Origin of the sequence: Pseudomonas sp. zfem003 (genome assembly GCF_032621675.1) — a bacterium.
Taxonomy (GTDB): Bacteria; Pseudomonadota; Gammaproteobacteria; order Pseudomonadales; family Pseudomonadaceae; genus Metapseudomonas; species Metapseudomonas otitidis.
In genome coordinates, this window is sequence record NZ_JAVYJG010000002.1 from 567,785 (window position 1) to 615,670 (window position 47,886).

The following is a 47,886-nucleotide window of genomic DNA, read 5'->3' on the forward strand; positions in this document are numbered from 1 at the left end:
GCTCGCCGCACTTGCGCAGCACCTCCACGGCGCGGTCGCCTTCGCTGACCAGGGCGCTGCCGCAGCGGAAGGTCGCTGCCGAGGCATCGAGGCTCGCCACGGTGAAGGGCAGGGCGAGCAGGGGGAGCAGACGTCGAATCATGGTTGGGCATCCTGTCCGGTTGAAAAGGACGGCAGAGCCTAGCACTGCCGGTTCTGGGCTGTCAGTCGCCGCGCTTGCTCTCGATCTTGCGCAGCTTGTTCCCCTCGAAACGCAGGAACTGGTACATGCCGTTGCGCGGCCCGTAGACCCATTCCTCCACCAGGACTTCGCTCTCCTGGCCGTAGCGGTCCACCACGTTGCGGTAGCCGAGGCTGTTGCGGCTGGTGGGGTCACCGCACTTGCGCAGGACCTGGGAGGTGCTGTCCTCCAGGCTGACCAGCCCGCCGTTGCCGCAGCGGAGGGTGGAGGAGGCGTTGGCATGGGCTGCGCTCAGCAGCAGAAGGGGCAGGGCAAGCAGGTATCGGGCTTTCACGAAGGGTTCCATCCAGTTGAACGGGGTCCAGCCTACGCCGCCCCATTGCGCCTGTCAGCAGGGCGGCGAGTGCGCAGGGTCACGCCTGGCCGTTGGACTGCACAGGCGGGACCGAATTCCGCGTCATTCGGTGCCCAGTTGCAGCGGGGTGTCCACGCGGCCGTCCTGGCCGGCTTCGCCGAGGCTGACATCGAGCAGGTAGACCCGTTCGTCCTGCAGGCCGCCACGGTCCACCAGGTAGGCCTTGATGGCCGCCGCACGAGCCTGGGCCAGTTGGCGCAGCAGCAGTTCGCTCTGGGCCCAGGAGCCCACCACCGCGTCGCGCATCTTCGCGGTGCGCTCGTCGTTGCCCAGCTGGGCCCATTCGGCCGGTGGCTGCTGCTTGAGGCGGGCGCGGTAGATGCCTTCGAGCATCGGCGGCTTCTCGCTGTCCGGCACCTCCATCAGCGAGGCGTCGGCGGGCACCTTGTCGCCGCGGCGCTGGGCGATCTTGTAGTAGGTGCTCTGGTACTCGCGCTCCAGTCGGGCAGCGGCCAGCAGCGGACCGTCCACGGCGGTGGCGCTCATGCCTTCGATCTCCAGGCGCAGGGCGGGGCGCTCCTGCAGGGCCTGGGCGAGGGTGTCCAGGCCCTTCTGCGCGTCGGCGGAGAGCTCGGCGCTGCCGGCGTCGAAGGGCACGTTGCTGAGGTCGTGCTCGCCGCCGCCGGTGACCAGCCCGGCGACGAACTTGAAGGGGGCCTGGGCGGCACGCAGCACCAGGTTGCGCAGGGTCTGCCAGACGATGGGCGCGACGCTGAACTGCGGGTCGTTGAGGTTGCCGGCCACCGGCAGCTGGATGTCGATCTTGCCCTCGGTGTCCTTCAGCAGGGCCACCGCCAGGCGGATCGGCAGGTCCACCGCATCGGGGCTGTCGACCCGCTCGCCGAGCTGCAGGTTTTCCAGCACCAGGTGGTTGTCGGCCTTCAGCTGGCCCTTCTCGATCTGGTAGTGCAGGTCCAGGTTGAGGCGGCCCTTGCGGATGCGGTAGCCGGCGAACTTGCCGGAGTAGGGCGTCAGGGTGGTCAGCTCGACGCGCTTGAAGCTGGTGGCGATGTCCAGGGAGTCCAGCGGGTCGAAGGGGGTCAGCGCGCCCTTGATGGTCACCGGCGCGTAGCGATCCACCTTGCCGTCGATGCTCACCTTGGCGGGGGTGCGGGTACGGGTGTCGAGGGTGCTGATCTCACCGTTGAGCTGCTGGATGGCGGTGGCGAAGTTGGGGGTCAGGCTGAAGTCGGCGAAGTTGGCCGAGCCGTTGCTGATGCTCACCGCGCCGATGTGGATGTCCAGTGGCTTGCCGGCCGGTTCGGCCTTGGCCTTGGGATCGGCAGGCTGCTTGATCACCAGGTCGCTGACGTTGGTGGTGAGGTCCTCGTTGATGATGAAGCGCGCATAGGGCTGGCTGATGCCCACCTTGGCGATGCTCAGGCTGCTGCCGTGGCGGTAGTCGAGGCCTTCCACCAGCAGCTGTTGCCACTTCACGAAATCGCGCTGCTTGAGGGTGTCCAGGGTGTGCAGTTGGTTGACCAGTGCACGTCCGGTGATGGTCAGGGCCAGTGGCTCGGTACTGGTGAGGGCGACGTCCAGGTTGCTGTCGAGCATGCCGCTGCGCAGTTCCAGGCGGACGAAGGGGGCCAGGTAGGCCTGGGCCACCCGCAGGTCGATGTCGCGGGTCTCCACCTTCAGCTTGGCGGTGGTCGGGGTCAGTTGCACCTGGCCTTCGGCCTTGAGCTTGCCCTGCTTGCCGATGCCGCTGTCCAGGGCCAGCTGGAAGGGCGACTGCCCCAGGCTGTCGAAATCCTTGAGGTCGAGGTTGAGCGGGCCGACGTCGATCTGCACGGCATCCTTCTGCGCGCGGTCGGCGAGGTGGACCTTGTAGCTGCGCAGCTGGGTGTCACGCAGGAGCACCTGCCAGGGCTTGGCAGGCGCGGCAGCAGGGGCCGGCTTGGCCGCCGCGTCGGCCGGTTTCGCGTCCGGGGCGGCAGGGGATTTCGCCGGGGCCTTGGCTTCGCTGGCGAACAGTTTCTGCCAGTCGAGCTGGCCGTCGGCTTCGCGGGCGGCCCAGGTCTCCAGGTTCTGGCTGCGGATCTTGCCGACCACCACCTGCTGCTTGGCCAGGTCCAGTGCGCTGTCGCTGACTTCCAGGCTTTCCAGGTTCACCAGCGGTCGGCCGTCCGGCGCCTTGATGGCGAAGGGTGCCACCTTGATGGCCGTCTGCTCCAGCTTCAGCGCGGTGCCTTCGGCCAGGCTCAGGTGGTAGCGGGTGGACAGGCTGACGGTGCCCTTGTCCAGCACCAGCGGCACCGCGTCCCGCACGTAGGGCCAGAAGCCCTTCATGTTGCCGTCGGTGACTTTCAGTTCGCCTTCCGAGGTCAGCGGCAGCAGGCTCAGGCTGCCCTTCCAGTCGATGCGCCCGCCGTAGGGCCCGGTGGCCACCAGCAGCATGTCGGCGTTGTCGTCGCGCAGGGTGCTGAGGTTCTTCAGCTCCAGGTCGAGGGCGTCGTAGACGAATTCGATGGGCTCGCTCGGGCGCAGGTCCTGGAAGCGCACGCCGCCCTTGGCCAGGCGGATGCTGTCGATGCGCACCGGGAACGGATCGCCGGCAGGCGGTTCGTCTGCCTTGGGCTCGCTGGGGGGCAGCTGGAACAGCTGGGTCAGGTTCAGCGTGCCGTCCTTGGCGAACAGCACCTCGGTGGTGGGCTTGTCGAGGTCGACGGCGGCCAGGTGCAGGGCGCCGGTCCACAGGCTGTCCAGCTCCAGGTTGACGTACAGGCGCTCGAAACCCACCTGGCGCTTGTCCGGCTCGCCGATCTCGAGGCCCCAGAGGGTCAGTTCGAGGCTGAAGGGGTTGAGCTGCAGCCGCTCCAGGTGTGCCGGAACCTTGGCATAGGTGGCCAACTGCTGGTTGACGACGCGCAGGGCGATTCCCGGGAGGATCAGGAAGCCGAGCAGGGCGTAGAAGGCGAGGACGATCAGCAAGGCGCACGTGGCGCGTTTCAATCCTTTGTACATGGTGCGGCGTCGACTATCCCGGCGGAGGTGGGTTGGAGTATGGCACGCCCTTAAGGTTCCGACAGACGGCGCCGACTGGAATCGTCGGCGGTGTCTCGATTCAGAATCGCAGCACCAGGGTCTTCAGCGGCGGGCGCCCGTCCTGGGAGGGGAAGTCGGCGGCCGGCAGCAGCTGCTCGCAGTCGCGCACCGGGCGCCCGAGCTTGCTGGCGCAGCGCAGCACCTGGTCGCGCCATTCCTCGATTCCCACCTTCGCCAGGTTGTTGCAGCACACCAGCACGCCGTCGTCCGCCGTGGCCATCAGGGCGGGCTTGAGCAGGCTCTGGTAGTCCCGCAGCAGGTCGACGGTGCCGAAGGCGCTCTTGGCCCAGGCTGGCGGGTCGAGGAACACCAGGTCGAAGCGGCGTGCTTCCAGGCGCAGGTAGCTGGGCAGCCGCTGCCCATGGCGCCGGGCGATGGGCAGGCCGGCCAGTTGGCGGATGGCCGGGAAGTAGTCCGATTGCACGAACTGCATGGGCACCAGGCCGGGGTTGAGGGCGGCGTTCTCCCGGCCCACGGCCAGGTTGCCTTCGGCGAAGTCCAGGTTGCACACCTCGCGGGCGCCGCCGGCAGCGGCGGCCAGGCCGACCCCGCAGGTGTAGGCGAACAGGTTGAGCACCGACTTGCCGGCGCTGTTGGCCTTCACCCAGCCCCGGGCGTTGCGCAGGTCGAGGAACAGCAGCGGGTCCTGGCCGGGGTGACGACCACGCACCCGGTAGGCCAGGCCCCATTCATGGCCGACCTGGTCCGCCAGGGCCGCGTCGTCGGCCTGGTACACCGGGTCGCTGCGGTCGACGCGGGAGTTGTTGCCGGAGCGGTCGTTGTAAACCGGCAGCAGCGCCTCGCCCAGGTGGGCGTTGACCGTCTCGACCAGGGCCAGCAGGGCGTCGCGCTGCAGGGGCTGGTGGAAGCTCTGCACCATCAGCTGGGGGCCGTAGCGGTCCACGGTGAGGCCGGGAGCGCCTTCCTGGCTGCCGTGGAACAGCCGGTAGCAGTCGGTGCCCTGAGCTTTCAGTTCGGCCAGCAGCGGTTGGCGGGCGTCGAGGGCGGCGCGCAGCGCCGGGAGGAGAACGGAGGGCATGCGCGGCGTCTCGTGTAAGGGGCGCGCAGTTTAGCAAAAGGCGGGAGGGCGTCGCGTTGGCGATGGGGCCTTGGGAGGGCGAAGCCGCTCCCTGGGGAGCGGCTTCGTGGCGATCAGCGCTCGATGGCCAGGGCCACGCCCTGCCCGCCGCCGATGCACAGGGTTGCCAGGCCCTTCTTCGCATCGCGCTTGATCATCTCGTGCAGCAGGGTCACCAGCACGCGGCAGCCGGAGGCGCCGATGGGGTGGCCGAGGGCGATGGCGCCGCCGTTGACGTTGACCTTGGCCACATCCCAGCCCAGCTCCTGGCCCACGGACAGGGCCTGGGCGGCGAAGGCTTCGTTGGCTTCGATCAGGTCCAGCTCGCCGAGGTTCCAGCCGGCTTTCTCCAGGCAGCGGCGGGTCGCGGAGACCGGGCCGATGCCCATGATCGCGGGGTCGACACCGGCGCTGGCGTAGCTGGCGATGCGCGCCAGCACCGGCAGGCCGAGGGCCTTGGCCTTGTCGGCGCTCATCAGCAGCACGGCGGCGGCACCGTCGTTGAGGCTGGAGGCGTTGCCGGCGGTGACGCTGCCGTCCTTCTTGAAGGCCGGCTTGAGCTTGGCCAGGGACTCGGCGGTGGTGCCGGCACGGGGCTGCTCGTCGGTGGCGAAGGCGACGGGCTCGCCTTTCTTCTGCGGGATCAGGATGGGGGTGATCTCGTCCTTGAAGCGCCCGCCCTCGATGGCCGCACAGGCCTTCTGCTGGGAGGCGGCGGCGAAGGCGTCCTGGGCTTCACGGCTGATGCCGTACTTCTCCACCAGGTTCTCGGCGGTGATGCCCATGTGGTAGTCGTTGAAGACATCCCACAGGCCGTCCTGGATCATGGTGTCCACCAGCTTGGCGTGGCCCATGCGCAGGCCGGTGCGGGCACCGGGCATCACGTAGGGGGCGAGGCTCATGTTCTCCTGGCCGCCGGCGATCACCACCTCGGCATCGCCGCAGCGGATGGCCTGGGCCGCCAGGTGCAGGGCCTTGAGGCCGGAGCCGCAGACCTTGTTCAGGGTCAGGGCCGGCACGGCGTGGGGCAGCCCGGCGAGGATGGCGGCCTGGCGGGCGGGGTTCTGGCCGGAGCCTGCGGTGAGCACCTGGCCGAGGATGACCTCGTCGACCTGGGCCCCGTCGAGGCCGGTCTGGGCCAGCAACTGGCGGATCACGGCGGCGCCCAGCTCCGGCGCGGGGATGTTGGCCAGCGAGCCCTGGAAGCTGCCGACGGCGGTACGGGTGGCGGCAACGATGACGACGTCTTGCATGTTTCAAGTCCTCGAATCAGCGGAGCAGATCAGTCTGTGACCGGAAGGCTCGCAATGGTCGCACAGCGAGCGTGCGCCAACCAGTCGCTCAGTACGTGGGCAGCCCCATGCGCCGACGGGCTTTGTGCGCGGCGCTGTCGCGCATGGCCCAGCGCACCATGGAGGCGGTGCGTTGCACGCCGCTGTGCACCAGCGGTCGCTGCCAGGCGGGCAGTTCCAGGCCCAGCAGCCTTTGTGCCCAGTCGGGCAGCAGGGCGATCCCGCCCTGCATCATCAGGTGGCCGACCGGCTTGGCCAGGGCGCTGGGGGCCGGGGCGTTGCGCAGCAGGCGGACCACCTCGCGGGTGCGGTCGTCGCACAGCAGCTGCGGGCGCATCCGCTCCAGGTAGGCGGCGATGGCCTGGCGCGAGCGCGGCACGTCGCGGGCGCCCAGGCGTTCGGCCACCAGGGCGATCTCGTCGTAGTAGCGGTCCTGGTCGGCCGGGGAGAGGGTCGGGTCGAGGTAGGCCAGGTAGCCCTGGAGGAAGCAGCTGACTTCCGCCACGTGCACCCAGGTCAGCAGGTCGGGATCGCTGGCGGCATAGGGCCGGCCATCCGGGGCGGTACCCGTCACCTGCAGGTGGATGGTCTTCACCTTCTCGATCAGCCGCTCGGCGTCCTCGCGGCCGGCATAGGTGGTACCGGAGATGAACAGGCTGGTGCGGCGCAGGCGGCCGAGCATGTCCTCGCGGAAGTTGGAGTGGTCCCACACGCCGGCCAGCGCCAGGGGGTGCAGCATCTGCAGCAGCAGGGCACTGATGCCGCCGGTCATCATTGAGGTGAAGTCGCCGTGTACCCGTCAGACCACGGAGTCGGGGCCGAACAGGCCGGGGTCGCCCCTGGGGTTCTCCAGGTCGAGCAGGCCGAGGGAGGCGCCGGTGAGGCTGTGGATCTGGCGTTCGATGCGGGTGCGTATGAGGTTCATGGCGGGCAACGCTACAGCGTACTCGCGCTCCGCTACAAGCAGCGGCATGTCGCAGGCCTGGTGCCCGGAATGAAAACGCCCGGCCGCCTTGCGACGGCCGGGCGCGGGTGGCGTGGGGTCAGCGGTTGAGGCGGGCGTCGATCAGGTTCTGCACCACCGAAGGGTCGGCCAGGGTCGAGGTGTCGCCCAGGTTCTCCAGCTCGTTGCAGGCGATCTTGCGCAGGATGCGCCGCATGATCTTGCCGGAGCGGGTCTTCGGCAGGCCGGGGGCCCACTGGATCAGTTCGGGCTTGGCGAAGCTGCCGATCTCCTTGCTGACCAGGGCGAGCAGTTCCTTCTTCAACTCCTCGCTGGGCTCCAGCCCCTTCATCGGGGTGACGAAGGCGTAGATGCCCTGGCCCTTGAGGTCATGGGGATAACCCACCACGGCGGCCTCGGCCACGGCGTCGTGCAGCACCAGGGCGCTTTCCACTTCGGCGGTGCCGATGCGGTGGCCGGAGACGTTGATCACGTCGTCGACACGGCCGGTGATCCAGTAGTAGCCGTCCTCGTCGCGGCGGGCGCCGTCGCCGGTGAAGTAGTAGCCGGGGTAGGCGGAGAAGTAGGTCTCGATCATCCGCTTGTGGTCGCCGTAGACGGTGCGGATCTGGCTCGGCCAGCTGGCCTTGATGGCCAGGACGCCGGAGCCGGGGCCTTCGATCTCGTGGCCCTTCTCATCCAGCAGCACCGGCTGCACGCCGAAGAACGGCCGGGTGGCGGAACCGGGCTTGAGGGCAGTGGCGCCGGGCAGGGGGGTGATGAGGATGCTGCCTGTCTCGGTCTGCCACCAGGTGTCGACGATGGGGCAGCGGCGCTCGCCGACCACGTTGTAGTACCACTCCCAGGCTTCCGGGTTGATCGGCTCGCCGACGCTGCCGAGTAGGCGCAGGCTGCTGCGATCGGTGCGGCGCACCGGCTCCTCGCCTTCGCGCATGAGGGCGCGCAGGGCGGTGGGCGCGGTGTAGAAGATGTTGACCTTGTGCTTGTCGATCACCTGCCAGAAGCGCGAGGCATCCGGGTAGCTGGGCACGCCCTCGAACACCAGGGTGGTGGCGCCGTTGGCCAGCGGGCCGTAGACGATGTAGCTGTGGCCGGTGACCCAGCCGACGTCGGCGGTGCACCAGTAGATGTCACCCTCGTGGTAGTCGAACACGTACTTGTGGGTCATCGCCGCGCCCAGCAGGTAGCCGCCGGTGGTGTGCAGCACGCCCTTGGGTTTGCCGGTGGAGCCGGAGGTGTAGAGGATGAACAGCGGGTCTTCGGCGTCCATCCATTCCGGTTCGCAGGCCTCGGCGGCGCCTTGCAGGGCTTCGTGGTACCAGAGGTCGCGGCCTTCCACCCAGCCCACCTCGCCCTGGGTGCGTTGCACCACGACCACGGTGGACACGTCCGGGCACTCCTTCAGCGCCTTGTCGACGTTCTGCTTCAGCGGCACGTACTTGCCGCCGCGCACGCCTTCGTCGGCGGTGATCACGGCACGGCAGTCGGCATCGAGGATGCGGTCGCGCAGGGAGTCCGGGGAGAAGCCGCCGAACACCACCGAGTGCACGGCGCCGATGCGGGCGCAGGCCAGCATGGCGTAGGCAGCCTCGGGCACCATCGGCATGTAGATGCACACCCGGTCACCCTTCTTCACGCCCCGCGCCTTGAGCACGTTGGCCAGGCGGCAGACGTTGCTGTGCAGCTTGCGGTAGGTGATGTGGGCGGATTCGGTGGGGTTGTCGCCTTCCCAGATGATCGCGATCTGCTCGGCGCGGGTGTCCAGGTGGCGGTCGATGCAGTTGTAGGCGACGTTCAGCTTGCCGCCCTTGAACCAGCGCGCTTCGCCCTTGGCGAGGTCGCTGTGGTGCAACTCGTCCCAGGGTTTGAACCAGTGGAGGAAGCGGGTGGCCTGCTCGCTCCAGAAGGCCTGGGGCTCGTCCACGGACTGGCGGTAGAGGCGCTGGTAGGTGTCGTTGTCGATATGGGCGCGTTGGCGCACGTCTTCAGGCACGGGGTGAAGGCTGATCTCGTACATGGCGAATTCCTTGTTGTTGTTTGCCGAGATGGCGACAAGGTTGCCTGCAACGCCGGGCCGCCTTCAAGGGGCGCGAAGGGGCTCGTAGGGATATTCCAGTTGGGCTGCGACCAGTTCTGCAGTGGCGCTGCCGTAGCGTGCGTCGATGGCCTGCAGGGCTTCGTCCAGTACGGCGCCGGGCAGGGCCTGGGGGGCAGTCAGTTCGACGGCCTCCTCGGCTTCGGCGGCATCTGGCAGCAGCTCCAGGCCGTGGAGGCTGGTGACGGGCGTGCTGGCGCTGCCCACCACGCGGGTGCGGAAGGTCCGGGCCCAGGCATCCACCTGCAGCGCCAGGGTCGCTTCGTCCATGCCGGGGGCCAGCGTCACGGCCAGGGTCTCCTGGCGCCAGGGCAGCAGCCAGTTGCCGGCGGCGGTCAGGTAGCCCCGGGTGCCGAGGGCGAAGCCGAGGCTGTGGTGCTCGGCGGACCAGCGCTCCACACCGATCTCGCGGCCGACGGCGTGGGCCTTTTCGTTCCCGGCGATGGCCGCCACCAGGGCCAGGGAGGCGGGCAGTGCAGCGCTGACGCCGGAGGTGGTGACGAGGTTGCCGTCGGCCAGGTAGCGACTGTCCTCCTGCCACTGGGTGCGCGGGTAGTCGGCCTGCCGTTCGTCGCGGGAGTACCAGTGCCCGGTGGCCCGGCGGCCGTCCAGCAGGCCGGCCTGGCCCAGCACCAGCACGCCATCGCAGATGCCGACGACGGTGGCGCCCCGTGCCGCCTGTTCGGCGACGAAGCGGGTGAGGCGCGGGTCGTCGCTGTGGTGCACGGCAGGGACGATGAGGTAGTCCGCCCCGTCCGGGTAGCGCTGTTCGAAGGCATCGACGGTGGCTTGGGCGCGCATCCGCAGTGCCGGCATCAGCTGCACGGGGCCGGGCTGGGTGGACAGGGTGATCACCTCGCCCACCTGGGCGCGGCTGAGTACCGAGAAGGGCACGAGGAGATCCACCAGTTCGGTCATGCCGTTCTCGGCGACCACGGCGATCACCGGCTGCGTCCGCCCGAAGCGGGGGTGGTAGGGCGGCAGGGCGTCGTCCGCCAAGGCCGGGGTGGGTAACAGCAGACTCGCGAGGATCAGCAGCAGGGTGCGCATGGGCGTTCTCCGTCAGTGGGTCACAGTCTGCGGATCGGCGGGCTGTCGTGAATGACATCGATGGGTGAATATCTGCCAACTTTTCTGTCTGTTCCGAGGTGTGTGGCATGGCCGGCCATCAGGTGGCGCTCGTGGTGTTTCCGGACTTCCAACTGCTCGATGCGACCGGGCCGGCGGAGGTGTTCGCGGCGGCCAGCGAGGCGCTGCCCAAGGGCGGGGGCTATGCCCTCAGGCTGCTGTCGCCCGAGGGTGGGCTGGTGCGCTCCAGCACGGGCCTGGCGCTGATGACGGAGCCCCTGCCGGCGGCCGATGAGCTGGCCGGGGCAACGCTGCTGGTGGCGGGTGGGCATGGCGTGCAGCGTGCGATGGGTGGGGGCGCGCTGGCGCGCTGGCTGGCCGCTGTGGCGCCTGCCGCCGCGCGTTGCGGCTCGGTGTGCACCGGGGCCTTCCTCTTGGCCCAGGCAGGCTTGCTGGACGGGCGGCCGGTGGTGACCCACTGGCGCTATGCCGAGCTGCTGCAGCGGCTGTTCCCTCGGCTGCAGGTGCTGCAGGAGTCCCTCTACGTGGAGGCGGGCCGCATCTACAGCTCGGCCGGCGTCACGGCGGGCATGGACCTGTGCCTCGCCCTGGTGGAGGCGGATCACGGCCGTGAGTTGTCATTGCAGGTGGCCAAGGGGCTGGTGATGTACCTGCGGCGCCCAGGGGGCCAGCGCCAGTTCAGTGCGGAGCTGCTGGCCCAGCAAGCCCGGCAGGGCAGCCTGGCGGAGCGGCTGGCGGACTGGGTACGGGGGCACCTGCGGGAGGCGCTGGATGTGGAGACGCTGGCGGCGCAGATGGCGGTGTCGTCCCGCACGTTGCACCGGCATTGCCTGGATGAGCTCGGGATAACGCCGGCGCGGCTGGTGCTGCAGCTGCGGCTGGAAAAGGCCTGTCGGTTGCTGGAGGCGGGGGTGGGGGCGTTGAAGCGGGTGGCGCTGGAAACCGGCTTCGGCAGTGAGTACAACCTGCGCCGCGCCTTCGTCCAGGCCCTGGGGGTGACGCCCAGCGAGTACCGCGAGCGTTTCTGCCGCTGACACCCCGCCGCGCTGGGCGGCGGGGTGCTTCGATCAACCGCGGTGACGGCCGCGGAAGAAGTCGATCAGGCCCTGGGTGGAGCCGTCCTCGGCGGGGTTCTCTTCGCTGCCCACCAGGCGCGAGTAGACCGCCTTGCCCAGCTCCTTGCCCAGTTCCACGCCCCACTGGTCGAAGGCGTTGATGCCCCACAGCACGCTCTGCACGTACACCTTGTGCTCGTACATGGCGATCAGCGCGCCCAGGCGACGGGGGCTGATGCGCTCCATCACCAGGGTGTTGCTGGGGCGGTTGCCGGGGATGACCTTGTGCGGCGCCAAGCGCTGCACTTCGGCTTCGTCCAGGCCCTTGGCGCGCAGTTCGTTCTCGGCCTCCTCGCGGGATTTGCCGAGCATCATCGCCTGGCTCTGGGACAGGCAGTTGGCGAACAGCCACTGGTGGTGGTCGGCCACCGGGTTGTAGCTGGACACAGGGACGATGAAGTCCGCCGGGATCAGGTGGGTGCCCTGGTGCAGCAGCTGGTGGTAGGCGTGCTGGCCGTTGCAGCCGACGCCGCCCCAGATCACCGGGCCGGTGCCGGCGGTCACCGGGGTGCCGTCCTGGCGCACGCTCTTGCCGTTGGACTCCATGTCCAGCTGCTGCAGGTGATCGGTGAAGTTGCGCAGGTAGTAGTCATAGGGCAGGACCGCATGGCTGCGGGCGCCCCAGAAGTCGTTGTACCAGACGCCGAGCAGGCCGAGGATGACCGGGATGTTGCGTTCGAAGGGGGCGGTCTGGAAGTGCTGGTCCATGCTGTAGGCGCCGGACAGCAGCTCCTTGAAGTTGGAGATGCCGATGGACATGGCGATCGGCAGGCCGATGGCCGACCACAGCGAGTAGCGCCCGCCGACCCAGTCCCACATCGGGAAGATGTTCTCTTCGCGGATGCCGAAGGCCAGCGCGGCCTCCTTGTTGCTGGAGACGGCGATGAAGTGGCGGTACAGCTCCTGCTCGCTGCCGCCCTGGGCCAGGTACCAGGCGCGGGCGGCCTGGGCGTTCTTGAGGGTCTCCAGGGTGCCGAAGGACTTGCTGGAGACGATGAACAGGGTGGTCTCGGCGTTGAGCTTGCAGGCCAGCTCGCGGAATTCGCTGCCGTCGACGTTGGCCAGGTAGTGGCAGCGCACGCCCTTCTGGGCGAACGGCAGCAGCGCTTCGGACACCAGCTGCGGGCCGAGGAAGGAGCCACCGATGCCGATGTTCACCACGTCGGTGATGGGCTTCTCGGTGTAGCCGCGCCACAGGCCGTTGTGCACGTAGCCGACCAGCTCGGTCATCTGGTGCAGCACACGGTGCACCTCGGGCATCACGTCCTTGCCGTCCACCCGCACCTTGTCGCCGATGGGCCGGCGCAGCGCGGTGTGCAGCACCGGGCGGCGCTCGGAGGCGTTGATCATCTCGCCGCGGAACATGGCCTGGATGGCTTCGCCCAGCTGGGCTTCCTCGGCGAGCTTCACCAGCAGGGCGAGGGTGTCGGGGCGCAGCAGGTTCTTCGAGTAGTCCAGCAGCAGGCCGCAGGCGCTGAGGCTGAAGCGCTTGAAGCGCTCGGCGTCGTCCTGGAAGGCCTGGCGCATGCTGAACCCGGCGAGCTCCTCGCGGTGCGCGCGCAGGGCGCTCCAGCTGTCCAGGCGGGTGACGTCGAGCGGTGTCAGGTGGTGGTTCATGAGGTGCCTTTCAAACAGTGATCGAGGGTATGAACACTAAAAAGCCCGGAGTGTTCCGGGCTTGGAGTCTAGCGTGTCGGTGTCAGGCCACCTGGACGGGAATCGCATTGCTGGTGTGGCTGAGTTCGTTGCCCGGGGCCATGTACAGCATGCGCGGCTTGAAGTTGGCCAGCTCGGCCTCGCTGTAGTGGGCGTAGGCGCAGATGATGACGCGGTCGCCCACCTTAGCCTTGTGCGCGGCGGCGCCGTTGACCGAGATCATCCGCGAGCCGTTCTCGCCACGGATGGCGTAGGTGGTGAAGCGCTCGCCGTTGTCGACGTTGTAGATCTGGATCTGCTCGTACTCGCGGATGCCGGCGAGGTCGAGCCACTCGCCGTCGATGGCGCAGGAGCCTTCGTAGTCGAGGACGGCATGGGTGACTTCGGCACGGTGCAGCTTGGCCTTGAGCATGATGGCGTGCATGGCGTTTTCCTTGTTTATCCGGTGGGCCCTCGGGCGGGGCCCTGCACGGGTCAGGCGTTGTCGTCGAGGTTGAAGGCGAGGTTGTCGATCAGCCGGGTGTTACCGAGGTAGGCCGCGGCGAGGAGCACCAGGTGACGGTCGCCGGGCTGGGCGGTGCGCAGGGTATGCGATTCGCGCAGCTCCAGGTAGTCGGGACGCAGGCCGGCGCCGGCGAGGGCGCTACGGCCTTCCTCCAGCAGGGCGGCATGGTCGCTGCGACCGGCGCGGACGCCCTCGGCCAGCTGGCGCAGGGTGGCGTAGAGGGTCGGGGCGATGGCGCGCTGGGCGGCGTCCAGGTAGCCGTTGCGGGAGGACAGCGCGAGGCCGTCCTCGGCACGGACGGTGGGCTCGCCGATGATCTGGATGGGCATGTTCAGGTCGCGCACCAGCTTGCGGATCACCGCCAGCTGCTGGAAGTCCTTCTCGCCGAACACGGCCAGGTCCGGCTGGACCATGTTGAACAGCTTGCTGACCACCGTGGCGACGCCTTCGAAGTGGCCCGGGCGACTGGCGCCACACAGCCCCTCGGAAACGAGGGGGACGTTGACGCGGGTCTGGCCGTCCATGCCGTCGGGGTACATCTCTTCCACGTCGGGGTGGAACAGCAGGTGGCAACCGGCGGCCACCAGCTTCTCCTGGTCGGCGGCGAGGGTACGCGGGTATTTGGCGAGGTCTTCGCTGGGGCCGAACTGCAGCGGGTTGACGAAGATGCTGGCGATCACGAAGTCGGCGCGCTGGCTGGCCTTCTCCGCCAGGGCGACGTGGCCCGAGTGCAGGTTGCCCATGGTGGGCACGAAGCCGATGCGCTTGCCTTCGCTGCGGGCACGGGCGACGGCCGCGCGCAGTTCACGGACGGTCTTGACGGTGATCATGCGGCGAATCCGTGCTCGGCGGCGGGGAAGGTGACGTCCTTGACGGCGCGGACATAGGCGGCGAGGGCGCCCTGGATGCTGGTCTGGCCTTCCATGAAGTTCTTCACGAACTTGGGCGTGCGGCCGGTGAGGGACAGGCCGAGCATGTCGTGCAGGACCAGCACCTGGCCGTCGGTGGCGCTGCCGGCGCCGATGCCGATGACCGGGATCTTCACCGACTGGGTGATTTCAGCGGCCAGCTCGCTGGGCACGCATTCCAGCAGCAGCATGGCGGCGCCGGCCTGTTCCAGGGCCATGGCGTCGGCACGCAGCTGGCGCGCCTGGGCTTCCTGGCGGCCCTGCACCTTGTAGCCACCGAGGATGTTCACCGCCTGGGGGGTGAGGCCGAGGTGGGCGCAGACCGGGATGCCGCGTTCGGCCAGCAGGCGGATGGGCTCGGCGAGCCAGGCGGCGCCTTCGAGCTTGACCATGTGCGCACCGGCCTGCATCAGCGCGGCGCAGTTGGCGAAGGTCTGCTCCAGGGTGGCGTAGGCCATGAACGGCAGGTCGGTGATGATCAGCGAGCCCTGGTTGCCACGCTTCACGGCGGCGGTGTGGTAGGCCATGTCGGCGACGCTGACGGGCAGGGTGCTGTCATGGCCCTGCAGGACCATGCCGAGGGAATCGCCCACCAGCAGGACGTCGGCGCCCGCCTGGCTGGCGGCCTGGGCGAAGGTCGCGTCGTAGGCCGTGAGCATGGCGATTTTCTCGCCTTTCTGCTTCAGCTCTTGAAGGGTGGTCAGGGTCACATCAGGCATGAAAACGTCCTCATCGGTACCGATTCTGCACCGGTACGGGGCAACGGGACGCTTATAGTCCCGATGGGGGGGCATGGTGTCAATTGCAGGTGTTACCGAGCTGTTACGGCGTTACCGCCAGCGCGGAAAGGCCCTCGATACGCTCCAGCCCGGCGTAGGGGCAGGCGTCCAGCAGGACCTGGAGCGGCCGGCCGTCGGGCAGTTGCAGGTCGGGTGCGATCTCGGCCAGGGGATACAGCACGAAGGCGCGGGCGTGCATGTGGTAGTGGGGGACCTGCAGGCGCGGCTCGTCGATCTGCCGCTGGCCGAACAGCAGGATATCCAGGTCGAGGGTGCGCGGGCCCCAGCGCTCGTCCTTGCGTACGCGCCCTTGGCACAGTTCGATCGCCTGCAGGGCGTCGAGCAGGTCCAGGGGGGCGAGGTCGGTGTCCAGCGCGGCAACGGCATTGCTGTAGCGGGGCTGGTCCGGTGGGCCGAGGGGGTCGCTGCTGTAGAGGGACGAAACGGCGCTGAGCTGCGTGCCGGGGAGGGCGGCCAGGGCCGCCAGGGCATTGCGCAGCTGTCTGGCCGGGTCCGACAGGTTGCTGCCCAGCCCGATGTAGACGCGCTCCATCTTATTCGCCAGCCGGGGCGCTGCCTTCGCTGCGGGGGCCGCGCTTGCGACGGCCGCCGCCACGGCGACGCTTGCGCGGTGCGGCACCGCCTTCGTCGCGGCTGCTGAGGTCGCGGATCATGGCGCGGCGTTCGCTGTCGCTGGCGTCCTGGTAATCGGTCCACCAGTCGCCCAGGCCGCCGGTTTCCTCGCCCGCGCTTTCACGCAGCAGGAGGAAGTCGTAGCCGGCGCGGAAGCGGGGGTTCTCCAGCAGCAGGTCGGCACGCTTGCCGCTGCGGCGGGGCAGGCGTTCCTGCATGTCCCAGATCTCGCGGATCGGGATGGTGAAGCGCTTGGGAATGGCGGTGCGCTGGCACTGTTCGAGGATCAGACCGTGGGCGGCTTCCTGGATCGCCGGGATCGGCGGCATGCCCTTTTCCTGCAGCAGGGCGGCACGGACGGGCAGGGCCGGCCAGAGCAGGGCGGCGAAGAGGAAGGCCGGGGTGACCGGCTTGCCGAGGCGGATGCGCTCGTCGGTGTTGGCCAGGGCCTGGCGGATCAGGGCGCCAGCGTACTCGGGGTCGCGCTCCAGGGAGGCGGCGGCCGCCGGGAACAGCGGGGCGAAGAGGTCGTACTCCAGCAGCAGTTCGAAGGTGCGCTCGGCCTTGCCGCCGAGGAACAGCTTGAGGACTTCGTCGAACAGGCGTGCGGAGGGGATGTCCCGCAGCATGGGGGCCAGGCGGCGGATCGGTGCGGCGCTGTGCTTCTCGATCTCGAAGCCCAGCTTGGCGGCGAAGCGCACGGCTCGCAGCATGCGCACCGGGTCTTCCAGGTAGCGCTGTTCGGGGTCGCCGATCAGGCGGATCAGGCGGTTGCGGATGTCGTGCACGCCGTGGGCGTAGTCGAGCACGCGCTCGGTGACCGGGTCGTAATAGAGGGCATTGATGGTGAAGTCGCGGCGTTGCGCGTCTTCTTCCTGGTTGCCGTAGACGTTGTCACGCAGGATGCGGCCGCTTTCGTTGCGCGAGGACTGGTTGCTGTCTTCGTCATCACCCTGGGGGTGGTTGGCGCGGAAGGTCGCGGTCTCGATGATTTCCCGGCCGAAATGTACATGGACCAGCTTGAAGCGGCGGCCGATCACCCGGGCATTGCGGAATTCGGCACGCACCTGCTCGGGGGTCGCGTTGGTGGCGACGTCGAAGTCTTTCGGGTCCAGGCCCAGCATGAGGTCACGGACGCAGCCGCCGACCAGGTAGGCCTGGTAGCCCGCCTTCTGCAGGCGTTCCACGACGTTCACCGCGTTACGGCTGATGTCCGCGCGGTCCAGCGCGTGCTGGCGGTTGCTCAGGACTTCAGGTGTGCTGCGGGGATGCTGGGTGCGGCGCAGGGGAGAGCGAAAGGACTGGATCAGCTTCTTCAGCATGGGAGGCACTGTGTGTGGGATGGGCGGCCGGAACGAATGAGAGACCGCACGATGGGCGCGGATTCTAGCACTGGGCGGGGGGATGGTGAAGGAAGCGGCGGGAGTGTGTCAAAGCTACTGGGGGAGCCGAAGCTCCCCCCCAAACTGGTGCGTGCTTTGTTTTTATTATTGAGCCGGGCTTGCTGTTCTTGTTGTTTGACCCGTACCAGCAGATTCGTGATCTCTGGATATGCCCTCGAATCGAGGGTCAAGAGCAAACGGATTGCTTTGGATGCTGATGGTGCCGTGATCATTCGATCCAACCAGTTCGGGTGCTGCCTGAGTAAGCAGTTTTATTGTTCTCGGCCTGGTCGTGGGGCGAGCCCCAATGGCAACTCCTCTCCAAAAGAATCAGTTAGCTGCGCCTCCGCGGTTTTGTTCTTGTTGTGCTGGAGTCGGTGCGTATTGTTCTTGTTGTGGGGTTACTACTGTTTTTATTGTTGTTGTGTCAGAGATAAAGCAGTTGCCGTGCCAACTTTTGCAAATCCTTTAAAATCAATGACTTGCGTAAAGCAGGGTGTGGTGGTGAGGTACAAAAAAGCCGGGTTTCCGTTACCGACTCACCCGGCTTTTGTTACGAGAGGTTTTTGCGGTAACAGCCTGGGGAACTCCTAACCGTTCTCACGGTCACGCGCAACCTCGGGAGGTCAGGAGGTGGCAGCCCCCGATTTGCGCCGGGGGATGCCCAGGCGCTGGCGGCGTTCCCACAGGCATTTGCGGCTGATGCCCAGCTTGCGGGCCAGCTCGGTCTCGGTCATGTGGTCCTGATGCTCGAGGACGAAATGCTGGAAGTAGTCCTCGAGGGACAGGTCTTCCGTGGGTTCGTGGGTGCTGGCGGCCGTGGCCTGAGTGGGGCCGTCGAGGAAGTCGTCGTCCTCCAGGTCGGCCAGCTCGATGTCGATGCCCAGCAGGTCTGCCGAGATATCCGGGCTCTCGCAGAGGATCACCGCACGCTCGATGGCGTTCTCCAGTTCACGCACGTTACCGGGCCACGAGTAGTGGCGGATGGCTTGTTCGGCATCGTGGGCGAAGCGCAGTTCTTCGCGCCCCATGCGGGTGCACTGGCGCGCCAGGAAGGCGCGGGCGATCTCGATCACGTCGTTACCGCGTTCGCGCAGGGCGGGCAGTTTCAGGGAGATGACGTGGAGGCGGTAATAGAGGTCTTCGCGGAACTGGCCGGTCTTGGCCAGCGTCTTGAGGTCGCGGTGGGTGGCGGCAATCAGGCGCACATCCACCTTCTGCGACTGGACCGAGCCGACACGGCGGATCTCGCCTTCCTGCAACACCCGCAGCAGGCGCGCCTGGGCTTCCAGGGGCAGCTCGCCGATTTCGTCGAGGAACAGCGTGCCACCGTCGGCCGCTTCCACCAGGCCGGCGCGGCCGGCGGTGGCGCCGGTGAAGGCGCCCTTCTCGTGACCGAAGAGTTCGGACTCGATCAGGGTTTCGGGAATGGCTGCGCAGTTCACCGAGATCATCGGCGCCTTGGCGCGGCGGGAGAGATTGTGCAGGGCGCGGGCCACCAGTTCCTTGCCGGTCCCGGATTCGCCCTGGATGAGCACCGTGGAGTCGGTGGGGGCGACCTTGCGGATCTTGCTGTAGAGCTCCTGCATGGCGGAGCAGGAACCGATGATGCCGATCTCGCCATCGGCCTGGGGTGCGCTGCTCTTCTCCTGGGTGCGAGCCGGGGCACGTTCGGCAGGGGCCGCCTTGTTCTCCTGGCGGTCCTTGATGATGCGGGCGACGGCCTGGAGCATCTCGTCGTGGTCGAAGGGCTTGGCGATGTAGTCCACCGCGCCCATCTTCATCGAGTCCACCGCCGAGCGCAGGCTGGCGTAGCTGGTCATGATCAGCACCGGGGTGCCCTGGGCCAGCTTGATCAGTTCGGTACCGGGGGCGCCGGGCAGGCGCAGGTCGCTGACGATGAGGTCGAAACCGGGGATGCTGTAGCGCTCCTGGGCCTCCTGGACAGACCCGGCTTCACTGACCTGGTACTGGTTGCGCTCGAGCAGGCGGCGCAAGGCGGAACGGATGATGGTTTCGTCTTCGACGATCAGGATATGTGGCATTCGGTTCAGCTCTCTCGACAGTCTCAGATGGCAGCGCTGGGCGCTTCGGCGAAGCGTGGCAGTGTCACCCTGAAACGGGTGCCGCGCTGCTGCTCGGGGTCGGCCGGGCTTTCTATGGTGATGTGGCCATAATGCTCTTCCACGATTGAATAGACCAGCGCAAGCCCCAGCCCGGTCCCCTTGCCGGGGTCCTTGGTGGTGAAGAAGGGCTCGAACAGCCGGTCCATGATCGCCTTGGGAATCCCGCTGCCTTCGTCCTCCACGATCAGCTCCACGGCATGGTCGGAGATGGCGCTGCGCACGCGGATCGCACCGCCCTCGGGCGAGGCGTCGCGGGCGTTGGACAGCAGGTTGATCAGCACCTGGGCCAGGCGCTGGGGGTCACCCTCGACGATGTGGTGCGGGTCGCAGAGGTTGAAGAACTGCACATCGACGCTGCGCCTGTTCAGGGACAGCAGGCCAATGGCTTCCTGGGCGACGTCCGCCAGGCACACCGGTTCCGTGGCCTGCTGGCGGGCGCCTGCGTGGGCGAAGCTCATGAGCGACTGCACGATGCGCGACACCCGCTTGGTCTGCTCGAGGATCTGCCCGCTGATCTCGGTCAGTTCGGCGTCGCCCTCGCGCTCTTCCCGCAGGTTCTGCGCCAGGCAGGCGATGCCGGTGATGGGGTTGCCGATCTCGTGGGCGACCCCGGCAGCCAGGCGGCCGATGGACGCCAGCCGCTCGGAGTGCACCAGCTTGTCTTCCAGCAGCAGCGTGTCGGTCACGTCTTCCACCAGCACCACCAGGCCACTGTTACCGGGGGCCAGCGGCTCGTCGATGGCGGCCTTGTGCAGGTTCAGCGAACGCACCTGGCCTTCCAGCGGCAGGCGCTGCTTGTGCAGGTGCTCGTCGGGCTGGCTGATGAAGCTTTCCAGCAGGCCCCGCCAGGGATCGCTGATGGCTGAGAGCCGCGAGCCGACCACGCGCTGCGCGGGAATCTCGGTCAGTTCCTCCATGGCGCGGTTCCACATGAGGATCTCCTGGTCCTTGGCCAGCGAACACACCCCCATCGGCAGCTCCTGCAGCGTGCGGCGGTGGTAGCGGCGCAAGGCGTCGAGCTCGGCGGCCAGGCCGGTGAGCCGGGAGTGGTAGTCCTCCAGGCGGCTCTCTATGAAGTGGATGTCCTCGGTGACGTAGCCCTCGCTGCCGGATTTGTACGGCAGGAAGGTCTCCACGATGTCCTGTGCCACGCTCGGCCCCATCAGCCCGGAGAGGTTGGCTTCGATGCGGTCGCGCAGGCGGCGCAGGGCGTAGGGGCGGCGTTCGTCGAACGGCAGGTGGAGGTCGCGCAGGGCCTGCTCCACCTCCTTCTGCGCGGTCTTCGCACCCAGCGGCTTGGCCAGTTGCTCGGAGAATTCCTGGGGTGAGGCTGCCACCAGTTCGCGGCGTTGCGGTCGGCGCACGTTGTCCACGGCGCAGGCCTCGGCGGCACCCCGTTCCTCGGGGCTGGCCTCGGTGAACAGCGAGACCAGGGTGAACACCAGCACGTTGGCCGCCAGCGAGGCGATGGCCGCGATGTGCCAGCTGGTGTCGTCGAGCACGTAGATGGCGTTGAACAGCGGCACGTAGATGCCCTGCAGGTTGCCCAGCAGGGGCAGCAGCATGGAGAACATCCACACGCCGATGCCGGCCAACAAGCCGGCGATGAAGCCCCGGCGGTTGGCGGTCGGCCAGTACAGCACCGAGAGCGCGCCGGGCAGGAACTGCAGGGTGGCGACGAAGGCGACGATGCCCAGGTTCGACAGGTCCTGCTCGGCGCCGAGCAATAGATAGAAGCCGTAGCCGGCCATGATGATGGCGACGATCAGCGCCCGGCGGGTCCACTTCAGCCAGCGGTAGATGTTGCCTTCCGACGGCGGTTGGTAGAGCGGCAGCACCAGGTGGTTCAGCGCCATGCCGGAGAGCGCCAGGGTCAGCACGATGATCAGGCCGCTGGCGGCAGAGAGCCCGCCGATGTAGGCCAGCAAGGCGAGGGCATCGCTGTTCACTGCAATGCCCAGGCCCAGGGTGAAGTATTCCGGGTTGGTGGTGGCGCCGAGCTTGAGGCCGGCCCAGAGGATCAGCGGTACCGCCAGGCTCATCAGCAGCAGGAACAGTGGCAGCCCCCAGCTGGCGCTGACCATGGCGCGGGGGTTGAGGTTCTCGGTGAAGGTCATGTGGTACATGTGCGGCATGACGATGGCCGAGGCGAAGAACACCAGCAGCAGCGTGCGCCACGGGCCTTCCTGCAGCGGTGTGTGCAGCGTCGAGAGCGCCGCCTGATTCTGCAGCAGCCACAGCTCCAGTTCGTGAGGACCGCCGAGCACGCCGTAGAGCGCATAGAGGCCGATGCCGCCGAGGGCGGTCAGCTTCACCAGCGACTCGAAGGCGATGGCGAACACCAGCCCTTCGTGCTTCTCCCGCGTGGCGATGTGGCGCGCGCCGAAGAGGATGGTGAACAGCGTGATCAGTGCGCAGAAGCCCAGGGCGACCCTGTCGTGTACCGGCTCGCGGGTGAGGATGCCGATGGAGTCGGCCACCGCCTGGATCTGCAGGGCCAGCAGGGGGAGTACGCCGATGAGCATGAACAGGGTAGTCAGCGCCCCGGCCCAGGTGCTGCGGAAGCGGAAGGCGAACAGGTCGGCCAGGGACGAGAGCTGGTAGGTGCGGGTGATCCGCAGGATCGGGTAGAGCAGCACCGGCGCCAGCAGGAAGGCCCCGGAGATGCCCAGGTAGCTGGCCAGGAAGCCGTAGCCGTACTGGTAGGCCAGCCCCACCGTGCCGTAGAAGGCCCAGGCGCTGGCGTACACGCCGAGGGACAGGGTGTAGGTGAGCGGGTGGCGGACGATACGACGCGGAACGAAGCCGCGATCGCTCAACCAGGCGACACCGAACAGGGCAAAGAGGTAGGCCGCGCTGATGAGGATCAGCTGGCTCAGGCTAAAGCTCGTCAGCATCGCGTTGACTCTGCAGGATGAAGGTCACCACGATCAGGATCAGCCAGAGCAGGTAGGGGCGATACCAGGCCCCGTTGGGGTCGATCCACCAGTCCATGATGGCCGGGGAAAACAGGTAGATCCCCACCACCAGGAGCAGTACCAGTCGGTAGATATACATGCCGCATCTCACATCGAGGGTGCGGCGATGGTAGCGAATGCCCCGTGCCGGTGCGAGTGCGCTCAGCGCAGCTGGGCTTCGGCCAGGGTGCGGGTGCGGGGGATGCGCGTGGCGTCCCAGTGGGCAATGCCCCAGTCCAGGGCTTCGCGGGGCGTGCCGCCGGCGAGGTCTTCCGGTGGCTGCTGGCCGAGGGCACGCAGGGCGCGGGCCAGCAGAGGTGTGGCACGGTCGGCCGGCAGGGGCGGCGAGCGGTAGGACTTGCCGAGCTTGTGGCCGTCCGGCTGGATGATCAGTGGGACGTGCAGGTAGCGTGGCTGCGACAGGCCCAGCAGCTCCTGCAGGTACAGCTGGCGCGGCGTTGAGTCCAGCAGGTCGGCGCCGCGCACCACGTCGGTGACGCCTTGCCAGGCATCGTCCAGCACCACTGCCAACTGGTAGGCATAGAGGCCGTCGCGACGGCGGATGACGAAGTCCCCCACCTCGCGGCCCAGGTGCTGCTGGTACAGGCCCTGTACCCGGTCGGTGAAGCGGTAGACCAGCTCCGGCACGCGCAGGCGGATGGCCGCATCGACCTGGGGGTGGCAGGCGTTGCGGCAGAAACCGGGGTAGATGCCGTGATGGCCTTCGAGCTGCTTGCGCGAGCAGGTGCAGGCGTAGGCCAGCCCCTGGGCGAAGAGCCGGTCGATCACCTGGGCGTAGGCGTCATGGCGGTCGCTCTGGCGCACCAGCTCACCGTCCCATTCGAAACCGTAGGCCTCCAGCGTGGAGAGGATCGCCGCCTGGGCACCCGGCATCTCGCGGGGCGGGTCCAGGTCTTCCATGCGCAGCAGCCAGCGACCGCCGACAGCGCGGGCATCGAGGTAGGAGGCGAGGGCGGCAACCAGGGAGCCGAAGTGCAGGTAGCCGCTGGGGGTTGGAGCGAAGCGGCCGACGTAGGAAGACGGAGGCATGCGGGCGTGAGCCTGTTGAAACGAAACGGGGCGCCGTAGCGCCCCGTTCTGGGATCAGGAACCGAGTTGCTTTTCCTTGATTTCCGCCAGGGTCTTGCAATCGATGCAGAGGGTGGCGGTGGGGCGCGCTTCGAGGCGGCGGATGCCGATCTCGACGCCGCAGGAGTCGCACCAGCCGTACTCGTTGTCTTCGATCAGCTGGAGGGTCTCGTCGATCTTCTTGATCAGCTTGCGCTCGCGGTCACGGGCACGCAGTTCCAGGCTGAATTCTTCTTCCTGGCTGGCGCGGTCGGCCGGATCGGGGAAGTTGGCCGCTTCGTCCTGCATGTGGTGGACGGTGCGGTCGACCTCTTCCATCAACTCGACCTTCCACCTGTTGAGGATGTTGGTGAAGTGAGCGCGCATGCGGTCGCTCATGTACTCCTCACCCTTGGTTTCCTGATAGGGCTCGAAACCACGGATCAGTTGGCTGCTCGTTTGCTTAGCTTTGGTGGGCATGAATGGCCGCCTCTCACTTTCTCTAATCCATTTCGCAGGAAGCTGGTCCGTCGCCGACACTGCCGGCCCTGCGGCTGCAAGCGGGCGAACTTACCAGAACGGTTCAGGCCACGCCACTCCCAGTTATCGCGGTTGCTGCGGGCGTCCCGAAGCATTGGTTAGAATCCGCGCTTTGTGTCGATGAGGGAAGGCCGATGGCCCAGTCATACAGCGCACGCAGCCGTGCCATAGAACCCTTCCACGTCATGGCGCTGCTGGCCCGCGCCAACGAGTTGCAGGCCGAAGGGCACGACGTGATCCACCTGGAGATCGGCGAGCCGGACTTCACCACCGCCGCCCCCATCGTCGAGGCCGGGCAGGCCGCGCTGGCCGCCGGGCATACCCGCTACACCGCGGCCCGTGGCCTGCCGGAGCTGCGCCGTGCCATCGCCGGCTTCTACGGCCAGCGCTACGGGCTGGACATCGACCCCGAGCGCATCCTCATCACCCCCGGCGGCTCGGGCGCGCTGCTGATGGCCTCGAGCCTGCTGGTCGACCCGGGCCGGCACTGGCTGCTGGCCGACCCCGGCTACCCCTGCAACCGGCACTTCCTGCGCCTGGTGGAGGGTGCGGCCCAGCTGGTGCCGGTGGGCCCCGAGACCCGTTACCAACTGACCCCGCACCTGGTGGAGCGCCACTGGGATGCCCAGAGCGTCGGCGCCCTGGTGGCCTCGCCGGCCAACCCCACCGGCACCCTGCTGCACCGGGACGAGCTGGCGGCACTGTCCGACAGCCTCCGGGGATTGGGCGGACACCTCGTGGTGGACGAGATCTACCACGGCCTCACCTATGGCGTGGACGCCACCAGCGTGCTGGAGGTGGATGACGACGCCTTCGTGCTCAACAGCTTCTCCAAGTACTTCGGCATGACCGGTTGGCGCCTGGGTTGGCTGGTGGCTCCGCGGGAGGCGGTGCCCGAGCTGGAAAAGCTGGCGCAGAACCTCTACATCAGCGCGCCCTCTATGGCCCAGCACGCCGCGCTGGCCTGCTTCCGCGAGGACACCCTGGCGATCCTGGAGGCGCGTCGCGCCGAGTTCGCCCGCCGCCGCGACTACCTGCTGCCCGCCCTGCGCGAGCTGGGCTTCGGGATGGCCGTCGAGCCGGAAGGTGCCTTCTATTTATATGCAGACGTTTCGGCCTTCACCCAGGACGCCTATGCGTTCTGCCAGCACTTCATCGAGACCGAGCACGTCGCCTTCACCCCCGGCCTGGATTTCGGCCGGCACCTGGCCGGCCAGCACGTGCGCTTCGCCTACACCCAGAGCCTGCCGCGCCTGGAAGAGGCGGTCGCGCGCATCGCCCGTGGCCTGCAGAGCTGGGCGGCGCGAGCGTGAGGTTCGATCCGCCGCTTGAAGAGGGCCGGCTGCTGCGGCGCTACAAGCGCTTCCTGGCCGACATCGAGACCGCCCAGGGGGAGCAGTTGACGATCCACTGTCCGAACACCGGTTCGATGCTCAACTGCATGAGCGAAGGCTGTCGGGTGTGGTTCAGCCGTTCCAACGATCCCCGGCGCAAGTTGCCCGGTACCTGGGAGCTGGTGGAGACGCCCCAGGGCCGCCTGGCCTGCATCAACACCGCGCGGGCCAACCCGCTGGTGGAGGAGGCCTTGCTGGCGGGGCGGATCCCCGAACTGGCGGGGGTCACTGCGCTGAAGCGGGAAGTCGCTTATGGCGTGGAGAACAGCCGAGCCGACTTCCGCCTCGACTACCCCACGGGGGCGCTCTACGTCGAGGTGAAGAGCGTCACCCTCGGCTTCGAGGGCACGCCCGTCGCGGCCTTCCCCGATGCAGTCACCACCCGGGGTGCCAAGCACCTGCGGGAGCTGGCGCACCTGGCGCGGGAGGGGACCCGTGCCGTGCAGCTGTATTGCGTGAACCTCTCCGGCATCGACGCCGTGCGGCCGGCACGGGAGATCGACCCGCACTACGCCCAGGCCCTGGCTGATGCCCACGAGGCCGGGGTGGAGGTACTGGCCTACGGCGCGGAGTTGAGCCCCGAAGGCATGGTGTTGACCCGCCGCCTCAGCCTGCAGCTGTAGGCGCAGCCTCCAGCCAGATGCCCTGCCCGTCCTCCCGGCAGGGCAGGGCACGTAACGCCTGGCCCACGCAGGGGCCGGTAACGCATTCGCCGGTCTCGATCAGGAACAGCGCACCGTGGGTGGCGCACTGGATCAGGCTGCCGCTGGCATCGAGGAACTGGTCCGGCTGCCATTCCAGCGGGATCCCCCGATGCGGGCAGCGATTCTCATAGGCATAGACCTGCCCGTCCCGGCGGACCAGCAGCAGCTTCCTGTCGTCCACCGTCATCCCGCGGCTCTGGCCTTCCGCCAGGGCGCCGGGTTCGCACAGCCATTTCATCAAGGGCACCTCCATCACGGGGAGGCATTATCCCGCACTGCCGGAAGTCGCCAAGAGGGGAGCGCGTCCTTGCGCTTGAAAGGAGAGGGACACGGATTCTTTACCGTCGGCAGCCTGCTCGTTCGTCATGTCACTGCAGAAGGCGTCGAAGTCCGGTCGGGGCGCACCTTACGTCCCTTGACTTGCAAATGCAAATAATTATCAATTTTCGCGCAGTGCCCATCCTTCGCCGCCCGGTTGATCCGTGATTAGAGGAGCCCTTCGATGATGCCGTCCGTTGCCCCCACGCGTTCTCCCCTCTACCAGGCCTGGCAGGCGCTGCGCGGGGAGCAGCCCCACCTGCGCGCCCGCGATGCCGCTCGCCAGCTGGGCGTCAGCGAGGCCGAACTGGTCGCCGCGCGCCTGGGTGTCGACGCGGTGCGTCTGCGCCCGGATTGGCCGGTGCTGCTGCCGGCCCTGGAAGCCTTGGGTCCGGTGATGGCGCTGACCCGCAATGAGCACTGCGTCCACGAGCGCCATGGCCCGTACCGCGAGGTGACGATCAGCGGCAATGGCCAGATGGGGCTGGTGGTGTCGCCCGATATCGACCTGCGGCTGTTCCTGGCGGGCTGGGCCAGTGTGTTCGCCATCGCCGAGGACACTCCGCGCGGCACCCAGCGCAGCCTGCAGGTGTTCGACAGGCAGGGCATGGCGGTGCACAAGGTCTTCCTGACCGAGCGCAGCGAAGTTTCTGCCTGGGCGCCGCTGGTGGAGCGCTTCTGTGCCGAGGCGCAGTGCGCCGAGCTGGACCTGCATCCGCTGCCGGAGGCCGAGCCGCCCCGGCCCGATGCGGCGATCGACGTCGCCAGTCTGCGAGCGGGTTGGGCCAACCTGAAGGACACCCATCACTTCTTCGCCCTGCTCAAGCAGCACGGCGCCGCGCGCACCCAGGCCCTGCGCCTGGCGGGCGCCGAATGGGCCGAGCCGCTGGTCCCGGCCGAGTTGCCGCGCCTGCTGGAGCGGGTCGCCGAGCAGGCGGTACCGGTGATGGTGTTCGTCGGCAACCGCCACTGCATCCAGATCCACACCGGCCCTGTGCAGAACCTGCGCTGGATGGACAGCTGGTTCAACGTCCTCGACGCGGATTTCAACCTGCACCTGCAAACCACCGGTGTCACCGAGCTGTGGCGGGTGCGCAAGCCCAGCAGCGACGGTGTGATCACCAGTTGGGAGGCCTTCGACGCCGAGGGCGAGCTGGTGCTGCAACTGTTCGGCGCCCGCAAGCCGGGCCAGCCCGAGCGCCCGGACTGGCGCGCCCTCGCCGAGTCGGTGCCGGCGCGCTGACCCGGCCCTCTTTCATGACGCCCCGGGTCCGGGGCCTGCACTGCTATACAAGGAGTCGATATGCCCGCCCCGAGACACCTCGCCGGCCTTTGTGCCGGCCTGCTTTTCTGTTCCCTGGCGTCGGCCGATGCCCTGCCCCAGCGCTGGGTGAGCGCGGGAGGGGCGGTCAGCGAATGGGTGGTGGCGCTGGGGGGGGAACCGCAGCTGGTCGGCGTCGACACCACCAGCCAGCACCCGGAGAGCCTCAAGCGCCTGCCCAGCGTCGGCTACCAGCGGCAGCTGGCGGCGGAAGGGCTGCTGTCCCTGCGCCCCGAGCTGCTGGTGGGCACCGAAGAAATGGGGCCGCCGCCGGTGCTGGCGCAGGTGAAGGCGGCCGGGGTGCAGGTAGAGCAGCTGTCCTCGCAGCCGGACCTGGCGGCTCTGGCCCACACCCTCGAACGCCTGGGCGCGTTGCTCGGTGACCCTGCACGGGCTGAGCAAGCCCGGATCGACTATGTGGCGCGGCTGGACAGCCTGGCGGCCCATGTCCGCGAGGCCCAGGGAAAACAGACTGCTCCACGCGTGCTGCTGCTGGTGGGGCATGCCGGCAGCAACCCGCTGGCGGCCGGCAAGGGCACCTCGGGCGCCTGGATGATCGAACGCGCCGGTGGCTTCAACGTGGCCGATCATTCCGGCTACAAGGCCCTGTCCAACGAGGCATTGGCGGCCCTCGACCCGGAGGTGGTCGTTGTGGCCGACCGGGCGCTGGTGGGCGAAGCCGCGCGGGAGGCGCTGCTGCGCCAGAACCCCACCCTGGCGCTCACCCGGGCCGGGCGCGCGGGCCGCTTCCTGGTGCTGGACCCGACCTTGCTGGTGGGCGGACTGGGCCCCCGGCTGCCGGATGCGCTGGCGGCGTTGTCCGCCGGCTTTTATCCTCAGGCCCCCGCCCCGGATGCTGAGCACCGAGCCACCCCATGAAGCCCGTGTTGTCGCCACGCCTGCTGTTCATCGGCCTGTCTCTGCTGCTGCTGGTGGCGCTGTGGCTGTCCCTCGCCCTTGGGCCGGTGAGCCTGCCGCTGGATGCGACCCTGCGGGCGCTGCTGCGCCTGGTGGGCGTGCCGCTGGACGGTGACGGGCTGGAGCAGGCCGAACTGATCCTGACGCAGATCCGCCTGCCGCGAACCCTGCTGGGGCTGGCGGTGGGGGCCGTCCTGGCGGTGTCCGGGGTGGCGATGCAGGGGCTGTTCCGCAACCCCCTGGCCGACCCTGGGCTGGTGGGCGTTTCCAGTGGCGCGGGGCTGGGCGCGGCCGTGGCCATTGTTGGCGGCGCGGCGCTGGGCGGGCTGCCGGAGGTTCTGGCGCCGTACCTGCTGTCCATCAGTGCGTTCGCCGGCGGCTTCCTCATCACCGCCCTGGTCTATCGCCTCGGTCGGCGCGACGGGCAGACCAGCGTGGTGACCATGCTGCTGGCCGGCATCGCCCTCAACGCCCTGGCCTTCGCCACCATCGGCCTGTTCACCTACCTGGCCGACGACGCCACCCTGCGCACGCTCACGTTCTGGAACCTGGGCAGCCTGAACGGCGCCAGCTACGCACGCTTGTGGCCGCTGTTGGTGGTGGTGCTGGCGGTGATCGCCTGGCTGCCGCGCCGGGCCAGCGCATTGAATGCCTTGCTGCTGGGCGAGTCGGAGGCGCGGCACCTGGGGTTCGATGTGGAGCGCCTCAAGGGCGAGCTGGTGTTCTGCACCGCGCTGGGTGTCGGTGCGGCCGTGGCCGCCTCGGGTCTGATTGGCTTCATCGGGCTGGTCGTGCCGCACCTGGTGCGCCTGCTGGCCGGGCCGGACCATCGTGTGCTGCTGCCAGCCTCGGCCCTGGCGGGGGCGAGCCTGATGCTGTTCTCCGACCTGGCTGCGCGACTGGTGCTGTCGCCTGCGGAGCTGCCCATCGGCATCGTCACGGCCCTGGTGGGGGCGCCGTTCTTCCTTTATTTGCTGCTGCGAGGGCGCGCGTGATGCTACGTGCCGAAGGGCTGTCGATCCGGCGAGGCCACACGGTGGTGCTGGAGGGGGTGGAGCTGGCCGTCCGGCCGGGCGAGGTGCTGGGTGTGCTCGGCCCCAACGGGGCAGGCAAGAGCACCCTGCTTGGCGCGTTGTGCGGCGAACTGGCGCCGGCGAGCGGGCAGGTGCTGCTGGCGGGCCGCCCGCTGGCGGGCTGGAACGGCCCCGAGCGGGCTCGTCAGCTGGCGGTATTGCCGCAGAGTTCCAGCCTGGGCTTTGCCTTCTCCGTCGAGGACGTGGTGGCCATGGGGCGCCTGCCCCACGCCACCGGCCGCGCGCGGGATGCGGAAATCGTCGACGAGACCCTGCACGCGGTGGATGCCGCTCACCTGGCGGGGCGCAGCTACCTGGCCCTGTCCGGTGGCGAGCGCCAGCGTGTGCACCTGGCCCGGGTGCTGGCGCAGCTCTGGCCGGGTGGGGAGGGGCAGGTGCTGTTGCTGGACGAGCCGACCTCGGCGCTCGACCCCTTGCACCAGCACACCACCCTGCAGGCGGCCTGGGCATTCGCCCGGCAAGGCGTGGCGGTGCTGGTGATCCTGCATGACCTCAACCTGGCGGCGCGCTACTGTGATCGCCTGTTGCTGCTGGCCGAAGGGCGTCCCCAGGCGCTGGGAACCCCGGAGGAGGTGCTTCGGGCCGACACGCTGGAGGCGGTGTTCGGGCTGGAGGTGCTGGTGCAGCGTCACCCGGAGCGCGGGCATCCCCTGATCGTCGCGCGCTGAGCATGCTTGCGAGGTCGACATGAGGTTCATCCTGGTCTGCGGTTTTCTTCTGCTGGCGGCCTGCCAGTCGCTCCCTCCCGTGCCGGCCTGGCAGAGCCCGGAGGGGCGGCAGCACCCGGACCTGGGCGTCATCCTCGACCTGCGTGACGGGCGCCGCCTCTCCCCGGACGAACTGGTGGACGCGCTGGCGCCGGTGCCCCGGGTGCTGGTGGGTGAGCAGCACGACAACCCGGACCACCACGCCCTGGAGCTGTGGCTGTTGCAGGCGCTGGAGCAGCGTCGGTCCCAGGGCAGCCTGCTGATGGAGATGCTCACGCCGTCGCAGCAGGCCAGGGTCGATGCCGTTCGCGGTCAGTCGGTGGCGGACCTGCCCAAGGCTCTGGACTGGGAGGGCGGATGGGACTGGTCGCTCTACGGGCCGCTGGTGCGCCATGGGTTGGCCCAGCCCTATCCACTGCTGGCAGCCAATCTGGATCGTGATGAGATCCTCGCCATCTACCGGCAGCCGCCGCGCCTCGAGGGCGCTGCTGCGACGGCGCCGGCCGTGCAGACCAAGCTGACGGAGCAGGTGCGCCAGTCCCATTGCGGGTTGCTGCCGGAGAGCCAGTTCCCGCCCATGGTGGCGGTGCAGCAGCAGCGGGACCGGCGCATGGCCGAGCGCCTGCTGGCCGCCCCGGCGCCGGCGCTGCTGGTGGCCGGCAGCTACCATGCCCGGCGCGACCTGGGGGCGCCGCTGCACCTGGCGGACCTCGGGCTGGAGCCTGACCAGGCGCGGGTGGTGATCCTCGCCGAGGCCGGCAAGGTCGTTGATGCCGCCGAGGCGGATTTCGTCTGGTACACCGCTGCCGTCACCCCGGTGGACCACTGCGCCGAGATGCGCAAGCAGATGCACACGCGCCCTTGAATCCACCCTGTTGGCGATCCCGGAGCCCGTATGGCTGAACTGAACGATCCTGAGCTGGCCACCCTGGCGGTCCGCCTGCTCGACCTGACCTCCCTCAACGACACGGATGACGAGGCGACCATCGATGCCCTTTGCGCCCGTGCACTGACGCCCGTTGGGGCGGTGGCTGCCGTCTGCGTCTACCCGCGCTTCATCGGCTTCGCCCGGCGGCGCCTTGATGCGCTGGGTGCCGAAGCCGTGCGCGTGGCCACCGTGGCCAACTTTCCCCAGGGTGGCGTCGATGTACGGCGAGCACTGGAGGAAACCCGGGCGGCCGTGGCCGATGGGGCGGACGAGGTGGACTTGGTCTATCCCTATGCCGTATTGCTGGCGGGCGATGCCCAGCCGGGGCGCGATCTGGTGGCGGCGTGTCGGGAGGCCTGCGGGGATCGGGCGTTGCTCAAGGTGATTCTCGAGACCGGGGCGCTGGCGCAGCCGGAGCTGATCCGCCAGGCCAGCCGCGATGCGATCACAGCGGGTGCCCAGTTCATCAAGACCAGCACCGGCAAGGTGCCGGTCAACGCCACGCCGGAGGCGGCATCGCTGATGCTCGGGGTCATTGCCGAGCACGGCGGTATGGTGGGCTTCAAGGCGGCCGGCGGCTTGCGGACCCTGGCGGATGCGCGCTGCTACATCGAGCTGGCACGGGCGACGCTCGGCGCGCAGTGGGTAACGCCCGGGCATTTGCGGCTCGGTGCCTCGGGCCTGCTGGCCGAGTTGCTGAAGAGCCTGGGTGAAGCGGGCGAAGCCGGAACAGGCACTGGCTACTGATTCATCCCCACCTTCCCAACGTTCACGAGCGAGGCTGTCATGGCCACACCCCACATCAACGCCCGGCCGGGTGACTTTGCCGAGACCGTGCTCATGCCCGGTGACCCGCTGCGGGCCCGGGCCATCGCCGAAACCTTTCTGGAGGACGTGCGAGAGGTGAACGCGGTGCGCAACATGCTCGGCTATACCGGCCGCTACCGAGGGCAGCGCGTTTCGGTCATGGGGTCGGGCATGGGCATCCCCTCCATCTCGCTCTACGCCCATGAGCTGTTCAGCCAGTTCGGCGTGCAGCGAATCATCCGCGTGGGCAGTTGCGGGGCCTTGCAGCCGGACGTCCACCTGCACGACCTGGTGATTGCTCAGGGCGCGTCCACCGATTCCGGCGTCAACCGCAAACGCTTCGGTGGCTTCGACTTCGCCGCGCTAGCGGATTACCGCCTGTTGGCGCGTGCCGTGAATCGAGCCGATGAAATGGGGATGACGGTGCACGTGGGCAATGTGTTTTCCGCCGACCTGTTCTACGAGCCGGCGGCCGACTGGATGGTGCCCATGAGCCGGATGGGCATCCTCGCCGTGGAGATGGAGGCGGCGGGGTTGTATGGCGTGGCCGCGGAACTGGGACGTGAGGCCTTGGCCGTGCTGACGGTGAGCGACCAGTTGCTGACGGGGGAGCGCCTCGGAGCGCAGGCGCGCCAGGAAGGGCTCCACGACATGACCCGGCTGGTGCTTGAAAGCGTGATCGTCTGAGGGCGGTAAACCCAGGTGGGGCGAGGCTTCCGGCGGTTTTCTGCAGGCAAAAAAAGACCCGGCAAACTGCCGGGTCAATAACCGTGATTAGCCTGATGAGGAGATAATCTGAAGAGTCCGACTGCTTGGTCTCTCAGCTTACCGGCTGATCTCGCGACCAGTTGTGATAATAATAACAATTCTCATTTCGTGGTCAAGCGCAGGATGTAAAAAAATTCGTCAGAACAGGATGAACGGTCATCAGCCATGAAAAAACCCAGCATGTGCCGGGCTTTTTGTAGGGCTCTGTGGATCAGCCTTCCGGGTTCGCCTGGCGCTGCTGGGTGATTTCCTTGTTCAGCAGGTCGATGCGCCGGGCCATGCTCTCGATGAGGCTGTGGGCGATGCGGGGGTTGCTCTGCATCAGGCTGAGGAACTGGTCCTTGGGGATCACCATCACGGTGCAGGGCTCGCTGGCGATGACGGTGGCGCTGCGCTTCTCGCGGGTGAACACCGCCATGGCGCCGAAGATCTCGTCCTTCTGCACGTCGCCGACCTTCTGGCCGTCGACGAAGGCTTCGGCATGGCCTTCGATGATGATGAAGACGTGGTCGGCTTCATCGCCCTGGTGGATCAGCTCCTCGCCGGCGGCGAAGTGCTGGAAGCCGGTGGAGGGGCGGATTTCCGGCTGCTTCAGTCGGGCCAGTGCATCCGAAAGCAGGGCGGTGTGACCGATCAGGTACTGGATGAACTGTTCCTGGCGCTGCTCATCGGCATAGATGTGCTTGAACACGGCGCTGCGGGAATAGGGAATGAGGCTGACGGGCTCGTCGCTGCGGTAGCGGCAGCTGGGCAGTTCGATGCCCTGGCGCAGACCCACCAGATCGCCCTCCTGGAGGTAGAACAGCGGACGTTCGTCGACCAGGGCGTGCAGCAGGCCATTCTCGATGATGAACAGCTGATTGCCGGGCAGCTCCCGGTTCAGGTCCTCGACCGACTCGAAGGAGAGCGGGGGGCCGGAAGGTTCAAGCCCGTCGAGCAGCTGGCTGGGAATGCTTTGCAGTCGGTTGATCAGCTGGTCGGCGTAAGCAGGTTGCTCCCCGAGTAGGTACATGTCGGTAAATTCCTTGGACTGACTGGGCTTGGACGCACGAACGTCCCTGAAACAATAGGGCGCATCGGTACGAACGTAAATCACCGAACGCCGGTGTTGTGAGCTAGCTCCTGTTGTTTTGCGGGAAAGACTCGAGCTCTCCGTTGAGCTGGGCCTTGTGGCCCGGGGGCAGCTCGTTCCAGTGCACGTCCAGCAGGGCTCCTTCGATGGCGTAGAGGAGCACTTTGGAGGCGCGGAAGCCACGGGCCTTTACCGCCCGATAGGCGCCTACGGCACCCAGTCGGCGAAGGTCGGACGCGTTATGGATGCCTACCGCGTGCAGCCACTGCGCCGAGGTCTTGCCCAGGTTCTTCAGGTTCTGCAATTCATCGTTCATCGAGCCTCCTTGCAATGGGTGCGCGAGAGGACAGGTTTCCCGGTGTCGCGCCCAAGAGTGTAGCGGGCGGTCAGGCGGACGTGGCCTCATGACATCACCCGCTCGACGGTTGGTCAGCGGTGGGTGTTGTAGCGCAGGCGGGTGCCGAAATTCACCGACATGAGCAGCTCGTCCGCCGCCAGTTCGGTGGGGAAGTAGGCGCCCGAGATCTGTGCGTGGGCGATGCTGGCGCCCTGCAGCTGGGACTCGCGGAAGTCGATGCCGCGCAGGTCGGCACCCCGGAAGTAGGCGTCGGTGAAGTCGACGCCCCGGGCATCCAGGCCGCGCAGGTCGACGCCGCGGAAGTCACCGCCGCGCAGGTCGACGGTGCCGTCGGCTGGTTTCTGGGCGTTGAAGCCCGCGATGTCGTCGTTGCGGAGGAGGAGGTAGAGAGGCGAGTCGAGCTGATGGGGAAGTGTCATGGCGGGGCTCGTCCGTTGAGGGTTCCCCGGGAGTATAGAAGGTGCGGCAGGAATTCCCTGCCGCACCTTGGGAGGGGCTCAGAGCCCCGGCAGGAACTGGCGGATGCGCTCGACGAGGGTGTCCAGGCTCTTGGCCTGGTGGGTGTCGACGCGGGTGCTGTGGGCTTGCTCTTCGCTGTCGAGGGCCTCGCGGCTGGCGTGCTGCGCCTGTACCACCTCCAGGGTGGCGTCGGACGGGTCGGTGCCCTGCTGGCGACGCTGCTCCAGCCAGCCGCCAATGACCGCGTCCGGGGCCTGGCAGTCGAGGATCAGGAACGCGGTGCCGGCCTTCTCGGCCACGGCGCGGGCGCCCTGGCGCTGGGCGCGTTTGAGGTAGGCGGCGTCGAGCACCACCGGGAAGCCGGCGCTCAGTACCTGCTCGGCCAGCTCGTGCAGGCGCTGGTAGGTGGCCTCGGTGGATTCGGGGCTGTAGATCCCGCTGTTCAGTTCGCCGTTTTTCCCCGTCTGCTCGCCGAACAGACGCTTGCGCTCCACGTCCGAACGCAGGCGGATGGCACCCAGGGCTTCCACCAGACGCAGGGCGACGTGGCTCTTGCCGACCGCAGAGACGCCGTGGGTGATAGCGAGGAAGCGCAGCGGGATGGCGCTGTAGCTCTCTGCCAGGTTGGCGTAGTTACGGTACTGGCGCAGGGTGGCGGCGCGCTGCACGGCATCGGTCTGGTGGGCGAGGCTGAACAGGGCGACCTTGGCACGCACCAGGGCGCGGTAGGCCTTGTAGAAGTTGAGCAGGGCCAGGCCGCGGTAGTCGCCGGTTTCCTCGAGGTAGCGGCTGACCAGGCGGCGGGAGAGCGACTTGAGGCCACGGTCTTCGAGGTCCATCGCCAGGAAGCCGATGTCGGCGTAGACGTCGGTGAAGCGGAAGGGCTCGTTGAACTCGATGCAGTCGAACAGCACCACTTCGCCATTGATGAGGGTGGCATTGCCCAGGTGGATATCGCCGTGGCACTCACGGATGAAACCGTCGCGCTTGCGCTCGGCCAGCAGCGGCTTGAGGCGCTCGAAGCTGCTCTGCGCCCAGGCTTCCAGGGCGTCGAGTTGCTGCAGGTCGGCCTTGGCCTCGAGCATCGGGCGGATCTGGTCGAAGTTCTGTTGCACCGGCTGCATCACGGCTTCGGGCGTGCCCAGCGGGTGCTTCTCGTCCACGCGGGGGGCTTCGAGGTGGAACCGGGCGATCTGCGCGGCCAGGGCGTCGACGTGGGCCGGGCTCAGTTCACCGCGGGACTGGATCTCGCTCAGCAGGTTGCTCTGCGGGAACTGTGCCATGCGGATGGCGTACTCGATCACCGGGCCTTCGCCTCCCAGGCGGGGGGCGGCCTCGCTGCCGGTGATGGCCACTACATCCAGGTAAAGGTCATGAGTCAGGCGCTGGTTGAGGCGGACTTCCTCGGTGCAGAAGTGCTGGCGGTCTTCCAGGCGGGTGAAGTCGAGGAAGCCGAAATTAACCGGCTTCTTGATCTTGTAGACGTAGGGACCGGTGAGCAGCACCCAGGAGATATGGGTTTCGATGACGCTGAAGGCTTCCACCGGATGGGGGTAGAGGCTCGGGTCCTGAAGGGCTTGGATCAATTGTTGGCTCACGGTCGTTCCTTGTTCTGGCACGTGCAGAGGCGGGCATTATGGGTGCTGTGCGCCACTCTGCAAACCGTCAGGGGGCGCCTTCTGGCGCTGGGCAAAGTGCGTATAATGCGCCGCCATGACTCGTTCCCGATCCCCCCGCTCCCGTAAGAAACCCCGTTCCAGTGGCTTGCGCAGGCTCTTCGGCTGGGCTTTCAAGCTCAGCCTGGTGGGCCTGGTCGTCCTGGCGGGCTTCGCCGTCTACCTGGATGCCATCGTCCAGGAAAAATTCTCCGGCAAGCGCTGGACCGTGCCGGCGAAGGTCTATGCACGGCCCCTTGAGTTGTTCGTCGGGCTGAAGCTGGCCAAGGACGACTTCCTCAAGGAGCTCGACGCCCTCGGCTACCGTCGGGAGAGCGCCTCCAACGGGCCGGGTTCGGCCTCGGTGGCCGGCTCGACGGTGGAGTTGAACACCCGTGGCTTCCAGTTCTACGAAGGGGCTGAGCCGGCGCGGCTGATCAAGGTACGCTTCTCCGGTGACTACGTGGCGGGGCTCAGCCAGGGCAATGGTGCCAACCTGGCGGTCGCGCGCTTGGAGCCGCTGCTGATCGGTGGCCTCTACCCCGCCCACCACGAAGACCGGATTCTCATCAAGCTGGACCAGGCGCCGCCCTACCTGGTGGATACGCTGGTCGCGGTGGAGGACCGAGAGTTCTTCAACCACTGGGGCGTCTCGCTGAAGTCCATCGCGCGGGCCATCTGGGTCAACGCCACCGCCGGCCAATTGCGTCAGGGTGGCAGCACCCTGACCCAGCAGTTGGTGAAGAACTTCTACCTGACCAACGAGCGCAGCATCACCCGCAAGGCCACCGAGGCGATGATGGCCGTATTGCTGGAGATGCATTACGACAAGCGCGAGATCCTCGAGGCTTACCTGAACGAGGTGTTCCTCGGCCAGGACGGCCAGCGTGCTGTGCACGGTTTCGGTCTCGCCAGCCAGTATTTCTTCAGTCAGCCGCTTTCCGAACTCAAGCTGCACCAGGTGGCGTTGCTGGTGGGGATGGTCAAGGGCCCGTCCCAGTTCAACCCGCGCCGCAACCCCGAGCGCGCGCTCGAGCGCCGGAACCTGGTGCTGGACCTGCTCGCCGAGCAGGGCGTGGTCACGGCCGAGGAGGCTGCAGCGGCGAAGGCCAAGCCCCTGGGCGTGACGCCGCGCGGCAGCATGGCCGACAGCTCCTATCCGGCGTTCCTCGATCTGGTCAAGCGCCAGCTGCGGGAGGACTACCGAGACGAGGACCTGACCGAGGAAGGGCTGCGCATCTTCACCAGCTTCGACCCCATCCTCCAGTCCAAGGCCGAGACGGCGCTGGAGGAGACGCTCAAGCGCCTGGCAGGCCGCAAGGGCGTGGACGAGGTGGAGTCAGCGATGGTGGTGAGCAATCCGGAGACCGGCGAAATCCAGGCCCTGATCGGCAGCCGCCAGCCCCGCTTCGCCGGCTTCAACCGGGCCATCGATGCGGTGCGTCCGGTCGGTTCCCTGATCAAGCCCGCTGTCTACCTGACGGCGCTGGAACGGCCCAGCCAGTACACCCTGACCAGCTGGGTGCAGGATGAGCCCTTCTCGGTGAAGGGGCAGGATGGCCAGGTCTGGACGCCGCAGAACTACGATCGCCAGGCCCACGGCACGATCTTCCTCTACCAGGGGCTGGCCAACTCCTACAACCTCTCCACGGCCAAGCTCGGCCTGGACATCGGTGTGCCGAATGTCCTGAAGACCCTAGAGCGCCTGGGCGTGTCCCGCGAGTGGCCGGCATATCCGTCCATGCTGCTGGGCGCCGGTGCGCTCAGCCCGATGGAAGTGGCGACGATGTACCAGACCCTGGCCAGCGGCGGTTTCAACACCCCGCTGCGGGGCATTCGCAGTGTGCTGACGGCGGAGGGTGAACCGCTCAAGCGCTACCCCTTCCAGATTCAGCAACGCTTCGATCCGGGTGCCATCTACCTGGTGCAGAACGCCATGCAGCGCGTGATGCGCGAAGGTACGGGGCGCTCCGTCTACAGCCAGTTGCCGGCGTCCCTGACCCTGGCGGGCAAGACCGGCACCACCAACGATTCGCGTGACAGCTGGTTCGCCGGTTTCAGCCAGGACCTGCTGGCAGTGGTCTGGCTTGGCCGCGATGACAACGGCAAGACGCCGCTGACCGGTGCCACGGGTGCGCTGCAGGTGTGGACCAGCTTCATGCGCAAGGCCGATCCGCTGCCGCTCGACATGCCCATGCCGGAGAACGTCGTCCAGGCATGGATCGATCCGCGTACCGGCCAGGGCTCCGATTCGAGCTGCCCGGGTGCTGTGCAGATGCCTTATATTCGCGGCAGTGAACCCGCCCCTGGCCAGGCCTGTGGAGCGGGTGCGCCGGTGGACTCGGTGATGGACTGGGTCCGCGGCTGGATGCAATGAACCAAGAGGACCTGATGTGAACAAAGGCTGGATTCCTGCGGTTACCGTCGCACTCATGCTCGGTGGTTGCGCCACCCCTCAGCGCAATGCCATTCCTGTCGTCGACTCCGGTGGCCCGATGTCCGAGCAGGAAGAGGGCGCGGGCGGTTACCGTGCGCCCGTGCAGGCTGCCCAGCCTCGCTATGAGCCGCAGGATGCGGGCGTCGTGGTGATGGTTCCAGGGGCCGCTTCCGGCTCGTCCGCACAGGCCATGCCGGCACCGAGTGCGCCCATCAGTGGTTCGGTGACCTCTGGCCCGATCACTCCGGGGCCGCTCGTCACCGGCCCGGCAGCAGGCGTTTCGGCACCTGCCGCCAGCCCCAATTACGGCAGCACCTATTCCGCCCCGAGCGCGCCGTCCATGCCGAGCGGCATCCCCTCCAGTGGTGGCCTGGCTGCCGATGAGCAGCTGGATGGCCCGGTACTGGCCTTGCTGACCACTGCCCAGCAGCAACAGGGTGGTGGTGATCTAAACGGTGCTGCGTCCAGTCTCGAACGTGCACAGCGCATTGCCCCTCGTGAGCCTCAGGTGCTCTACCGCCTGGCGGAGGTTCGCCTCGCCCAGGGGGACGCTGCCCAGGCCGAGCAACTGGCTCGGCGTGGTCTGAGCCTGTCCAACGGGCGTCCTTCCCTCCAGGCGGGCCTTTGGGAGCTGGTGGCCAAGTCCCGCGAGCGTCAGGGTGATCCGGCAGGTGCTGCCCAGGCACGTCAGCGCGCTCGGGTCAGCTCCTGATGGACGTGCGCCTGGCCGAGGTGGCTGATCAGCTGCTACTGATCGAGCGTGAGCTCCGCTTGCTCGGCTGGTGGGCAGAGCAGCCGCCCAGTGCCGAGGCGCTGGCGAGCCAGGCGCCGTTCTGTGTCGACACGATGGCGTTCGAAGAGTGGTTGCAGTGGATCTTCCTGCCGAAAATGAAGGTGATCCTCGAGGCCGGTGCCGAGTTGCCTCGGGTATCCGGCATCCTGCCCATGGCCGAGATGGCCTATCAGGAACGTGCAGGGAACGTGCGGGGGCTTCTGGAAGCGCTCGGCGCTTTCGATCGGTTGATCGGCAGCGCCGGCTGAGCAGGTCGGGCGTGCGTTACTGGCAATTCTCGGCGATGGCCTTCTGGGTTTCCTTGAGTCGGGACTGACGTTCTTCTTCGGTCAGGCGGCGAACCTCTCCCTTGTCTTCCACGCGCAGGCGCGGGTTGTTCTGCATCTGTGCCAGGTTGGTGCGCAGCTGGGTGCAGTATTCCTTGCGCTCGGCTTCCTGCTTGGCGACGTCCTTCTTCACTTTCTCGTCGATGGCCTTTTGCTCGTCCTCGCTGGCGGGCTTGGCCTGTGCGGGCGCCTTGGCCGGCTCTTCGGCTTTGTTGAGAACCGGGTAGGGGTTCTCGAAGCTCGCCTTCGGCTCCTTGGGCTCGGCCTTGCCGGTGGAGACCTGGGTCGAATCCTGGCCTTGCGGAGGTTGTGCGCCGAAATGCGTGACACCCTGGGCATCGACCCACTTGTAGACCTGGCCGGCCATGGCCGAGGTGCTGAGGGCGAGAACCAGGCCTGCGAAAATCATGCGATGCATGGGGGTTCCTTAATAAGAAGGGGAGTCCGGCGGTAACTATAACCAAAGTCCCGTGGCTGTGATCCAGCGTGTGTCACAGCATTTCGCGCGATATTCCGTTAGGGATGACTTGACTTGCGGGGCCCTAATCCGAAGAATCCAGGGTTCGCTGTTCCAGTGGGCCGGCCGCAAGTCGGAAGCTGTAGCAGTCGATGAGGTGCACACCCGCGCCGACCCGCATCACCCTGCAACGCGTTACCTCGCGCTGGGTGGGAAAGCCCCGCAACAACTCTCAGGGGCCGCCCCAATGCTTGTTCTGCCAGTGGCTGACGTAGTCGGCGACCACCAGTCGCTCATGCCCTGTAGACGAGCAATCCTTTCAGGCTGTCCGGTCGCGGGCAGTATTCTGGCGTTCTAGAGGTGATAAACGTGGAGCTCTTATCTGGCGCTGAAATGGTCGTCCGCTCCCTGCGTGACGAAGGCGTTAAGTACATTTACGGGTACCCGGGCGGTGCCCTCCTGCATATCTACGATGCCCTGTTCAAGGAAAGCGATGTGACCCACATCCTGGTCCGTCACGAGCAGGCTGCTACCCATATGGCTGACGGCTACGCCCGTGCCACCGGCAAGGCCGGTGTGGTGCTGGTGACCTCCGGCCCCGGCGCCACCAACGCCGTTACCGGCATCGCCACCGCGTACATGGACTCCATCCCGATGGTGATCCTGTCCGGCCAGGTGCCGAGCAACATGGTGGGTACCGACGCGTTCCAGGAGACCGACATGGTCGGTATCTCCCGCCCGATCGTGAAGCACAGCTTCATCATCAAGCACCCGTCCGAAATCCCCGAGGTGATCAAGAAGGCGTTCTACATCGCCCAGTCGGGTCGTCCGGGACCGGTCGTGGTCGACATTCCCAAGGACATGGGCGACCCGACCCAGAAGTTCGAGTACAGCTACCCGAAGAAGGTGAAGCTGCGCTCCTACAGCCCGGCCGTTCGGGGGCACTCGGGGCAGATCCGCAAAGCTGCCGAGCTGCTGCTGGCTGCCAAGCGCCCGATCCTGTATTCGGGTGGCGGCGTCATCATGGGCGGCGCATCCGAGCCGCTGACCGAGCTGGCCAAGATGCTCAACCTGCCGGTGACCAACACCCTGATGGGGCTGGGCGCGTTCCCGGGCATGGATCGTCAGTTCGTCGGCATGCTCGGCATGCACGGCAGCTACACCGCGAACCTGGCGATGCACCATGCGGACGTCATCCTGGCCGTGGGTGCCCGCTTCGATGATCGCGTGATCAACGGTGCAAGCAAGTTCTGCCCGAACGCCAAGATCATCCATATCGACATCGATCCGGCGTCCATCTCCAAGACCATCAAGGCCGACATCCCGATCGTGGGGCCGGTCGACAGCGTGCTGACCGAGATGGTCGCGATCCTCAAGGAGATCGGCGAGACGCCGAACCGCGAGACCGTTGCCAGCTGGTGGAAGCAGATCGACGAGTGGCGTGGTGACCGTGGCCTGTTCCCCTATGACAAGGGCGACGGCAGCATCATCAAGCCGCAGACCGTCATCGAGACGCTGTGCGAAGTCACCAAGGGCGATGCCTACGTTGCATCCGACGTGGGTCAGCACCAGATGTTCGCGGCCCAGTACTACCGCTTCAACAAGCCCAACCGCTGGATCAACTCCGGTGGCCTCGGCACCATGGGCTTCGGCTTCCCCGCTGCGATGGGCGTGAAGCTGAACTTCCCGGATGCCGACGTGGCTTGCGTGACCGGTGAGGGCAGCATCCAAATGAACATTCAGGAGCTGTCGACCTGCCTGCAGTACGACCTGCCGGTGAAGATCGTCAACCTCAACAACGGTGCGCTGGGCATGGTCCGCCAATGGCAGGACATGCAGTACAACAGCCGCTATTCCCATTCCTACATGGAATCGCTGCCTGACTTCGTCAAGCTGGTCGAGGCCTACGGTCACGTGGGCATGCGCATCACCGATCTCAAGGATCTGAAACCGAAGATGGAAGAGGCGTTCGCACTGAAGAACCGCCTGGTGTTCCTCGATATCCAGGTGGATCCGAGTGAGCACGTCTATCCGATGCAGATCCGGGATGGCGCCATGCGCGATATGTGGCTGAGCAAGACGGAGCGGACCTGACCATGCGACACATCATTTCCCTGTTGCTTGAGAACGAACCCGGAGCCCTGTCCCGCGTCGTCGGTCTGTTCTCCCAGCGCAACTACAACATCGAAAGCCTGACCGTAGCGCCGACCGAAGACCCGACCCTGTCTCGTCTGACCCTGACGACCGTGGGCCAGGACGACGTGATCGAGCAGATCACCAAGAACCTCAACAAGCTGATCGAGGTGGTGAAGCTGGTCGACCTGTCGGAGAGCGCGCACATCGAGCGCGAGCTGATGTTGGTTAAGGTGAAGGCCACTGGCGCCCAGCGCGCCGAGGTCAAGCGCACCACCGATATCTTCCGTGGGCAGATCGTCGACGTGACCAGCAGCGTCTACACGATCCAGCTCGCCGGTACCAGCGACAAGCTCGATAGCTTCATCCAGGCGATCGGCACCAGTTCGATCCTCGAAACCGTGCGCAGTGGCGTGACCGGCATTGCCCGCGGCGACAAGGTGCTGAGCATCTGATTGCTGTTGAATGGAAAACCCCGCCTCGTGCGGGGTTTTTTATTGCCTGGATTTATTGGCGGCGATTCCAGAAGGCGGCGATGAGCGGATCCTTCAGGCGCTTTTCCAGGGCGAAGAGGCCGATGTCGTAGGCGGCCAAGGGCGGTTGGATATCGTAGAGGCGTATGCGTCCGGCCAAAGGGCTGTTGTCGAGGACGATCTGCGGGACCACGCCAATCCCGAACCCAAGGCTCACCATGCTGACGATGGCTTCGTTGCCGCTGACCTGCGCATAGATGTTGGGCTTGATGCCATGACTTTTCAGCCAACGGTCGGTACGGGTCCGGGCGAGGCCCTCTTCCGAGAGAATCATCGGCACGTCCTTCCAGCTTTGCGCGGTAGGCTGATGCAGCTGTTCCTCGGTCAGCAGCTGGGGTGATTGCGGGCCGATGAAGCGCAACTCGGAGCGGGTGATCGACTGGAAGTCGATGCCGACTGGCAGGTTGTCGGGCCGGGCGCCGATGGCGAGGTCTTCCAGCCCCTGTTGCACCCGTTCGACTGCTTTCGCCGGGTCGCCGGTGTGCAGCTTCATCTCGATGCGCGGGTAGTCCTGGCGGAAGCTGCTGAGGATGTCGTAGAGGAAGCTGTAGCTCGCCGTCACCGAGCAATACAACGACAGCTCGCCGTGCAGGTCCTGCTGGTCCTGCATGAGACGTTGGCGGATGGCATGCCAGCCGCTCATGACCTCGCTGGCGTATTCGCGGAACTGCTGGCCCTCGCGAGTCAGCTGCACCGAACGGCTGTCGCGCACGAACAGGGGGGCACCCAGTTCATCTTCGAGCTGCTTGATGCTGCGGCTGAGTGCAGAGGGGCTGACATGCTGCTCCCGGCTGGTCTTGCCGAAGTGCAGGTTGTCTGCCAGGGAGAGAAAGAGCCTGAGCGCGTGGCTGTCCATGTGTGTTTCATTTATCGGCACGTTGCGTTGCGAATATATCATTTTACGCAACGAGACGGATCGCTTAATGTGCCCTTGTCGCGGTGTGCGCACCCCATCCCTTTCGTTATAAGAGCCAGAAACATGAAAGTTTATTACGACAAAGATTGCGATCTCTCCATCATTCAGGGCAAGAAAGTCGCCATCATCGGTTACGGCTCCCAGGGCCATGCCCAGGCCTGCAACCTGAAAGACTCCGGCGTCGATGTCACCATCGGCCTACGCAAGGGTTCCGCCACCGTCGCCAAGGCCGAAGCCCATGGCCTGAAGGTCACCGACGTTGCCAGCGCTGTTGCTGCGGCCGACCTGGTGATGATCCTGACCCCGGACGAATTCCAGGGCCAGCTGTACAAGAACGAGATCGAGCCGAACATCAAGAAAGGCGCCACCCTGGCCTTCTCCCACGGCTTCGCCATCCACTACAACCAAGTCGTACCGCGTGCCGACCTCGACGTGATCATGATCGCGCCGAAAGCTCCGGGTCACACCGTGCGCTCCGAATTCGTGAAGGGCGGCGGTATCCCTGACCTGATCGCCATCTACCAGGACGCTTCCGGCAATGCCAAGAACGTTGCCCTGTCCTACGCCTGTGGCGTGGGCGGCGGCCGCACCGGCATCATCGAAACCACCTTCAAGGACGAAACCGAAACCGACCTGTTCGGTGAGCAGGCCGTTCTGTGCGGTGGCTGCGTCGAGCTGGTCAAGGCCGGCTTCGAAACCCTCGTCGAGGCAGGCTATGCCCCCGAGATGGCCTACTTCGAGTGCCTGCACGAGCTGAAGCTGATCGTTGACCTCATGTACGAAGGCGGTATCGCCAACATGAACTACTCGATCTCCAACAACGCCGAATATGGTGAGTACGTGACCGGTCCGGAGGTCATCAACGCCGAATCCCGTGCGGCCATGCGCAACGCTCTGAAGCGCATCCAGAACGGCGAATACGCGAAGATGTTCATCCAGGAAGGCGCATCCAACTACGCCTCCATGACGGCCTACCGCCGTAACAACGCTGCTCACCCCATCGAGCAGGTTGGCGAGCGTCTGCGCGCAATGATGCCGTGGATCGCCTCCAACAAGATCGTCGACAAGGCCAAGAACTGAGTTCTGGTCTATGCATGAAGAAACGCGGCCTTGGCCGCGTTTTTTCATTGGGGCGCCCGCATCTGGTATAAAGCGACATCGCTGGGCCCGGTAGTTTTTGCCTTCGGCCCGGCTAAATTCATCTGCATATCTGCAAGGATGTTGTTCATGAGTGACCGTCCCGAAGAGCCCGGCAAGGCTCCAGAACCTGAAAGCCTCCTGCCCATCGACGAGCATGTCGAGGAAGGGCACGACGATCAGGGGCGCAAGGTTCGCCATCGCGGTATCTACCTGCTTCCCAACCTGTTCACCACGGCCAACCTGTTCGCCGGCTTCTACGCCATCATCAATGCCATGAGCGGTAATTTCTCCGTTGCAGCGGCGACCATTTTCGTGGCGATGGTCCTCGATAGCCTGGATGGGCGAGTGGCTCGCCTGACCAACACGCAAAGTGCTTTCGGTGCCGAGTACGACTCGCTGTCGGACATGGTGGCCTTCGGTGTGGCTCCGGCATTGCTGGCGTTCGAGTGGGCCTTGAGTGGCCTCAACAGCGTCGGACTTACCGTTGCCTTCATATATGTCGCCGGAGCTGCGCTCCGCCTGGCCCGTTTCAATACCCAGATCGGCAAGGCCGACAAGCGCTACTTCATCGGCCTCGCCAGTCCGGCGGCGGCGGGGGTCGTGGCCGGCACGGTGTGGGCGTTCAGTGACTTCGGTATCAAGGGCTCCAACATGTCCTTCATCGTTGCCATGCTGGTGGCTGCTGCGGGTATGCTGATGGTCAGCAATATCAAGTACTACAGCTTCAAGGACCTGGATCTGAAAGGGCGCGTACCTTTCGTGGCCATCCTCGTGGTGGTGTTGGCCTTTGCCGTGGTCTTCAGTGATCCGCCGCGTATCCTGCTGTTGATCTTCCTGGCCTACGCTGCTTCCGGTCCGGTGCAATACTTGCTCCAGATGCGCCGCCGCCAACACGTCGAGTGATGTAATTTTCCCGCGGCTCCGCAGTCTACTGGCCAAACCGAAGCCGTACTGCGGAGTCCCCGATGCTTATCAAGGTTTCACCTCCCTCTATCGCTCGCGAAAGCGAGGTCACTCCTGAATCCGTCTATCTGTCCCGTCGCACCTTCATGGCAGGTGTGGGGGCTGCCGCTGCACTTGCTGGCTTGCCTGTGCGCGCAGACGGGCCAGGTGACTATCCCGATGTAGAACCTGCGCCGACTCCCGCCTGGTTAGAGGGGAAGTTGTCGGCTACTCGTTGGCGGGCAAGCGTGCCGGGCAATGAGCCTATTACCCCGTTCGCCGACGCTACCCACTACAACAACTTCTACGAGTTCGGCACCAACAAAGGTGATCCTGCCCGCTATGCAGGCGCGCTTGCTGTCGAGCCATGGACAGTCAAGGTGGATGGCGAAGTCGGAAAACCGGGCAGCTTCGGTCTGGAGGACATGGTCAATCCCCATCAGTTGGAGGAGCGCATCTACCGGCTCCGCTGTGTAGAAGGATGGTCCATGGTCATTCCCTGGCTTGGCTTTCCGTTGGCGGAGCTGTTGAAACGGGTCGAGCCCACCTCCAAAGCACGCTTCGTCCGTTTCGAGACACGAGTCGAGCCCGAGCAAATGGCGGGTGTGCGTTCGGGGTTGTCCCTTATCGACTGGCCATACGTTGAGGGCTTGCGCATCGACGAAGCGATGCATCCGCTTACCTTGATGGCTGTTGGTATGTATGGGCGAGTGCTGCCCAACCAGAATGGAGCGCCGTTGCGTCTGGTGGTGCCTTGGAAGTATGGCTTCAAGAGCATCAAGTCCATCGTCCGCATCAGTCTGACGGAGGAGCAGCCTTCGACGACTTGGCAACTGATCGCGCCGAACGAGTACGGCTTCTATTCGAATGTGAACCCGGATGTGGACCATCCCCGCTGGAGCCAGGCGCATGAGCGGCGCCTGCCGAGTGGCCTGTTCAATCCCAGTGTGATTCCGACACGACTTTTCAATGGCTATGAGGAGGTCGCTGGCCTCTACGCCGGGCTCGATCTGCGGAAGAACTACTGATGCGTTATTGGCAATGGAGGTTCGTTGTCTTCCTCGGAGCTTTGGTGCCTCCGGTGTTATGGCTATATCAGGCGTGGATCTTCGCCCTGGGTCCTGATCCGGGAAAGGTACTCGTCGACAGGTTGGGCTTGGGTGTTCTCTGGCTGTTGCTGATTACCCTCAGCATGACCCCTCTGCAGAAGATGACCGGGTGGGGTGGATGGATTGCAGTCAGACGCCAGCTTGGTTTGTGGTCCTTCTTCTATCTATGCCTACACATAACGGCTTATGCCGTCTTTCTGCTGGGGCTCGATCTGCAGCAGTTGGCGAGCGATCTGGGGAAGCGCCCCTATATCTTCGTGGGGGCAGTAGCCTTTGCAGGGCTTCTGATTCTGTCGCTGACGTCCAACCGCTACAGCATCCGGCGGCTTGGGAGGCGCTGGAAGCTGATTCACCGGAGCGTCTATGGAATCCTGGGGCTTGGCCTGCTCCATATGCTCTGGGTCGTTAGGGCTGATATGACCGAATGGGCAGCGTATGCGTTGGTGGGTGCTGTGCTTGTGGGGTTGCGGTTACCTGGTGTTGCGAAGCTTCTGCCAAGGATCTTTCGGGGCGCGCTGAGAGTTGATGGAAATATTTCAAAATAGGTGTTGACGCCGTGGCTGAGGTCTCTATAATGCGCACCACTCCCACGGCGGACAACGAAAACTCCTTGAAAATCAATGAGTTAAGTGTTTGAAGTGGGATGCGGTTCCGGGGTGGTTGCGGATTCGCGGTGATTGATTTGCTAGTCAGGTTGATTGCTGAAAAGAGGTGTTGACAGCGAGTTTGAATGCTGTATGATTCGCCTCCCGCTGATGTTGAAGAG

44 protein-coding genes and 1 pseudogene (1 of these 45 running past the window's edge) are annotated in these 47,886 nt (G+C 66.4%); 19 read left to right on the top strand and 26 right to left on the bottom strand.

The genetic code is table 11. The annotated features are described in order from the left end of the window. From RTK35_RS05935 to RTK35_RS05970, 8 genes and pseudogenes are all read right to left on the bottom strand, one after another. On the bottom strand, nt 1-142 hold the 5' end (the start) of the coding sequence (locus RTK35_RS05935) for a DUF2845 domain-containing protein (protein ID WP_316907604.1). 155 nt of this gene lie to the left of the window's left edge; only the first 142 of its 297 coding nucleotides appear in the window; its start codon is at nt 140-142; its stop codon lies beyond the left edge, outside the window. Between the two features lie 61 nt (nt 143-203). Continuing rightward, on the bottom strand, nt 204-515 hold the full coding sequence (locus RTK35_RS05940; protein WP_316907605.1) for a DUF2845 domain-containing protein: 312 nt from the start codon (nt 513-515) through the stop codon (nt 204-206). A gap of 123 nt (nt 516-638) precedes the next feature. After that, nucleotides 639-3,563, bottom strand: a complete 2,925-nt coding sequence (locus RTK35_RS05945) for a DUF748 domain-containing protein (protein WP_316907606.1) — start codon at nt 3,561-3,563, stop codon at nt 639-641. Between the two features lie 100 nt (nt 3,564-3,663). Next, on the bottom strand, nt 3,664-4,683 hold the full coding sequence (locus RTK35_RS05950) for a class I SAM-dependent rRNA methyltransferase (RefSeq protein ID WP_316907607.1): 1,020 nt from the start codon (nt 4,681-4,683) through the stop codon (nt 3,664-3,666). Between the two features lie 113 nt (nt 4,684-4,796). Then, on the bottom strand, nt 4,797-5,975 hold the full coding sequence (locus tag RTK35_RS05955) for an acetyl-CoA C-acetyltransferase (RefSeq protein ID WP_316907608.1): 1,179 nt from the start codon (nt 5,973-5,975) through the stop codon (nt 4,797-4,799). An 88-nt stretch (nt 5,976-6,063) separates the two neighbouring features. Next, a pseudogene (locus tag RTK35_RS05960) lies at nt 6,064-6,939 on the bottom strand (oxygenase MpaB family protein). Nucleotides 6,940-7,057: 118 nt separating this feature from the next. Next, a complete protein-coding gene (gene acs, locus RTK35_RS05965; protein ID WP_160481787.1) occupies nt 7,058-8,995 on the bottom strand; it encodes an acetate--CoA ligase in 1,938 nt (645 codons plus the stop codon). Between the two features lie 63 nt (nt 8,996-9,058). After that, nucleotides 9,059-10,123 carry a DJ-1/PfpI family protein gene (locus tag RTK35_RS05970; RefSeq protein WP_316907609.1) on the bottom strand — a complete coding sequence of 355 codons (1,065 nt, stop codon included), beginning with the start codon at nt 10,121-10,123 and terminating at the stop codon, nt 9,059-9,061. Nucleotides 10,124-10,230: 107 nt separating this feature from the next. Here RTK35_RS05970 and RTK35_RS05975 point away from each other — a divergent pair, with 107 nt between their 5' ends. After that, on the top strand, nt 10,231-11,196 hold the full coding sequence (locus tag RTK35_RS05975) for a GlxA family transcriptional regulator (protein WP_316907610.1): 966 nt from the start codon (nt 10,231-10,233) through the stop codon (nt 11,194-11,196). 33 nt (nt 11,197-11,229) lie between these two features. Here RTK35_RS05975 and pgi read toward each other — a convergent pair whose 3' ends face one another. From pgi to dksA, 11 genes are all read right to left on the bottom strand, one after another. Next, complete coding sequence (pgi, locus tag RTK35_RS05980) at nt 11,230-12,894, bottom strand: glucose-6-phosphate isomerase (protein ID WP_044403350.1); 1,665 nt, start codon at nt 12,892-12,894, stop codon at nt 11,230-11,232. A gap of 82 nt (nt 12,895-12,976) precedes the next feature. Beyond that, nucleotides 12,977-13,357, bottom strand: a complete 381-nt coding sequence (gene panD, locus RTK35_RS05985) for an aspartate 1-decarboxylase (RefSeq protein WP_003457244.1) — start codon at nt 13,355-13,357, stop codon at nt 12,977-12,979. Between the two features lie 50 nt (nt 13,358-13,407). Beyond that, nucleotides 13,408-14,268 carry a pantoate--beta-alanine ligase gene (panC, locus tag RTK35_RS05990; RefSeq protein WP_316907611.1) on the bottom strand — a complete coding sequence of 287 codons (861 nt, stop codon included), beginning with the start codon at nt 14,266-14,268 and terminating at the stop codon, nt 13,408-13,410. Then, nucleotides 14,265-15,065 (bottom strand): 3-methyl-2-oxobutanoate hydroxymethyltransferase, encoded by an 801-nt coding sequence (gene panB / locus RTK35_RS05995; protein ID WP_044403339.1) that lies wholly within the window; start codon nt 15,063-15,065, stop codon nt 14,265-14,267. Before panB ends, panC begins: the two co-directional genes overlap by 4 nt. A 103-nt stretch (nt 15,066-15,168) precedes the next feature. Further along, nucleotides 15,169-15,678, bottom strand: coding sequence for a 2-amino-4-hydroxy-6-hydroxymethyldihydropteridine diphosphokinase (gene folK, locus RTK35_RS06000; protein WP_316907612.1), 510 nt, complete (start codon nt 15,676-15,678; stop codon nt 15,169-15,171). 1 nt (nt 15,679) lies between these two features. Further along, a complete protein-coding gene (locus RTK35_RS06005) occupies nt 15,680-17,080 on the bottom strand; it encodes a polynucleotide adenylyltransferase PcnB (protein WP_044403335.1) in 1,401 nt (466 codons plus the stop codon). A gap of 686 nt (nt 17,081-17,766) precedes the next feature. Further along, nucleotides 17,767-19,185, bottom strand: a complete 1,419-nt coding sequence (locus tag RTK35_RS06010) for a sigma-54-dependent transcriptional regulator (protein WP_107330882.1) — start codon at nt 19,183-19,185, stop codon at nt 17,767-17,769. Between the two features lie 23 nt (nt 19,186-19,208). Continuing rightward, nucleotides 19,209-22,163, bottom strand: a complete 2,955-nt coding sequence (locus RTK35_RS06015; RefSeq protein ID WP_316907613.1) for a sensor histidine kinase — start codon at nt 22,161-22,163, stop codon at nt 19,209-19,211. After that, nucleotides 22,147-22,323, bottom strand: coding sequence for a hypothetical protein (locus RTK35_RS06020; RefSeq protein ID WP_003095129.1), 177 nt, complete (start codon nt 22,321-22,323; stop codon nt 22,147-22,149). Before RTK35_RS06020 ends, RTK35_RS06015 begins: the two co-directional genes overlap by 17 nt. Nucleotides 22,324-22,385: 62 nt before the next feature. Next, nucleotides 22,386-23,273: a tRNA glutamyl-Q(34) synthetase GluQRS gene (gluQRS, locus tag RTK35_RS06025; RefSeq protein WP_316907614.1), complete on the bottom strand. Its 888-nt coding sequence runs from the start codon at nt 23,271-23,273 to the stop codon at nt 22,386-22,388. A 54-nt stretch (nt 23,274-23,327) separates the two neighbouring features. Further along, complete coding sequence (gene dksA, locus RTK35_RS06030; RefSeq protein WP_044403327.1) at nt 23,328-23,771, bottom strand: RNA polymerase-binding protein DksA; 444 nt, start codon at nt 23,769-23,771, stop codon at nt 23,328-23,330. A gap of 194 nt (nt 23,772-23,965) precedes the next feature. On the opposite strand from dksA, the gene RTK35_RS06035 reads away from it, so the two are divergent. Beyond that, entirely contained in the window at nt 23,966-25,144 is a 1,179-nt protein-coding gene (locus RTK35_RS06035; RefSeq protein ID WP_316907615.1) for a pyridoxal phosphate-dependent aminotransferase, read from the top strand. Further along, nucleotides 25,141-25,848: a DNA/RNA nuclease SfsA gene (sfsA, locus tag RTK35_RS06040; protein WP_316907616.1), complete on the top strand. Its 708-nt coding sequence runs from the start codon at nt 25,141-25,143 to the stop codon at nt 25,846-25,848. The genes RTK35_RS06035 and sfsA overlap by 4 nt, the downstream gene beginning before the upstream one ends. Here sfsA and RTK35_RS06045 read toward each other — a convergent pair. Continuing rightward, nucleotides 25,832-26,167 carry a Rieske (2Fe-2S) protein gene (locus RTK35_RS06045; protein WP_074974068.1) on the bottom strand — a complete coding sequence of 112 codons (336 nt, stop codon included), beginning with the start codon at nt 26,165-26,167 and terminating at the stop codon, nt 25,832-25,834. The genes sfsA and RTK35_RS06045 overlap by 17 nt on opposite strands. A 264-nt stretch (nt 26,168-26,431) precedes the next feature. Here RTK35_RS06045 and RTK35_RS06050 point away from each other — a divergent pair, with 264 nt between their 5' ends. From RTK35_RS06050 to deoD, 7 genes are read left to right on the top strand one after another with little or no spacing between them, the layout of a single operon-like run. Further along, nucleotides 26,432-27,490, top strand: coding sequence for a hemin-degrading factor (locus tag RTK35_RS06050; RefSeq protein WP_409563806.1), 1,059 nt, complete (start codon nt 26,432-26,434; stop codon nt 27,488-27,490). Nucleotides 27,491-27,550: 60 nt separating this feature from the next. Continuing rightward, nucleotides 27,551-28,447: a hemin ABC transporter substrate-binding protein gene (locus tag RTK35_RS06055; RefSeq protein WP_142014340.1), complete on the top strand. Its 897-nt coding sequence runs from the start codon at nt 27,551-27,553 to the stop codon at nt 28,445-28,447. A gap of 50 nt (nt 28,448-28,497) precedes the next feature. Continuing rightward, a complete protein-coding gene (locus RTK35_RS06060; RefSeq protein ID WP_316907634.1) occupies nt 28,498-29,481 on the top strand; it encodes an iron ABC transporter permease in 984 nt (327 codons plus the stop codon). After that, nucleotides 29,481-30,248, top strand: a complete 768-nt coding sequence (locus tag RTK35_RS06065; protein WP_316907617.1) for a heme ABC transporter ATP-binding protein — start codon at nt 29,481-29,483, stop codon at nt 30,246-30,248. Before RTK35_RS06060 ends, RTK35_RS06065 begins: the two co-directional genes overlap by 1 nt. Nucleotides 30,249-30,267: 19 nt before the next feature. After that, complete coding sequence (locus RTK35_RS06070) at nt 30,268-31,152, top strand: ChaN family lipoprotein (protein ID WP_316907618.1); 885 nt, start codon at nt 30,268-30,270, stop codon at nt 31,150-31,152. Between the two features lie 30 nt (nt 31,153-31,182). Continuing rightward, entirely contained in the window at nt 31,183-31,962 is a 780-nt protein-coding gene (deoC, locus tag RTK35_RS06075) for a deoxyribose-phosphate aldolase (RefSeq protein ID WP_316907619.1), read from the top strand. Between the two features lie 39 nt (nt 31,963-32,001). Next, complete coding sequence (gene deoD / locus RTK35_RS06080) at nt 32,002-32,709, top strand: purine-nucleoside phosphorylase (protein ID WP_316907620.1); 708 nt, start codon at nt 32,002-32,004, stop codon at nt 32,707-32,709. 292 nt (nt 32,710-33,001) lie between these two features. Here deoD and RTK35_RS06085 read toward each other — a convergent pair whose 3' ends face one another. The 4 genes from RTK35_RS06085 to RTK35_RS06100 all read right to left on the bottom strand — a co-directional run bounded on the left by RTK35_RS06085 (nt 33,002) and on the right by RTK35_RS06100 (nt 36,277). Further along, nucleotides 33,002-33,802, bottom strand: coding sequence for a Crp/Fnr family transcriptional regulator (locus RTK35_RS06085; RefSeq protein ID WP_074974054.1), 801 nt, complete (start codon nt 33,800-33,802; stop codon nt 33,002-33,004). Nucleotides 33,803-33,905: 103 nt separating this feature from the next. After that, complete coding sequence (locus RTK35_RS06090; protein WP_044403307.1) at nt 33,906-34,178, bottom strand: TfoX/Sxy family protein; 273 nt, start codon at nt 34,176-34,178, stop codon at nt 33,906-33,908. A gap of 113 nt (nt 34,179-34,291) precedes the next feature. Beyond that, complete coding sequence (locus RTK35_RS06095; protein WP_142014361.1) at nt 34,292-34,639, bottom strand: pentapeptide repeat-containing protein; 348 nt, start codon at nt 34,637-34,639, stop codon at nt 34,292-34,294. 78 nt (nt 34,640-34,717) lie between these two features. After that, complete coding sequence (locus RTK35_RS06100; RefSeq protein ID WP_316907621.1) at nt 34,718-36,277, bottom strand: AAA family ATPase; 1,560 nt, start codon at nt 36,275-36,277, stop codon at nt 34,718-34,720. 115 nt (nt 36,278-36,392) lie between these two features. Between RTK35_RS06100 and mrcB the strand changes: the two genes are divergently transcribed. Genes mrcB through RTK35_RS06115 form a run of 3 tightly spaced genes read left to right on the top strand, consistent with a single transcriptional unit; the run spans nt 36,393 to nt 39,812 of the window. After that, nucleotides 36,393-38,711: a penicillin-binding protein 1B gene (mrcB, locus tag RTK35_RS06105; RefSeq protein ID WP_236211550.1), complete on the top strand. Its 2,319-nt coding sequence runs from the start codon at nt 36,393-36,395 to the stop codon at nt 38,709-38,711. A gap of 16 nt (nt 38,712-38,727) precedes the next feature. Further along, complete coding sequence (locus RTK35_RS06110; protein ID WP_082078160.1) at nt 38,728-39,483, top strand: tetratricopeptide repeat protein; 756 nt, start codon at nt 38,728-38,730, stop codon at nt 39,481-39,483. Then, entirely contained in the window at nt 39,483-39,812 is a 330-nt protein-coding gene (locus RTK35_RS06115; protein WP_282887516.1) for a YqcC family protein, read from the top strand. Before RTK35_RS06110 ends, RTK35_RS06115 begins: the two co-directional genes overlap by 1 nt. 16 nt (nt 39,813-39,828) lie before the next feature. Here the strand turns inward: RTK35_RS06115 and RTK35_RS06120 are convergent, their stop codons facing one another. After that, nucleotides 39,829-40,308: a DUF4124 domain-containing protein gene (locus tag RTK35_RS06120; RefSeq protein ID WP_069561594.1), complete on the bottom strand. Its 480-nt coding sequence runs from the start codon at nt 40,306-40,308 to the stop codon at nt 39,829-39,831. A 408-nt stretch (nt 40,309-40,716) separates the two neighbouring features. Between RTK35_RS06120 and RTK35_RS06125 the strand changes: the two genes are divergently transcribed. Together RTK35_RS06125 and ilvN are read left to right on the top strand one after the other, a co-directional pair. Continuing rightward, on the top strand, nt 40,717-42,441 hold the full coding sequence (locus RTK35_RS06125; protein WP_160481772.1) for an acetolactate synthase 3 large subunit: 1,725 nt from the start codon (nt 40,717-40,719) through the stop codon (nt 42,439-42,441). Between the two features lie 2 nt (nt 42,442-42,443). Beyond that, nucleotides 42,444-42,935, top strand: a complete 492-nt coding sequence (gene ilvN / locus RTK35_RS06130) for an acetolactate synthase small subunit (RefSeq protein ID WP_044403291.1) — start codon at nt 42,444-42,446, stop codon at nt 42,933-42,935. A gap of 52 nt (nt 42,936-42,987) precedes the next feature. Here the strand turns inward: ilvN and ilvY are convergent, their stop codons facing one another. Next, complete coding sequence (gene ilvY, locus RTK35_RS06135; RefSeq protein WP_282887517.1) at nt 42,988-43,869, bottom strand: HTH-type transcriptional activator IlvY; 882 nt, start codon at nt 43,867-43,869, stop codon at nt 42,988-42,990. Between the two features lie 123 nt (nt 43,870-43,992). On the opposite strand from ilvY, the gene ilvC reads away from it, so the two are divergent. The 4 genes from ilvC to msrQ all read left to right on the top strand — a co-directional run bounded on the left by ilvC (nt 43,993) and on the right by msrQ (nt 47,665). Further along, complete coding sequence (ilvC, locus tag RTK35_RS06140) at nt 43,993-45,009, top strand: ketol-acid reductoisomerase (RefSeq protein ID WP_044403288.1); 1,017 nt, start codon at nt 43,993-43,995, stop codon at nt 45,007-45,009. A 147-nt stretch (nt 45,010-45,156) separates the two neighbouring features. Continuing rightward, nucleotides 45,157-45,972 carry a CDP-diacylglycerol--serine O-phosphatidyltransferase gene (pssA, locus tag RTK35_RS06145; protein WP_316907622.1) on the top strand — a complete coding sequence of 272 codons (816 nt, stop codon included), beginning with the start codon at nt 45,157-45,159 and terminating at the stop codon, nt 45,970-45,972. 62 nt (nt 45,973-46,034) lie between these two features. Next, on the top strand, nt 46,035-47,039 hold the full coding sequence (gene msrP / locus RTK35_RS06150) for a protein-methionine-sulfoxide reductase catalytic subunit MsrP (protein ID WP_316907623.1): 1,005 nt from the start codon (nt 46,035-46,037) through the stop codon (nt 47,037-47,039). Beyond that, nucleotides 47,039-47,665 (top strand): protein-methionine-sulfoxide reductase heme-binding subunit MsrQ, encoded by a 627-nt coding sequence (msrQ, locus tag RTK35_RS06155; RefSeq protein ID WP_316907624.1) that lies wholly within the window; start codon nt 47,039-47,041, stop codon nt 47,663-47,665. The genes msrP and msrQ overlap by 1 nt, the downstream gene beginning before the upstream one ends. The last annotated feature ends 221 nt before the right edge of the window (nt 47,666-47,886 follow it).

Excerpts from the sequence above, each read along its gene's own strand:
- RTK35_RS05955 (WP_316907608.1), bottom strand. The coding sequence starts at position 5,975 with ATGCAAGACGTCGTCATCGTTGCCGCCACCCGTACCGCCGTCGGCAGC.
- RTK35_RS06085 (WP_074974054.1), bottom strand. The coding sequence starts at position 33,802 with ATGTACCTACTCGGGGAGCAACCTGCTTACGCCGACCAGCTGATCAAC.
- RTK35_RS06055 (WP_142014340.1), top strand. The coding sequence starts at position 27,551 with ATGCCCGCCCCGAGACACCTCGCCGGCCTTTGTGCCGGCCTGCTTTTC.
- ilvY (WP_282887517.1), bottom strand. The coding sequence starts at position 43,869 with ATGGACAGCCACGCGCTCAGGCTCTTTCTCTCCCTGGCAGACAACCTG.
- deoC (WP_316907619.1), top strand. The coding sequence starts at position 31,183 with ATGGCTGAACTGAACGATCCTGAGCTGGCCACCCTGGCGGTCCGCCTG.
- ilvC (WP_044403288.1), top strand. The coding sequence starts at position 43,993 with ATGAAAGTTTATTACGACAAAGATTGCGATCTCTCCATCATTCAGGGC.
- gluQRS (WP_316907614.1), bottom strand. The coding sequence starts at position 23,273 with ATGCCTCCGTCTTCCTACGTCGGCCGCTTCGCTCCAACCCCCAGCGGC.
- panD (WP_003457244.1), bottom strand. The coding sequence starts at position 13,357 with ATGCACGCCATCATGCTCAAGGCCAAGCTGCACCGTGCCGAAGTCACC.
- RTK35_RS05945 (WP_316907606.1), bottom strand. The coding sequence starts at position 3,563 with ATGTACAAAGGATTGAAACGCGCCACGTGCGCCTTGCTGATCGTCCTC.
- RTK35_RS05950 (WP_316907607.1), bottom strand. The coding sequence starts at position 4,683 with ATGCCCTCCGTTCTCCTCCCGGCGCTGCGCGCCGCCCTCGACGCCCGC.
- RTK35_RS06120 (WP_069561594.1), bottom strand. The coding sequence starts at position 40,308 with ATGCATCGCATGATTTTCGCAGGCCTGGTTCTCGCCCTCAGCACCTCG.
- pssA (WP_316907622.1), top strand. The coding sequence starts at position 45,157 with ATGAGTGACCGTCCCGAAGAGCCCGGCAAGGCTCCAGAACCTGAAAGC.
- pgi (WP_044403350.1), bottom strand. The coding sequence starts at position 12,894 with ATGAACCACCACCTGACACCGCTCGACGTCACCCGCCTGGACAGCTGG.
- deoD (WP_316907620.1), top strand. The coding sequence starts at position 32,002 with ATGGCCACACCCCACATCAACGCCCGGCCGGGTGACTTTGCCGAGACC.
- RTK35_RS06015 (WP_316907613.1), bottom strand. The coding sequence starts at position 22,163 with ATGCTGACGAGCTTTAGCCTGAGCCAGCTGATCCTCATCAGCGCGGCC.
- RTK35_RS06005 (WP_044403335.1), bottom strand. The coding sequence starts at position 17,080 with ATGCTGAAGAAGCTGATCCAGTCCTTTCGCTCTCCCCTGCGCCGCACC.
- RTK35_RS06090 (WP_044403307.1), bottom strand. The coding sequence starts at position 34,178 with ATGAACGATGAATTGCAGAACCTGAAGAACCTGGGCAAGACCTCGGCG.
- msrQ (WP_316907624.1), top strand. The coding sequence starts at position 47,039 with ATGCGTTATTGGCAATGGAGGTTCGTTGTCTTCCTCGGAGCTTTGGTG.
- mrcB (WP_236211550.1), top strand. The coding sequence starts at position 36,393 with ATGACTCGTTCCCGATCCCCCCGCTCCCGTAAGAAACCCCGTTCCAGT.
- folK (WP_316907612.1), bottom strand. The coding sequence starts at position 15,678 with ATGGAGCGCGTCTACATCGGGCTGGGCAGCAACCTGTCGGACCCGGCC.
- RTK35_RS06010 (WP_107330882.1), bottom strand. The coding sequence starts at position 19,185 with ATGCCACATATCCTGATCGTCGAAGACGAAACCATCATCCGTTCCGCC.
- dksA (WP_044403327.1), bottom strand. The coding sequence starts at position 23,771 with ATGCCCACCAAAGCTAAGCAAACGAGCAGCCAACTGATCCGTGGTTTC.
- ilvN (WP_044403291.1), top strand. The coding sequence starts at position 42,444 with ATGCGACACATCATTTCCCTGTTGCTTGAGAACGAACCCGGAGCCCTG.
- panB (WP_044403339.1), bottom strand. The coding sequence starts at position 15,065 with ATGCCTGATGTGACCCTGACCACCCTTCAAGAGCTGAAGCAGAAAGGC.
- RTK35_RS06115 (WP_282887516.1), top strand. The coding sequence starts at position 39,483 with ATGGACGTGCGCCTGGCCGAGGTGGCTGATCAGCTGCTACTGATCGAG.
- RTK35_RS06070 (WP_316907618.1), top strand. The coding sequence starts at position 30,268 with ATGAGGTTCATCCTGGTCTGCGGTTTTCTTCTGCTGGCGGCCTGCCAG.
- acs (WP_160481787.1), bottom strand. The coding sequence starts at position 8,995 with ATGTACGAGATCAGCCTTCACCCCGTGCCTGAAGACGTGCGCCAACGC.
- RTK35_RS06065 (WP_316907617.1), top strand. The coding sequence starts at position 29,481 with ATGCTACGTGCCGAAGGGCTGTCGATCCGGCGAGGCCACACGGTGGTG.
- RTK35_RS05970 (WP_316907609.1), bottom strand. The coding sequence starts at position 10,123 with ATGCGCACCCTGCTGCTGATCCTCGCGAGTCTGCTGTTACCCACCCCG.
- RTK35_RS06045 (WP_074974068.1), bottom strand. The coding sequence starts at position 26,167 with ATGAAATGGCTGTGCGAACCCGGCGCCCTGGCGGAAGGCCAGAGCCGC.
- RTK35_RS06095 (WP_142014361.1), bottom strand. The coding sequence starts at position 34,639 with ATGACACTTCCCCATCAGCTCGACTCGCCTCTCTACCTCCTCCTCCGC.
- panC (WP_316907611.1), bottom strand. The coding sequence starts at position 14,268 with ATGATCACCGTCAAGACCGTCCGTGAACTGCGCGCGGCCGTCGCCCGT.
- msrP (WP_316907623.1), top strand. The coding sequence starts at position 46,035 with ATGCTTATCAAGGTTTCACCTCCCTCTATCGCTCGCGAAAGCGAGGTC.
- RTK35_RS06050 (WP_409563806.1), top strand. The coding sequence starts at position 26,432 with ATGATGCCGTCCGTTGCCCCCACGCGTTCTCCCCTCTACCAGGCCTGG.
- RTK35_RS06035 (WP_316907615.1), top strand. The coding sequence starts at position 23,966 with ATGGCCCAGTCATACAGCGCACGCAGCCGTGCCATAGAACCCTTCCAC.
- RTK35_RS06020 (WP_003095129.1), bottom strand. The coding sequence starts at position 22,323 with ATGTATATCTACCGACTGGTACTGCTCCTGGTGGTGGGGATCTACCTG.
- RTK35_RS05975 (WP_316907610.1), top strand. The coding sequence starts at position 10,231 with ATGGCCGGCCATCAGGTGGCGCTCGTGGTGTTTCCGGACTTCCAACTG.